This window comes from Methanogenium cariaci JCM 10550, assembly GCF_001315945.1.
GTDB lineage: Archaea > Halobacteriota > Methanomicrobia > Methanomicrobiales > Methanomicrobiaceae > Methanogenium > Methanogenium cariaci.
Map to the genome: position 1 here is coordinate 1 of NZ_BBBG01000002.1, position 54,667 is coordinate 54,667.

The 54,667-nt window shown below is 52.8% G+C and carries 67 protein-coding genes and 8 pseudogenes (1 of these 75 cut by a window edge); 29 read left to right on the plus strand and 46 right to left on the minus strand.

From position 1 onward, the window contains the following. Nucleotides 1–306 (minus strand): hypothetical protein (locus JCM10550_RS02210; RefSeq protein WP_157199844.1); only part of this gene is annotated, 306 nt, incomplete at its 3' end. 499 nt (nt 307–805) lie between these two features. On the opposite strand from JCM10550_RS02210, the gene JCM10550_RS02220 reads away from it, so the two are divergent. Next, entirely contained in the window at nt 806–2,389 is a 1,584-nt protein-coding gene (locus tag JCM10550_RS02220; RefSeq protein ID WP_062396645.1) for a nitrous oxide reductase family maturation protein NosD, read from the plus strand. Further along, on the plus strand, nt 2,386–2,706 hold the full coding sequence (locus JCM10550_RS02225; RefSeq protein ID WP_062396647.1) for a hypothetical protein: 321 nt from the start codon (nt 2,386–2,388) through the stop codon (nt 2,704–2,706). Before JCM10550_RS02220 ends, JCM10550_RS02225 begins: the two co-directional genes overlap by 4 nt. A 577-nt stretch (nt 2,707–3,283) precedes the next feature. Here JCM10550_RS02225 and JCM10550_RS21470 read toward each other — a convergent pair. Together JCM10550_RS21470 and JCM10550_RS21475 are read right to left on the minus strand one after the other, a co-directional pair. Further along, a complete protein-coding gene (locus JCM10550_RS21470; RefSeq protein WP_245618671.1) occupies nt 3,284–3,610 on the minus strand; it encodes a PH domain-containing protein in 327 nt (108 codons plus the stop codon). Further along, on the minus strand, nt 3,504–3,926 hold the full coding sequence (locus JCM10550_RS21475) for a hypothetical protein (protein WP_245618628.1): 423 nt from the start codon (nt 3,924–3,926) through the stop codon (nt 3,504–3,506). Before JCM10550_RS21475 ends, JCM10550_RS21470 begins: the two co-directional genes overlap by 107 nt. 655 nt (nt 3,927–4,581) lie before the next feature. Here JCM10550_RS21475 and JCM10550_RS02240 point away from each other — a divergent pair. The 4 genes from JCM10550_RS02240 (at nt 4,582) to JCM10550_RS02255 (ending at nt 7,637) form a co-directional block, all read left to right on the plus strand. After that, nucleotides 4,582–5,097: a hypothetical protein gene (locus tag JCM10550_RS02240; RefSeq protein ID WP_062396652.1), complete on the plus strand. Its 516-nt coding sequence runs from the start codon at nt 4,582–4,584 to the stop codon at nt 5,095–5,097. Further along, nucleotides 5,097–6,710 (plus strand): PEGA domain-containing protein, encoded by a 1,614-nt coding sequence (locus JCM10550_RS02245; RefSeq protein ID WP_062396653.1) that lies wholly within the window; start codon nt 5,097–5,099, stop codon nt 6,708–6,710. The genes JCM10550_RS02240 and JCM10550_RS02245 overlap by 1 nt, the downstream gene beginning before the upstream one ends. A 224-nt stretch (nt 6,711–6,934) precedes the next feature. Then, nucleotides 6,935–7,231, plus strand: coding sequence for a hypothetical protein (locus JCM10550_RS17940; protein WP_157199845.1), 297 nt, complete (start codon nt 6,935–6,937; stop codon nt 7,229–7,231). Between the two features lie 43 nt (nt 7,232–7,274). Then, nucleotides 7,275–7,637, plus strand: a complete 363-nt coding sequence (locus JCM10550_RS02255; protein ID WP_281175239.1) for a DUF2115 family protein — start codon at nt 7,275–7,277, stop codon at nt 7,635–7,637. A 6-nt stretch (nt 7,638–7,643) separates the two neighbouring features. Here the strand turns inward: JCM10550_RS02255 and JCM10550_RS02260 are convergent, their stop codons facing one another. Beyond that, nucleotides 7,644–8,165 carry a hypothetical protein gene (locus tag JCM10550_RS02260; protein WP_062396659.1) on the minus strand — a complete coding sequence of 174 codons (522 nt, stop codon included), beginning with the start codon at nt 8,163–8,165 and terminating at the stop codon, nt 7,644–7,646. Further along, entirely contained in the window at nt 8,162–8,698 is a 537-nt protein-coding gene (locus JCM10550_RS02265; protein WP_062396660.1) for a hypothetical protein, read from the minus strand. The genes JCM10550_RS02260 and JCM10550_RS02265 overlap by 4 nt, the downstream gene beginning before the upstream one ends. A gap of 255 nt (nt 8,699–8,953) precedes the next feature. Between JCM10550_RS02265 and JCM10550_RS02270 the strand changes: the two genes are divergently transcribed. Next, nucleotides 8,954–9,988 (plus strand): type II glyceraldehyde-3-phosphate dehydrogenase, encoded by a 1,035-nt coding sequence (locus JCM10550_RS02270; RefSeq protein WP_062396662.1) that lies wholly within the window; start codon nt 8,954–8,956, stop codon nt 9,986–9,988. A 159-nt stretch (nt 9,989–10,147) separates the two neighbouring features. On the opposite strand, the gene JCM10550_RS21480 is transcribed toward JCM10550_RS02270, so the two are convergent. From JCM10550_RS21480 to JCM10550_RS02325, 16 genes are all read right to left on the minus strand, one after another. Beyond that, nucleotides 10,148–10,285, minus strand: coding sequence for a hypothetical protein (locus JCM10550_RS21480; RefSeq protein ID WP_245618629.1), 138 nt, complete (start codon nt 10,283–10,285; stop codon nt 10,148–10,150). Continuing rightward, nucleotides 10,282–10,650 (minus strand): VOC family protein, encoded by a 369-nt coding sequence (locus JCM10550_RS02275; RefSeq protein WP_245618630.1) that lies wholly within the window; start codon nt 10,648–10,650, stop codon nt 10,282–10,284. The genes JCM10550_RS21480 and JCM10550_RS02275 overlap by 4 nt, the downstream gene beginning before the upstream one ends. A 403-nt stretch (nt 10,651–11,053) precedes the next feature. After that, a complete protein-coding gene (locus tag JCM10550_RS02280) occupies nt 11,054–11,518 on the minus strand; it encodes a hypothetical protein (protein ID WP_157199846.1) in 465 nt (154 codons plus the stop codon). Then, the gene (locus JCM10550_RS02285) at nt 11,418–12,881 is read right to left on the minus strand and encodes a PEGA domain-containing protein (RefSeq protein WP_062396665.1); all 1,464 of its coding nucleotides are present in this window, start codon (nt 12,879–12,881) and stop codon (nt 11,418–11,420) included. Before JCM10550_RS02285 ends, JCM10550_RS02280 begins: the two co-directional genes overlap by 101 nt. Further along, nucleotides 12,878–13,177: a hypothetical protein gene (locus tag JCM10550_RS02290; RefSeq protein ID WP_062396667.1), complete on the minus strand. Its 300-nt coding sequence runs from the start codon at nt 13,175–13,177 to the stop codon at nt 12,878–12,880. The genes JCM10550_RS02285 and JCM10550_RS02290 overlap by 4 nt, the downstream gene beginning before the upstream one ends. Before the next feature lie 41 nt (nt 13,178–13,218). Beyond that, a complete protein-coding gene (locus JCM10550_RS02295) occupies nt 13,219–13,695 on the minus strand; it encodes a hypothetical protein (protein WP_062396668.1) in 477 nt (158 codons plus the stop codon). 56 nt (nt 13,696–13,751) lie between these two features. Beyond that, on the minus strand, nt 13,752–14,327 hold the full coding sequence (locus tag JCM10550_RS02300) for a hypothetical protein (RefSeq protein WP_062396670.1): 576 nt from the start codon (nt 14,325–14,327) through the stop codon (nt 13,752–13,754). Beyond that, complete coding sequence (locus JCM10550_RS02305; RefSeq protein WP_245618631.1) at nt 14,327–15,745, minus strand: hypothetical protein; 1,419 nt, start codon at nt 15,743–15,745, stop codon at nt 14,327–14,329. Before JCM10550_RS02305 ends, JCM10550_RS02300 begins: the two co-directional genes overlap by 1 nt. Nucleotides 15,746–15,925: 180 nt before the next feature. Continuing rightward, on the minus strand, nt 15,926–16,327 hold the full coding sequence (locus JCM10550_RS21485) for a hypothetical protein (RefSeq protein WP_245618632.1): 402 nt from the start codon (nt 16,325–16,327) through the stop codon (nt 15,926–15,928). Continuing rightward, the gene (locus JCM10550_RS21490; RefSeq protein WP_245618633.1) at nt 16,324–18,177 is read right to left on the minus strand and encodes a hypothetical protein; all 1,854 of its coding nucleotides are present in this window, start codon (nt 18,175–18,177) and stop codon (nt 16,324–16,326) included. The genes JCM10550_RS21485 and JCM10550_RS21490 overlap by 4 nt, the downstream gene beginning before the upstream one ends. After that, nucleotides 18,092–18,952 carry a tubulin-like doman-containing protein gene (locus tag JCM10550_RS21495; protein WP_245618634.1) on the minus strand — a complete coding sequence of 287 codons (861 nt, stop codon included), beginning with the start codon at nt 18,950–18,952 and terminating at the stop codon, nt 18,092–18,094. Before JCM10550_RS21495 ends, JCM10550_RS21490 begins: the two co-directional genes overlap by 86 nt. 249 nt (nt 18,953–19,201) lie before the next feature. Next, nucleotides 19,202–19,750, minus strand: coding sequence for a hypothetical protein (locus tag JCM10550_RS02315; protein WP_062396672.1), 549 nt, complete (start codon nt 19,748–19,750; stop codon nt 19,202–19,204). Beyond that, a complete protein-coding gene (locus JCM10550_RS21500; RefSeq protein ID WP_245618635.1) occupies nt 19,713–20,012 on the minus strand; it encodes a hypothetical protein in 300 nt (99 codons plus the stop codon). The genes JCM10550_RS02315 and JCM10550_RS21500 overlap by 38 nt, the downstream gene beginning before the upstream one ends. Before the next feature lie 171 nt (nt 20,013–20,183). Continuing rightward, on the minus strand, nt 20,184–20,828 hold the full coding sequence (locus JCM10550_RS02320; protein ID WP_062396675.1) for a hypothetical protein: 645 nt from the start codon (nt 20,826–20,828) through the stop codon (nt 20,184–20,186). 7 nt (nt 20,829–20,835) lie between these two features. Continuing rightward, a complete protein-coding gene (locus JCM10550_RS17945) occupies nt 20,836–20,988 on the minus strand; it encodes a hypothetical protein (protein WP_157199847.1) in 153 nt (50 codons plus the stop codon). Nucleotides 20,989–21,038: 50 nt separating this feature from the next. Continuing rightward, a complete protein-coding gene (locus JCM10550_RS02325; RefSeq protein WP_062396677.1) occupies nt 21,039–21,305 on the minus strand; it encodes a hypothetical protein in 267 nt (88 codons plus the stop codon). A 147-nt stretch (nt 21,306–21,452) separates the two neighbouring features. On the opposite strand from JCM10550_RS02325, the pseudogene JCM10550_RS02330 reads away from it, so the two are divergent. Both JCM10550_RS02330 and JCM10550_RS02335 read left to right on the plus strand, forming a co-directional pair. After that, a pseudogene (locus JCM10550_RS02330) lies at nt 21,453–22,408 on the plus strand (tyrosine--tRNA ligase). A gap of 38 nt (nt 22,409–22,446) precedes the next feature. Further along, on the plus strand, nt 22,447–23,241 hold the full coding sequence (locus tag JCM10550_RS02335) for a serine protein kinase RIO (RefSeq protein WP_062396679.1): 795 nt from the start codon (nt 22,447–22,449) through the stop codon (nt 23,239–23,241). Between the two features lie 841 nt (nt 23,242–24,082). Here the strand turns inward: JCM10550_RS02335 and JCM10550_RS21505 are convergent. From JCM10550_RS21505 to JCM10550_RS02360, 10 genes and pseudogenes are all read right to left on the minus strand, one after another. Next, nucleotides 24,083–24,169: pseudogene (locus tag JCM10550_RS21505) on the minus strand (hypothetical protein); the annotation flags it as partial. A gap of 68 nt (nt 24,170–24,237) precedes the next feature. Next, nucleotides 24,238–24,840: pseudogene (locus tag JCM10550_RS02340) on the minus strand (glycine betaine ABC transporter substrate-binding protein); the annotation flags it as partial. 371 nt (nt 24,841–25,211) lie between these two features. Then, nucleotides 25,212–25,289, minus strand: a pseudogene (locus tag JCM10550_RS21510) (hypothetical protein); the annotation flags it as partial. Between the two features lie 68 nt (nt 25,290–25,357). After that, a pseudogene (locus JCM10550_RS21515) lies at nt 25,358–25,408 on the minus strand (hypothetical protein); the annotation flags it as partial. Continuing rightward, the gene (locus tag JCM10550_RS21520) at nt 25,402–25,965 is read right to left on the minus strand and encodes a glycine betaine ABC transporter substrate-binding protein (RefSeq protein ID WP_245618636.1); all 564 of its coding nucleotides are present in this window, start codon (nt 25,963–25,965) and stop codon (nt 25,402–25,404) included. The pseudogene JCM10550_RS21515 and the gene JCM10550_RS21520, both read right to left, overlap by 7 nt. A 318-nt stretch (nt 25,966–26,283) precedes the next feature. Then, nucleotides 26,284–27,093: a glycine betaine ABC transporter substrate-binding protein gene (locus JCM10550_RS02350; RefSeq protein ID WP_157199848.1), complete on the minus strand. Its 810-nt coding sequence runs from the start codon at nt 27,091–27,093 to the stop codon at nt 26,284–26,286. A 157-nt stretch (nt 27,094–27,250) separates the two neighbouring features. After that, nucleotides 27,251–27,937 (minus strand): proline/glycine betaine ABC transporter permease, encoded by a 687-nt coding sequence (locus JCM10550_RS02355; protein WP_281175224.1) that lies wholly within the window; start codon nt 27,935–27,937, stop codon nt 27,251–27,253. Between the two features lie 32 nt (nt 27,938–27,969). Beyond that, entirely contained in the window at nt 27,970–28,119 is a 150-nt protein-coding gene (locus JCM10550_RS24205; RefSeq protein ID WP_281175225.1) for a hypothetical protein, read from the minus strand. 64 nt (nt 28,120–28,183) lie between these two features. Continuing rightward, entirely contained in the window at nt 28,184–28,414 is a 231-nt protein-coding gene (locus JCM10550_RS21525; protein ID WP_245618672.1) for a CBS domain-containing protein, read from the minus strand. Then, nucleotides 28,414–29,358, minus strand: coding sequence for a glycine betaine/L-proline ABC transporter ATP-binding protein (locus tag JCM10550_RS02360; protein ID WP_245618637.1), 945 nt, complete (start codon nt 29,356–29,358; stop codon nt 28,414–28,416). Before JCM10550_RS02360 ends, JCM10550_RS21525 begins: the two co-directional genes overlap by 1 nt. Nucleotides 29,359–29,633: 275 nt before the next feature. Between JCM10550_RS02360 and JCM10550_RS02365 the strand changes: the two genes are divergently transcribed. The 5 genes from JCM10550_RS02365 to cgi121 all read left to right on the plus strand — a co-directional run bounded on the left by JCM10550_RS02365 (nt 29,634) and on the right by cgi121 (nt 33,135). Beyond that, a complete protein-coding gene (locus JCM10550_RS02365) occupies nt 29,634–30,185 on the plus strand; it encodes a pre-rRNA-processing protein PNO1 (protein WP_062396996.1) in 552 nt (183 codons plus the stop codon). A gap of 180 nt (nt 30,186–30,365) precedes the next feature. Beyond that, the gene (locus tag JCM10550_RS21530) at nt 30,366–31,094 is read left to right on the plus strand and encodes a DEAD/DEAH box helicase (protein ID WP_245618638.1); all 729 of its coding nucleotides are present in this window, start codon (nt 30,366–30,368) and stop codon (nt 31,092–31,094) included. A 145-nt stretch (nt 31,095–31,239) separates the two neighbouring features. After that, nucleotides 31,240–31,953 carry a helicase-related protein gene (locus JCM10550_RS21535; protein ID WP_062396683.1) on the plus strand — a complete coding sequence of 238 codons (714 nt, stop codon included), beginning with the start codon at nt 31,240–31,242 and terminating at the stop codon, nt 31,951–31,953. Next, a complete protein-coding gene (locus JCM10550_RS21540; RefSeq protein ID WP_245618639.1) occupies nt 31,950–32,252 on the plus strand; it encodes a hypothetical protein in 303 nt (100 codons plus the stop codon). The genes JCM10550_RS21535 and JCM10550_RS21540 overlap by 4 nt, the downstream gene beginning before the upstream one ends. Next, nucleotides 32,176–33,135 (plus strand): KEOPS complex subunit Cgi121, encoded by a 960-nt coding sequence (gene cgi121 / locus JCM10550_RS21545; RefSeq protein ID WP_245618640.1) that lies wholly within the window; start codon nt 32,176–32,178, stop codon nt 33,133–33,135. The genes JCM10550_RS21540 and cgi121 overlap by 77 nt, the downstream gene beginning before the upstream one ends. 71 nt (nt 33,136–33,206) lie before the next feature. Here cgi121 and JCM10550_RS02390 read toward each other — a convergent pair whose 3' ends face one another. Continuing rightward, the gene (locus JCM10550_RS02390) at nt 33,207–33,473 is read right to left on the minus strand and encodes a hypothetical protein (protein ID WP_062396690.1); all 267 of its coding nucleotides are present in this window, start codon (nt 33,471–33,473) and stop codon (nt 33,207–33,209) included. Between the two features lie 36 nt (nt 33,474–33,509). On the opposite strand from JCM10550_RS02390, the gene JCM10550_RS17950 reads away from it, so the two are divergent. From JCM10550_RS17950 to gpmA, 6 genes and pseudogenes are all read left to right on the plus strand, one after another. Next, nucleotides 33,510–33,674 (plus strand): hypothetical protein, encoded by a 165-nt coding sequence (locus JCM10550_RS17950; protein ID WP_157199849.1) that lies wholly within the window; start codon nt 33,510–33,512, stop codon nt 33,672–33,674. A gap of 61 nt (nt 33,675–33,735) precedes the next feature. After that, nucleotides 33,736–34,032, plus strand: coding sequence for a hypothetical protein (locus JCM10550_RS02395; RefSeq protein WP_062396692.1), 297 nt, complete (start codon nt 33,736–33,738; stop codon nt 34,030–34,032). Between the two features lie 326 nt (nt 34,033–34,358). Next, nucleotides 34,359–35,105 (plus strand): hypothetical protein, encoded by a 747-nt coding sequence (locus JCM10550_RS02400; RefSeq protein ID WP_062396694.1) that lies wholly within the window; start codon nt 34,359–34,361, stop codon nt 35,103–35,105. Between the two features lie 197 nt (nt 35,106–35,302). Continuing rightward, nucleotides 35,303–35,590, plus strand: coding sequence for an AEC family transporter (locus JCM10550_RS02405; protein WP_062396696.1), 288 nt, complete (start codon nt 35,303–35,305; stop codon nt 35,588–35,590). Between the two features lie 18 nt (nt 35,591–35,608). Next, nucleotides 35,609–36,229, plus strand: coding sequence for an AEC family transporter (locus JCM10550_RS02410; RefSeq protein WP_062396698.1), 621 nt, complete (start codon nt 35,609–35,611; stop codon nt 36,227–36,229). Nucleotides 36,230–36,362: 133 nt separating this feature from the next. Next, nucleotides 36,363–37,116: pseudogene (gpmA, locus tag JCM10550_RS02415) on the plus strand (2,3-diphosphoglycerate-dependent phosphoglycerate mutase). Nucleotides 37,117–37,855: 739 nt separating this feature from the next. On the opposite strand, the gene JCM10550_RS02420 reads toward gpmA, so the two are convergent. From JCM10550_RS02420 to JCM10550_RS02435, 5 genes are read right to left on the minus strand one after another with little or no spacing between them, the layout of a single operon-like run. Next, nucleotides 37,856–39,100, minus strand: coding sequence for a PKD domain-containing protein (locus JCM10550_RS02420; RefSeq protein ID WP_062396700.1), 1,245 nt, complete (start codon nt 39,098–39,100; stop codon nt 37,856–37,858). After that, the gene (locus JCM10550_RS21550; RefSeq protein ID WP_281175240.1) at nt 38,982–39,359 is read right to left on the minus strand and encodes a PKD domain-containing protein; all 378 of its coding nucleotides are present in this window, start codon (nt 39,357–39,359) and stop codon (nt 38,982–38,984) included. Before JCM10550_RS21550 ends, JCM10550_RS02420 begins: the two co-directional genes overlap by 119 nt. Beyond that, nucleotides 39,241–40,008, minus strand: coding sequence for a PKD domain-containing protein (locus JCM10550_RS24210; RefSeq protein WP_062396702.1), 768 nt, complete (start codon nt 40,006–40,008; stop codon nt 39,241–39,243). Before JCM10550_RS24210 ends, JCM10550_RS21550 begins: the two co-directional genes overlap by 119 nt. Then, the gene (locus JCM10550_RS02430; protein WP_062396704.1) at nt 40,008–41,159 is read right to left on the minus strand and encodes a YIP1 family protein; all 1,152 of its coding nucleotides are present in this window, start codon (nt 41,157–41,159) and stop codon (nt 40,008–40,010) included. Before JCM10550_RS02430 ends, JCM10550_RS24210 begins: the two co-directional genes overlap by 1 nt. A gap of 43 nt (nt 41,160–41,202) precedes the next feature. After that, nucleotides 41,203–41,583 carry a hypothetical protein gene (locus tag JCM10550_RS02435; RefSeq protein WP_062396706.1) on the minus strand — a complete coding sequence of 127 codons (381 nt, stop codon included), beginning with the start codon at nt 41,581–41,583 and terminating at the stop codon, nt 41,203–41,205. A gap of 517 nt (nt 41,584–42,100) precedes the next feature. Between JCM10550_RS02435 and JCM10550_RS02445 the strand changes: the two genes are divergently transcribed. Together JCM10550_RS02445 and JCM10550_RS16680 are read left to right on the plus strand one after the other, a co-directional pair. Further along, complete coding sequence (locus JCM10550_RS02445) at nt 42,101–42,550, plus strand: PEGA domain-containing protein (RefSeq protein WP_172673734.1); 450 nt, start codon at nt 42,101–42,103, stop codon at nt 42,548–42,550. Continuing rightward, entirely contained in the window at nt 42,450–42,917 is a 468-nt protein-coding gene (locus JCM10550_RS16680) for a PEGA domain-containing protein (RefSeq protein WP_172673735.1), read from the plus strand. Before JCM10550_RS02445 ends, JCM10550_RS16680 begins: the two co-directional genes overlap by 101 nt. A gap of 4 nt (nt 42,918–42,921) precedes the next feature. Here JCM10550_RS16680 and JCM10550_RS21565 read toward each other — a convergent pair whose 3' ends face one another. The 3 genes from JCM10550_RS21565 to JCM10550_RS21575 form a co-directional block, all read right to left on the minus strand. Next, nucleotides 42,922–43,311 (minus strand): hypothetical protein, encoded by a 390-nt coding sequence (locus JCM10550_RS21565; protein ID WP_245618641.1) that lies wholly within the window; start codon nt 43,309–43,311, stop codon nt 42,922–42,924. Nucleotides 43,312–43,752: 441 nt separating this feature from the next. Continuing rightward, entirely contained in the window at nt 43,753–43,905 is a 153-nt protein-coding gene (locus JCM10550_RS21570; RefSeq protein WP_245618642.1) for a hypothetical protein, read from the minus strand. A 73-nt stretch (nt 43,906–43,978) separates the two neighbouring features. Continuing rightward, nucleotides 43,979–44,209, minus strand: a complete 231-nt coding sequence (locus JCM10550_RS21575; protein WP_245618643.1) for a hypothetical protein — start codon at nt 44,207–44,209, stop codon at nt 43,979–43,981. A 171-nt stretch (nt 44,210–44,380) separates the two neighbouring features. Between JCM10550_RS21575 and cbiM the strand changes: the two are divergent. Continuing rightward, nucleotides 44,381–45,034 (plus strand): annotated as a pseudogene (gene cbiM / locus JCM10550_RS02465) (cobalt transporter CbiM). Next, nucleotides 45,031–45,267 carry a PDGLE domain-containing protein gene (locus tag JCM10550_RS02470; RefSeq protein ID WP_157199850.1) on the plus strand — a complete coding sequence of 79 codons (237 nt, stop codon included), beginning with the start codon at nt 45,031–45,033 and terminating at the stop codon, nt 45,265–45,267. Before cbiM ends, JCM10550_RS02470 begins: the two are co-directional and overlap by 4 nt. Here the strand turns inward: JCM10550_RS02470 and JCM10550_RS21580 are convergent. Further along, a complete protein-coding gene (locus JCM10550_RS21580) occupies nt 45,253–45,390 on the minus strand; it encodes a hypothetical protein (protein WP_157199851.1) in 138 nt (45 codons plus the stop codon). The genes JCM10550_RS02470 and JCM10550_RS21580 overlap by 15 nt on opposite strands. 156 nt (nt 45,391–45,546) lie before the next feature. Here JCM10550_RS21580 and JCM10550_RS02475 point away from each other — a divergent pair. Continuing rightward, nucleotides 45,547–46,399 (plus strand): annotated as a pseudogene (locus JCM10550_RS02475) (ATP-binding cassette domain-containing protein). Nucleotides 46,400–46,496: 97 nt separating this feature from the next. Beyond that, nucleotides 46,497–47,222 carry a cobalt ECF transporter T component CbiQ gene (gene cbiQ, locus JCM10550_RS02480; RefSeq protein ID WP_245618673.1) on the plus strand — a complete coding sequence of 242 codons (726 nt, stop codon included), beginning with the start codon at nt 46,497–46,499 and terminating at the stop codon, nt 47,220–47,222. Nucleotides 47,223–47,325: 103 nt separating this feature from the next. Here the strand turns inward: cbiQ and JCM10550_RS02485 are convergent, their stop codons facing one another. Continuing rightward, nucleotides 47,326–47,805: a peptidylprolyl isomerase gene (locus tag JCM10550_RS02485; protein ID WP_062396997.1), complete on the minus strand. Its 480-nt coding sequence runs from the start codon at nt 47,803–47,805 to the stop codon at nt 47,326–47,328. A gap of 153 nt (nt 47,806–47,958) precedes the next feature. On the opposite strand from JCM10550_RS02485, the gene JCM10550_RS02490 reads away from it, so the two are divergent. Then, nucleotides 47,959–48,375 (plus strand): hypothetical protein, encoded by a 417-nt coding sequence (locus JCM10550_RS02490; RefSeq protein ID WP_062396715.1) that lies wholly within the window; start codon nt 47,959–47,961, stop codon nt 48,373–48,375. 96 nt (nt 48,376–48,471) lie between these two features. Here the strand turns inward: JCM10550_RS02490 and JCM10550_RS02495 are convergent, their stop codons facing one another. From JCM10550_RS02495 to JCM10550_RS02505, 3 genes are read right to left on the minus strand one after another with little or no spacing between them, the layout of a single operon-like run. Continuing rightward, nucleotides 48,472–48,828, minus strand: a complete 357-nt coding sequence (locus JCM10550_RS02495) for a hypothetical protein (protein WP_062396717.1) — start codon at nt 48,826–48,828, stop codon at nt 48,472–48,474. Then, nucleotides 48,765–50,090 (minus strand): PAS domain-containing protein, encoded by a 1,326-nt coding sequence (locus JCM10550_RS02500; protein ID WP_062396719.1) that lies wholly within the window; start codon nt 50,088–50,090, stop codon nt 48,765–48,767. The genes JCM10550_RS02495 and JCM10550_RS02500 overlap by 64 nt, the downstream gene beginning before the upstream one ends. Then, nucleotides 50,087–50,395, minus strand: a complete 309-nt coding sequence (locus tag JCM10550_RS02505) for a hypothetical protein (RefSeq protein WP_062396722.1) — start codon at nt 50,393–50,395, stop codon at nt 50,087–50,089. Before JCM10550_RS02505 ends, JCM10550_RS02500 begins: the two co-directional genes overlap by 4 nt. 536 nt (nt 50,396–50,931) lie before the next feature. Between JCM10550_RS02505 and JCM10550_RS02510 the strand changes: the two genes are divergently transcribed. Together JCM10550_RS02510 and JCM10550_RS02515 are read left to right on the plus strand one after the other, a co-directional pair. Beyond that, the gene (locus JCM10550_RS02510) at nt 50,932–51,708 is read left to right on the plus strand and encodes a nickel transporter (RefSeq protein WP_157199853.1); all 777 of its coding nucleotides are present in this window, start codon (nt 50,932–50,934) and stop codon (nt 51,706–51,708) included. Nucleotides 51,709–51,749: 41 nt separating this feature from the next. Beyond that, the gene (locus JCM10550_RS02515) at nt 51,750–53,675 is read left to right on the plus strand and encodes a HAMP domain-containing sensor histidine kinase (protein WP_062396725.1); all 1,926 of its coding nucleotides are present in this window, start codon (nt 51,750–51,752) and stop codon (nt 53,673–53,675) included. Between the two features lie 297 nt (nt 53,676–53,972). Here the strand turns inward: JCM10550_RS02515 and JCM10550_RS02520 are convergent, their stop codons facing one another. After that, nucleotides 53,973–54,667, minus strand: the 3' portion of a protein-coding gene (locus JCM10550_RS02520; protein WP_062396727.1) for a response regulator. It continues 124 nt past the right edge of the window; only the last 695 of its 819 coding nucleotides appear in the window; its start codon lies off the right edge, out of view; it ends in the stop codon at nt 53,973–53,975.

The window sequence follows — 54,667 nt, forward strand, 5'->3', positions numbered from 1 at the left end:
CACATGCCATGTCCACTGCGTCTCACCTTCCGGACCGATTCCCACGAAGTCATGGGTATCGGTGAATACCACATATCCGTCCTCATTCTCCTGGACATAGCGGATGGTCGAGGCATTTCCTATGGCAACCGTCATATTGCCACTAACAGTCCCGTCTGCAGCAACAAACCAGACGGTCGGTCCGTCCTCTGTGGCACCGGCGGCAATAAACCCTCCTGCAACAGGTGATTCAGTGAAGGCCGCCAGCTCCGTAGCACCGTCAATCGTAACCGTCCGGTTCAGGTCAGGCGGCTGGATGGCCCCCACAGCCCCCGCAGACCAGGAACAGGATCATACAGACAAGGAATGTCCGTCTCACATACGCTCTCATTACAAGAGTTTTTGTCCGCCGGTGCTAATAGCATTCTCCCTTTTTCCCCCTCGCTCCCGCCCCCTTCCCCCCCCTGTGGGCAGGCAAGGCACATACCGCTTCAGGAAGGGTGACCGATCTATCATACGGCTGGGTGATAATGGCCATTTTTCTTCCGGACATGAGACTGGAAATACTTTCACGTTCATGGGTGTGACCTCTGAATCTGTTCATACGAAGGGTAGAGCATCGCAGAGAGTAAGGAGATAACATCGGGGGGGAGGAGGTATAAAATGTGGCGGCGACCTCTGTCTTCAGACTCACTCATTCCCCGGATCGGCACAAAAAAACCATTATTAAAGATCACAAACCCAAAAGTACACAACTACTCAATTGTCTCATTCTACATGAAATTACCATTAAAAGTACCACCACACCACAAAGGAGAGAGAGAGAATGAAACCCGAAAACAGAAGAAAAACCCATTCAGTTACAATCATTTCCATTGTAGTATTCTGCATCGTTCTGATCTGTGCCAGCGGAGCTACAGCAGCAATCCCCCCCATCACCGGGCCGATCACAGATATATACTACCTGGATCAGGAGAACCAGACCTATGTTATCACCGGAGACTGTAATGTATCAGCGCCCACCGCCCTGTATGTGCAGGCAGACAACATCACCATCACCAGTAATGGATCGGTCACCCTCACCTGCCCGGATTCGGGGTTGAATGCCAAAGGAGTGATCATATCTGAGGATGTGCAGTACACCTCCATTAAAAATGTCACATTTTCCGGATTTTTATATGGAATCGAATGCAGAAACGGTGCGGGAAATGTGACCATAGATACCTGCAGGGTAGAGAACGGCACTATTGCAAGCCAACCTGCTATCCGTCTCTGGAACTCTGTGGATTCCCTCACGGTCGTGGACTCGTATTTTTGTGACCAGGAAGGTATGTACAGCAACTCAGCGCTTTTGACCAGACTTACTATCCGTAACAACACATTCTCTGACATACCTGATTTCGCCTTCGACCCGCTAAATCTCTACGATTCCGTAATTGAAAATAATACCTTCACCCGGTGCGACTATGGCATTATGCTGAATAATGCCAATCCGGCAACAGATGCTGGGGGGGTGATTATCCGGAACAACACCTTTACGGAATTTTCGCACATTGGAATCAGGCTGAGTGGGATCGGTGGAGTTTCGATCTGCGACAACACTATTGAAGGGGGGGATCTATGGGTCACTCCCTCCTCCTTTAGCACCGGCATATGGCTTATCGATGTAAATAATACAGATATCAGCCGCAACACCATCGAAGCATGCGGAGATTACGGCATCATCTGTTTCGAAAGTTCAGCCATCACCGGCACCGGCAACATCCTCCGGGAAAATGACCAGGGTCTGAATATCCAGGCTAACGGGAATCGGGACTTTGTTGATACATATCTCTCAGCGAACATAAACAGCGGGATCTCCATCAACAAAGATGTGGATGGGAACGATTCTTTCACGAATATCACGCTCTCTGACCCAAAGACACAGATGGACTTCAGTGGGAAGAATGTCCGTCTCTCAGAGGCAGGGGCATATCCAGCCGATGTACCGGACGGATACCAGTTCACCGGTGCCATTGCATATATTCAGGAGGATGCATTAGTGGCCGATGTAATGAGGGCCAACATCACCTTCCATTACACAACAGCAGATATCGCGGGTATCACTGAATCCGGCCTCACCGTTCTTCGATCCGACAGCACGGCCGGAAGATTGTGGTCCGAAACAGATTCCACTGTTAACACTACCACCCGGACGGTATTCACCAATTACACATTTGCTCCAGGTGAAGAGGAACTCTACTTCGCCTTGGCAGGGCCCATCACTCCTGCAGAAGTGACCATCATGGCAAATCTCTCGACAGGGTGGAACATGGTCTCGGTACCTGTGCGAAACGCCACCTATGATATACCCCCCCTGAGATACAGCCGGCCATTTACCGATATAACGGCAACACCTACACTGAGGTGACCGACCTCTCCACACTTGGGAATTGGGACGGATACTGGGTAGCAGCCACCGGCCCCCCCTGTACCCTCACAATGACTGGTGAACCAGTGGTAAATATCACCCGAACCAGCACAGCAGGGTGGAACATGGTCGGCAGCACGGCCACAGAGATACCCTTTGAAGGACATCTTACCTCAGAACCGGAAGGCATTATCAGAGGTTCCATCTATACCTATGACCCCCCCGCCACCAGGGCCTATACCATACCTGTTGCAAATATGCCTGGCTGCGGATACTGGATTAGTGCAGCAACAGATGGAGACATTGTTCTCGAATAATGTATTTCTTTATGTCCAAAGAGACCGGTCTTACGTAAAAAACAGGCAGAAAACCTATAATTGTAGTTGTGAGTCAGTTCAGAAAAGATATCCGATGAATATCCCTACAGAAAAGAACCACCCGCTCACATTCATATTCCTCTTCTCTTTTTGGTCTTTTTTTACACCCTCTTTTTTATCCCCCCCCATAGATCAGAAAAACCGTCACCGGATGCTGAAGAAATCAGTACAGCCCCCCCTGTTTGCCACTTCACTTGAATTCATCTGATTGCGATGGGATATAATTCGGCATTTCCGGATATCTGGAGAATCCTAACCCGGCAGTCAAATTCAATGCTGACTTCTTGGGGGGGGTTTTAGGAACATAAAATATCTCAGTAGACCAAATGGCAGACCGAGGTTACCGTCATGGGAATTCTTCCGGACTCATTCGATACGCAGCCTCTCACCAGGAATGAACGGATCCTGAATAGTCCGTGGGTTTCCATGAAAGAGTGAGGGGGGGAGCCAAAAAATGAAAACATCCAATAAACAACACAAAAAAACGAGGGAATGAGTGATGGATAATTCCTTTTGATCACTGCATCTTCTCTTCAATTCTCTTCAGCACCATGGTAATATCCCGGAGTTCCTGCAGCACGACAGCATCCGTCCCCTGCGTCCGGGATCCGGATGAAACGGACGAAGAGCCTGTGATAGTCTCTGCACCGGTGACCGCAGCAATGGAGTGACCAGATCGTACGAAATCCATGATGACGGCACGAAGAGGTTCGGGGGGGTCACGGATGCCCTGAAGTTTAATCTCTGCAAGCTGATTTGCCGAATAACCGGCGGTCTGGATACGCAGATTTGATATGCCAAAGAGCCGCATCACCGGGCCCTGGATGATGTCGACGTTCGTGATACGATTGTAGGGGGGGACGATGCCGGTCTGTTTCCAGAGAACCCCGCGGCCCCCAGGTCATCTCAGTCGGGGGGGTGAGCAGGTAGCTTACCGTTCTGCAATAAAGGTAGGCCCAGAGACCGCCTGCCACGGCAAAGACCACAAAGATTCCTGCGATCACCGCAAGGATACCACCATCTTCCCCATTCAGGATGCCAAATCCCATCAGAGCAAAGAAAAAGGTGGGGGGGATCAGCATGCCCAGTCCGGTCACTACGATCAGGTAGGGCCGAAAGGACGAATCCGGAGTAAACGGAGAATCTATTTGAACAGGCATGGATACTCTTTCTGTGGCAGTCGCAATCAAGGTTTGTCCGGAATACGACACAGACACAGAAACCCGCGGGGCATCGTCCGGCATATCTGTCAGAGTTACCGGCCGGATTTTACCCGACAGGGAAGTGATCCTGCACTATCACTCCCGGCTGGTCAAGATATTCCCATCAGATCTCTGGCAGAAGCAGGATCAGTCCATATGCTCCTCTATATGCCACCGCATTTCTGTTTTTAATACAAAACAGGAAATGATGCTCCATCCCATAGTCATCCCGGAAGGTATCAGATCAAAGAGATGTACATAAAATAATCACCGGAAACAGATTTTAAGAGGAATAACAGACAGGAGAAAGAGTATTCTTCCAGTTCCGACGACCGGCATCACGGCATGGAAATAACCTCTGAAACATCCCGAACCAATGATAAATATCCAATATGAGCTTTAAATAATAATCAAACCCTGTTATTAACATATTTTACAATATATTGGCACTTTTTACAATAAAATAAGATTTTTATACAATAAATTACTGCAATATAAAGTAATGGGATATATTTATACAGTCTGACATGTCGTAGTAGACTGGGGTGTGCCTACATTGAGGTATCAAAATGTAACCTGGTATGGTGTCCTTCTGCTTATAGGAGGACTGTTAATGACACCGGTATCTGCCGGAGAAATATGGAACGTAACGACTGCCGACGCTGCAACTGATGTCGGTCGGTTTTCATCGCTTGCGATAGGAATTGATGACATTCCGGCAATCAGCTATCTGGATTATGACGCAAATAACCTGAAGTATGCATGGAACGACGGCAACGGGTGGCAGACAACCACCGTCGATGCGAATAAAAGTGTGGGATATCACACATCACTGGTTCTGGACGCGGAAAATCATGCGGCCATCAGTTATTATGATGCGATAAACGAAGACCTAAAGTATGCCCGCTATGACGGGGCAGACTGGCTGATCACAACCGTTGACACGGCGGGGGGGGCAGTGGGATGGTATACCTCACTTGCCTGGGACAATAACGGCCATCCGGCCATCAGTTATCAGAATTTCTCCCAATTGGATCTGAAGTATGCCTGGAACGATGGCACCGGTTGGGAGACCGTAACCGTTGATGCAGGGGGAGAGCGTCGGATGGTATTCTTCGCTTGCCTTTGATGCAGGGGGGTGCTCCCGCGATCAGTTATTCTGATATCACCAATTCCGAGCTGAAATACGCCCGGTATGAAGGAACCGAGTGGAAGATCTCAACCATTGATGACAGTGGGATTACCGGAGAATATGTCTCCCTTGCCTTCGACACCACCGGTCATCCGGCTGTCAGCTATACCGATTCGTCCACTGGTGAGCTGAAATACGCCCACCATGACGGGACAGAATGGCATATCTCGACCATTGATATACCGGAGGTTATTAGCGAATACACCTCCCTTGCCTTCGACACCGCCGGTCATCCGGCCATCAGTTATACTGACGCGGCGACTGGTGATCTAAAGTATGCCCTCCATGACGGGACAGAATGGCAGATCACGACCATCGATACCGGAGCGGGTAAATTTGAATATACCGCCCTTGCCTTCGACACCGATGGTCATCCGGCCATCAGCTACTCTGATGAAACTACCGGGACGTTGAAGTACGCATCCGCGACATTCACCGGGGCCGTGCAGGTCACATCCGTTCCCGCGGGAGCGGCCATATGGATTGACGGTGCAGATACCGGAAAGATAACGAACAGCACCATACCACTCACACCGGATGACTACACCGTGAACGTCAGGCTTACGGGGTATGAAGAGCCGGTCGCACAGGTTGTCACCGTCACCGATGGGACGACCGGGAACGTTGCATTTAATCTGGTACCCATCCCCCCCGAACCGCAGGGAAACCTGACCGTAACATCCGTTCCCGCAGGGGGGGCTGCCATATGGATTGATGGTGCCGATACCGGAGAGATAACAGATCACAACTTTGCCCTCACACCGGGTGACTACAACGTGTACGTCAGGCTTGCGGGGTATGAGCAACCGGTCGCACAGACCATCACTGTCACCGACAAGACAACGGTGAATGCCGCATTCAACCTTGTCCCCCCCATTCCGGAACCGCAGGGAAACCTGACCGTCACATCCGTTCCCGCAGGAGCTGCCATATGGATTGACGGTGTGGATACCGGAGAGATAACAGATCACAACTTTGCCCTCGCACCGGGTGACTACACCGTGAACGTCAGGCTTGCAGGGTATGAGGAACCGGACACACAGACCGTCACCGTAACAGATGGGACAAACGTGAATGCCACATTTACCCTCATACCACTCCCGGTAAATGTGACCGTCACCCTATCAGCCGGCTGGAACATGATCTCTGTGCCGGTGGCAAACGCCACCATCATCCTCCCATCGGAGGCAGGTTCGGTCTACCGTTACAATGTGAGCGTCTATGAACTGGTGGAAGACCCCCCCGCCAGTGTTCTGCCCGGAGAAGGAATCTGGGTGTCAGCGATGGCCCCCCCGTGCACGCTCACCTTCACCGGCCAGAGACTGGACTGCTACACCGAACCGGTGCCTTCCGGCTGGAATATGATCGGCAGCTGCACGGAGATGATGCCCTTTACCGATCATCTGACATCCGACCCGGCAGAGGCACTGACGGATCAGATCTACACCTATGACACGGAGAGCGGTACGTATGTGAAACCGGCATCCTGCAACCCCGGTTGCGGCTACTGGGTCCTCACCAGCACCGGCTGTGAAGTCTGCCTCACATAGGCCCGCGTGAGATCGGGTGCCAGGGGGGGGAGAAACACAAACGTTCTCTTTTTTCATAACCTCCCTACTGGTCGGAAAGAACAGTCTGCCGGAAACAGAACACTCATTATCTGCCGGTGCAGTATAGATGACATGGCCGGGATTTTCTCACGGATACGGGCACTCATATCCGGCGACAACAAGTCGGGGGGGGTGCCACCTACGGGCCGGAGATTGACTGCATCGTGGATACCGCATCGGTGATCTGCAGGGATACGGCTCCGTCCGGAGAGATTCTTCCTGCATACCAAAGCAGTCTCACTCGGGTAGAGGCATTCTGGAACAGGGCGGCAGCATGCCGAAACAAAGAGGCGCTCGTCTCTCTTCTTGCAGAGCATGTACGGAAATACCCGCAGGAGAGCCTTCGCCAGATGATGGTAAACTTCGAAAAGAGACCCGCGACATCCCCCCCGCTGACTACCGGGATCCTCTCCTCAAAGCAGTCCACGAGGAGATCTTCGACACGCACCACCGCCTGCTGACAGTGGCGACCCATGAGGCGACCGTTCCTGGCGCTCCGCTTCCCTGCGGAGAGGGTTTACCGATTACTGCCGGATGGTGCAGCAGGCGGCCGCACACAAGGCGGAGGAGAAAGACCCCGCTCTCCTCTCACTGCACTATGCACTTGCCTGCTATGCGATGTATGCGGAGGATGGGCCCGGACATCCTGTTGAGACACCCTTTCCGGGCGGACTATCTGTCGAGCAGGACGGGCGGATATATTACTGCCCGGTGCGGGATCATGCAGATGATGTGCCATTTGCGCTCTGCCCCTTCTGCCCGGCAGTCCAGACCACCGGAGTACACCTCATCCGTGACCCGCAGGAGAGGGACCGGATACAAAAACAGGGATATATCGAGAACTATTTCACCAATTTCAAGGGATAAACGCCTTCAGGTAAAGAAGGCGACATAGATACCCGCCATAACGACGATACTCCCCCCCGCCCAGGCAGAGAGCGGCAGGATTCCCCCCCAGTATCCTCCTGCAACAAGCACCAGTCCTGCACCGGTGATCAACAACCCTGCCCGCCGCCGCTGCATCGGGTCCTTCACCGCCTCCTGCCTGGTGAAGGGGTTCTTCCCTCCACTGCCGTTCTCCTGAGCCCGCGAACGATACATCCGTGAGAACGATCCAAACCCACCGTCTGATGACGAACGCTGCCCGGTGCGGCTGAAGGGAGAACCTCTTGTGCCAGAGCTCTCTTCCATGAGATTGATCCGGACAAGCAGGTTACCCGTCTGTGACCCGCTTCGGGAGCCGAGGCCTTTCAGGCGCAGCACCACATGCCCGTCGATCCGTTCGGGAACCCGGAAGGTGACTATCTTTCCTTTGAGGTGAATCTCCTTTTTTTTCCCGAGTTCATCCGGGGGGGTAACCCAGACGGCATACTCACGATCAAGGTTCCCTGTCATCGTCTCTGTGCTCCGTCACCACACATTCCCCCCCCTCTCCTTTCAGATAGGAATGGTATTATTGATCTCTGTACCGTCGGTATAGACGGCAACATAATAGATACCCACCGGTTTTCCCACGGTGCCGGTCTCAACCGGTCCGAGAACCGTTCCCGGCTGCGGGTCTGCAAAGGAGAACCTCTGCGATGAACGTCCCCCCCTTCTGCAAGAACCGCTATCTGCAGGTCTGTTACATTTCTGCCGTCAGCGCTGCCTTCATACGCAATGGACGCATTCCCATCCGAAAGAATGACGGCAAACCGGACATCTCCGGTGCTCGTGACGGTTGTCGGACCGAAAAAGACCGGGAACAGAAGGTAGGCCAGGATAATGACCACCACTGCAAGAACGGCCACCACCGCCATCTCCCTTTGCATTGTGTAACGCTTTTTCAGGGACTGGCCGCAGACCATGCAGATGGTGGCACCCTCCCCCCCCGGTACCGGTTCCCCCCCACATCGTGGACAGACATCTGTTTTTATTCCCCCCCACACCCCCCCCTTTTGATCAAAGGATTACTATGAGCACAGGTCTCTTCAACATTGTCATTTCGCGAAGACCGGCTTGTCGTATCATACACATATTCAAAGAGAACCCTTTTTTATATCTCCACCACATTCATTCGAAGAGAACTATTTTCTTGTATTCCCGTCAATTTGATAATCAGGTGGAGAGACGAGCGCATGCTATTTTTTCCTGCAGACAGGGAGTGTGCCATGCCCGGGACTACCATCTGAAGGTGTGCAGCTATGATCAAAGTGGCAATTAACGGATACGGAACGATTGGCAAACGGGTGCTGATGCGGTGGCCGCTCAGCCGGACATGGAAGTTATCGGGGGTCTCCAAGACCGACCCTCAGGGGGAGGCATATATCGCAAACGAGCGGGGATACCCCCCCCTATATATCGCAGATATTACCAAGAAACCGGCCTTTGATGAGGCAGGCATTGCGGTCGCAGGAGATGTGGAAGGCATGCTGCGCCAGTGTGATATCGTCGTCGATGCCACCCCCCCCGGCGGGGTGGGAAAATCGAATAAGGCGCTCTATGAACTCTACAATGTCAAGGCCATATGGCAGGGCGGCGAGAAGCACGAGCTGGCAGGCATATCGTTTAATTCATCCTGCAATTATCACGATGCCTTCGGCGCTGACTTTGTGCGGGTGGTGTCCTGCAATACGACCGGGCTGTGCCGCATCATCCAGCTGGCAGACGAGGCATATGGTGTGAAGTCGGTCTTTGCAACGATGGTGCGCCGCGGCTCTGACCCCCCCGGCGGGATCAAGAAGGGGCCGGTGGACGCCATCGTCCTCAATCCGGTCACCATCCCGTCCCACCACGGCCCAGATGTGAACACCATCCTCCCGTCAGTCGATATCGTGACAACTGCGATGATCGTGCCGACGACTTTTATGCACATGCATGTGATCCGCATGGAACTGGCACGGGAGGCCAGTTGTGAGGGCGTCCTTGACCTGATCAGGAAACATCCGAGAATCGGTATCGTGAAGGGTGCCTCCGGCATCACCTCCACGGCGGAACTCAGGGAACTGGCCTCGGACATGGGCCGCCCCCCCCGCGGTGACCTCTGGGAGTCCTGTGTCTACGAGGACTCGGTTGCGGTCGGCAAGAACAATGAGCTCTATCTCTTCCAGGCCATTCATCAGGAGGCGGATGTCGTCGTCGAGAACATCGACGCCATCCGTGCAATGATGAAGGGAGCGGACACCGCTGAAGAGTCCGTCCGCATCACCAACGAAGCGCTCGGCCTGAAGGCGATCTGATTTTTTTACGACCGGAAAGAACAATAGGAAAAAGAGAACCGGATGTGACCGCTGGTGCGTGTCACATTCTGGCCAATCGGGGGGGACAGGGATTCTACCCATCCCGACCCGACCAAATACTTTTTTGGAGTGACGGTATTTCCCCCCCCGAACACCGGATTACTGTTCACCCGTGCCGAGCATATACTTCACAACCTCCGGGGGCATGGTGGTGGATGCAACAATTTCATCGGCGGACATGCCGGATGCGGCCAGCCGTTTCACACAGACGTCCATTCTCTCTCCCACCTCGATCATGTGACCGTCCGGGTCAAGGAAACGGACGGTGAGCTGGCACCAGGCTGAGCAGTAACTCCATGTACAAATTCGACACCGGCAGCATTCAGTTTATCAAATGTCTGCTCCATATCCTCTGTTTCGTAATATATTTCGAGCATCCGCTTTGAAGAAAAATCTTCACCATTGGTGTCAGCAGCCCCGAATATCACATCTCTGCCGTACCGCCCGTCCCAGATCGCAAGTGCACTTTTAAAACCGACATTTTTGCCGAGATCAAGCTCAATTTCCTCTCCCATGACCTCAGTGTAGAATTTTTTTGAAATCTCCACATCGTTCACAAACAGAACGGTCGAATGGAAGGAAAAAATGGGGTTGTCCGCCATACTCTAACGATTCCTGCAGACCGTAATAATACTTCTGTGAGGGGTCTGAAAGTGTCAGGAGCACAACGATCCCGACTCCGGGAATTTTTCAGAAATCAGTATGACATATGGTTCGCGTCACGTTGGCCAAAAATCCAATCATTCGGTTAAGCAACGCATAAATACCCTCAAAAACAACCTGCGCTCGAAAAAAACTGATCCACACAGAGGCCCGGAGAGGGCCGATCTCAGTCGGGATGACCTTCCAGCATCCTCTCAAAATATCCGGCAATAGTGACCCCATGATACTCCACAATTAACATTTTTTTCGTAAACAACAGGCAATAAATGGGTATTTTTCCGGCAGAAAATATGAGCGGAAAATACGTTCGTTTTACGCCCCGATACCCCGAAAAAGGGGGGGTCAAAAAAGGTGATTAGGGGGGGTGACGGAAGAGCGACCAAAAGAGGAAGAGGAGGACATGTACCTGCATCTGTCTTCCCCCCCCAATCTACTCTTCTGAATCATCCCACCAGCATCAGGCCCACCCTCATACAACGTCTCCACTCCGGAGCGTTCGTCTTTTGGAACATCAGTCGCGTTGTCATCGTCACCTTCCCGATGATCCAGAACAGAATGCACCTGCTCCACCGGTTCAACGATGAAGATCTTCTCCACCTTCTTCCCGGCCCTGCCGTAGCGCTCTTTTGCAACCTGAAGGTCTACCGAAAAGTGGTGAACGCCCCCCCGGCTTCTTCCGGCAAGCGACACCACATATGTTCCGGGGTCAGTGAAGTGATCGATGGAGACACCGTCGATGGAGACCGTGCAGACAAACCCCCCGGTAGGGCCCGCCGGAGATATCGGCGGTAACCTCGGCCTGTGCAAGCGTATCGTTTTCCCGGACAGTCACCGGGAGGTGCACGACGATCTCAGATTTTACCCTATGCCCTACAACGTCCTTCACGAAAACCACCAGGACGAGAAGCACAAGAACAAACGGCGACGCGTATATCACGACATTGTGCAGGTTCGGACTGATATCCTGCGGATTTAATACCCCATCCCCCCCGTCCACATCAACAGCTGCAGCGATGGCAGACGCCGCGTCGGCTATCGCACCCGGTGCATCACCTGCCGCATACCGTCTTTTTGCATTCTCTAAGAATGTCTGAGCCTTTTTCGGGTTATAGCCAAGGTTTTCGGAGACCACCCGTTCCGCCTCCGCGATGGCCTCCGGTGCCATTGAAACCAGATTCAATGAGACAGTGGCACCTGCTGCACCGACATCCAGCTCTTCTTCTACACTTCTGTAGCCAAACTTCTCGACAACGATCGTGTGTAACCCCCCCTGCCCGACCGGGATTTCAAGAGGGCTGCTGCCGGAAAGAACGCCATCGACGAAAACCTGAGCGCCTCCGGGTGCGGTGTGAACAGACAGCAGAACCTGTGCAGGCAAAAGCTCCGCCTTCACCTCCGATATCTTGCCCGCCGCAACATCGACCCTGCCGGTCCAGTCATCGTATCCAATTTTTCTGATGACAACATCGTAGGTTCCCGGCACAACATCTTCAAGCGTCGTTCGGGTATTGCCCTTAAACTCCCCCCCGTTCAGATAAATTTCGGCATTGGACGGGACAGACTCAACGGTAATCCTCCCCCCCACCGTGGATACCGGCTCAAACGTATGCACCAGCGACTGCGACATATCTTCGTTTATGGTCACCGTTACTGCATAGTCGGAGTAATTTTCCAGCTGCAGGAGCACGCGATGCTGACCTGCGGGAAGCTCGTAGAGAACGACATTCGATGTGCCGGAGAATTGCCCGTCGATAAAGATCCGTGCACCCTCGGGCGTTGTCGATACCGAGAACGCATCGCCCACCACCGGTTCCAGATTATGGCTGATGTAGGCAGTCTGCCCCCCCTCCTTTACCTCAAATATCGTCTCCCATGTACGGTAGCCCGGCAGCTCAAGCCTGATATAATGGATACCCGGAAAGACATCCTGGATCACCGTATTCGTCTGAAGACCGAGGTCCTCGTCATTCAGGTAGATATCCGCCCCCTGCGGATTGGAGGTAACCGATATCGTGCCTTTCTGTATATCCGCACTGGCAGGGGGGGAGACCACCGCCTGTATGAGCAGAAGAAAAAGAATACCGGAGATGAATCTCATTGCCGATGCCTGTCTCATGAACGATACCTGTCCGTGCCATCCGGTTGCAGCAATACGCCCGTTATGTTTCATTCAATACGGGGGGGTTCCCTGTCGGTGAAGAGGCGGTATATTCCCGAATCCGATATGAAGAACGCTGCCGAGTTATTAGATATCAGCAGCGTGGTGTTCACCGGACCCCCCCATGCAGATCCCGACTGGTTGTATCGCATCAGGTAATACGACTGTTCCGGTTGGTAATCCGCGTTCACAGCCACGGTCACGTTCTGCGGTGTTGACACTGTGATATTGTATGCACTTCCGAATCCTGACAGATTGACCGGTATGTTTCCCGGTGTTGTGTTCAGCTGCGTGATAATTACGGACATATCTGGGGGGGTGATCGTTGCCGAAGGAGTGATATGCGGGATTACAGTTGTATTATAACCGGGAGGTATGAACCCAAAGGGATGACGAAGAGAACCATGATGGCCGCAAGAAGAACGACAAGGACTCCCACCACAGCCAACAGGCGAACCCTCCCCCCCCTCTTTTTCTCCTCCATATGCCTCTCATACTCGCGTTCAAGCCGCTCCCCCCCGTCATAATCGTTACTTTTCCACTTCCCGTAGTCCGACTCGTCCGGGTGTTTCAGTTCCTTTTTCGTGGGCGGTTCATATGCAGTGGATGAAAAATCTCCCGGAAGCCGAGTAACGGCACCAATGTTCTCCCGGACCAGAAATTCCCCCCCGAAACGGCTTTCCATACCCGGCGACATCTTTTTGGTTTGTCTGTACTCAGAAACAAACCGTTCGGCAAGGCCTCTTCGTGACATCTCCCGGATAGTCTCTGCCGGATGGCAGGGTTTTGTGCAAAAGCACCCATGTTCCGGTAGATATCCTGCCATGTTGGATCATCCGTCCGCCCGGCATTCAGGTCGATATGAATCCGCCGGATGACCTCTCAGTCACCAGCAGATCTGCGTCCCGGAAGGTCCTCTTTGCAACAACTAGGGTAAACCCCCGAAGAGAGATAGGGTTGAAGCTTTTCGGTAACAGTGACAACAAAATCGAGAGACTTCGAGCGGTCGCCGGAAACGCATACCACCTCTTTCCCTATAAGCAGTCTGCCGACAGAGTAGTCTGCGGCATTTGAACCCGGAAGACCGGGTATTGCCTGACGGTGGAAATCTTCAAAGAGATCCATATCAGATGCGGGACCACGCACCTCATACTCTATTTCAGAGAGCCTCCGTTCGACGCGGCCGTAAAACGCATGGATAAAGGGGGGGAGATTCATCTTCGGCGGAAGTTCCCTGTTCCTCCCGACCTTCTCAAGATAAATGAACGTATCGGGCCTCCGTCCCTTCTTTTGCACGTTTACCGCAGTCCCAAGCAGAACAATGCCGTTTTTTGTGCTGATATACAAAGAAGCCGTGCTCTCGTCAAGTTTCTCTGCAAGACCTATTACTGACTCGTCATACAGATTGCCTGCGACCGTCTCTCCGTCGGTTGTGAATATCCCGTATGAATCATCCATTATTCAACTACCCCCCCCAAAACATTACAGACCGAATTTGAATATCTCCGTAAATCTCCACGGGGGGGTAAGACCGGTCGGGGAAATTTCCTCTTCAAACCCTTCCTCTGTCGGGAAGGTTCTGCCGATGCATCAACCGAGACCGCGATAAAATACATCGAGATGTCGTTCATCATGTTTACCATATTTTTAAAGACCTTGTTTGAACTGAGGATCTCGAAGAGACGGTTCTCGAGTTCCAGTGCCTCTCTCGACTTCTCGCGGATGTCGGACAGCTTTCCGGCATTCATGGAATGAAGCAGGTTTCGGATCTCCTTGTTCTTCCAGAAGACCAGATCCGTTTTGGTAACAACGAGGGCGTATTTTTTGTTTGACCCGAAAAACCCGAAGTAATTCTTTCCTTCGAGGTCAATAAGGGTCTTCATATATCCGCCGAACTCCCGTGCAAGCTGTGCATGACCCTTTCTGCTGTCGGTGATCTTTTCGCCGTCGATAAGAAAGATGACCTTGCCTGCTCTCAGGAAGTTGCCGTACATCGTCGATATGATGACACTCTTGGTAAACTCCGGGTCGGTAAGATCTTCAGAGTAGTGCAGTTTGATGTAGCGGACAAAATCAATCGTCCCCCCCGCACTCTTTCTGACCTCGCTCAGGGGCATACCGATTCGTTCGCTTAACAAGGAGACTGCCTTTTTGAAGTTGATCTCGTTGAGTTCATCGTAATACTCGCCCGCATAGTCCACAACGGTCCATTTGACCGGAATCAACCCGTACTTCTTCCCGGTAAGCTGGTACATCACCATCTGGTAACGGTATGTCCGGGAGAGAATCTTTCCGTCGAGGATGTTTGCATACAGGTTTGATATGCGCAGTGCGTCCCCGTCGTCATTCGGATCACCGGTTAACACAACACCCTCATTGGAGTGGCCCTTCTGGAAGTGTTCTGATATGTAGCTCCAGAGACCAAGAACAAAATACGTCTTTCCGGATGATCGTGGTCCGAATATAAATATCTCGGACGCCCGCACCCCGACGGTGATCTTTATGGCAAGCCAGTAGAGGATCAAAGAGAGACCAATACCCGCACCGAAGAAGAAGATGCTCTGTGTCGCATATGCCTCGCTGACTGCCGCATCCGGTGCAAGAGCTATCACATACAGTTCATAGGCAAGAAAGCCGATGATGATGGCAAAGAATACGGTAAAGAGCACCTTGGCGAATGTTGCAAGAGTATCATACCGGTTGGTGAGCACCGCCTTTGCGACAAACACCGCACCGCAGAGGATACCGGCCGAGAAGGTGAGGAGTAAGAGATCCACATCCGCCCACGGCGAAGAATATACATAAAATACCGGTACTGCTGCAAATATGCCCGCATAGATGACACCGTTTATCCGGGAATCCTCGTTGAAGAGCATCCCCCACCGCGATGATAAAAAACAGACCGCATAAAAATTCAACCAAAACCGTCAGCCCAAATCCCGGAGGGTGGAGCTTAAAGACCGGGGGGGCCACCGTCGTGAATATCCAGGCAACGATAATGCTCAGGGGGGGGAGACCTAAAAGAAGATACATTTGTCTTCTTTTATTGTTGATGATCATTCCCTGACTGCCTCTTTGATATCCTTTACCGTGTAGAGATCCAAAACCCTCTCCTTTGCCTCTTCGATCTGTGTTTTGTCGCCCGATTCAAGGTCTGATATTTCTGCTGCGTCGGTTAACAGCAGGGTCCTGTCACGGACGATATACTTTCCCTCGTGCAGGTACAGGGCATGGTGGAGGATATTGTTTCTTGCCTTCTCGTACTTCTCCCAGTAGCCTCCGCCGGTTGTCAGCGGGGAGATGTTGTCGAGGAAACTTGCCGCCGCAAAGAACGTGAGCGATATCTCCCAGGGTTTGGTGTAGTTGTGGGAGTTGACCTTGGCACTGTCGACCCCCCCTTTTAAGTCCAGGGATTTTACCAGATTACGCCTGAAGTCACTGCCTTTGTTGTCTATCAACTGCGAGAGCCAGTGCGAGGGGGGGACGAGGCGACGAGGGCGGCCTTGTCAAAACTCCATCTCTCGGTACCGGCACTCCCGTATCCGATGGATATGTTGTTGATACCGAGTTTGTGGGCATCGACAAGCTCCTTGTACTTCCACTGCACAATGTTGTAGAGCTTCTCAATCTCAAGTTTTCCTTCTTCGTCATAATCGAGAACAGAGAGATCAGAGTCATCGTTTAACAGCGAGAGAATGTTCGGGTTGATCTCACCGAACCACGTCCGGTACATCCCCCCCTCAATGGTCTCGTTTCCGCTCTTTCTCTTCTCGTCAATGCTTCTCAGGCCGGATTCATAGGCATTCACTTCCGCATTGAATTTCTTTCTGGGGTCAAAGGTGGCACTCACCAGATCGTCTGTCTTCTGCAGGAATTCGATCTGCTGCTGCATCATCTTCTGCGACTGGATCAGGGCGTCAATCTCGGTGTTGATGTTTCCAATCTTTGTGGTGTAGCCTTCACGGCTGTTTACGATCTCTGTCAGGGACTCCCGAATGCTCGTGAGAACCGATGCGGTGTCCCTTCCGGAAAAGGACCGGATCAGCTCTGCCTTCTCCTCTGATTCAAGGTTGAACTGGGAGAGGAGAGGGGCGATGGTCCCTTCCCGCAAAGAGCCCAGACGTGTGTCAAACTCACGGGTCAGGAACTTATCCTGTATGAAGACCTCAAAAGGATCGCGAATGGCGATCTTCCCGGGATGCATCTGGGATATCTTGCGTATCCTCTCCTCCTTTGTCGCCTTCTCGCTTCTGAAGATCTCAGGGTTCAGTTTCCGGCCGAGCAGACTGTCAGAGAAACCCTGTTTCTTGGCGATCCTGAGCATATAGTCGTTGTAGATGTAGAGGGATACCGACTCCGCCAGATCCTTGAGGTAGGAGAAATCAGTCGACGTCGCCTGCTCCAGCTGTTCGATATCCCCCTGAAGGTCACCGAGCGAGAGTGATGCAAGCCATGCCGCACGTTTAATGGGCTTCGCCTTCTTTTTCTCCGACTGGTTCAGTTTCTCCTGCAAAACAATAAGCAGGGTGGAGAACTTCTCCAGAAATGCCTGTTCGAGAACTTCTATGGAGTCCTGACCGGTGGCAGCGGCGGTGCCGTGGCCGAGTGCAATGTAATCATCGACCGGTCGTGCCAGTGCGTTGACCTCGGATTTGACCAGGCCAAGCATCCGATCCTGCTCGTTGGTAATATCAACCAATTCCGAGCGTTTGTTTTTGACCCGGACATCGGCCTCGCTTATTTCCCCCCCTTTCAGTGCCGACTGGCGGGACGAGAGCATACCGGACACCTTGCCAAAGTTCTCCTCGCCACGGATGACATTAACCAGTGCAGTCCGGGCGGATTTTCCGTGTACCGAGAGCGTCTTTTTCTGGAGGTCGGACATCTCCTCCAGAAGCTGGAGATTCTTTTTGATGACTTCGTAGAGCTCCTGATCCTTTGCATTTTCATGCGGTTTGCTCTCGTTTTCAAGGGATCTCCTGAGCCGGGTGACATACTCGGTAAGCTTATCGAAATCCTTTACCAGAGTGATGTCCCTGAGCTCCTCGGGCATGTTGTTGGTGACTGCCGATTCGATAATGGACTGTGTCTTGAAGTTCAAAAGATCGATGATCTCATTCTCCCAGACTTTCTTTACCTTTTCAATCTCCTTCCGATAGAGGTTGACATCATCGTGAGTGATCTCGGTATCCGTCTTTGAAAATTCCTCAGGATAGAGGGTTTCATTGGTCGCGATAAAGTCCGTGACCTCTTTCAGGATTTTCCCCCCGGTTCTGTGAAATCCCCCCCGAGAGGCTCTCGATGACATCCTCAAAGCCCTTCTTCAGGGACCGCAGGTTTTCAACCGGGTATTCAATCACATGGGAATCCGCGAAGATAAACCCGGAATAATCCTTTTTGGCATCGACGATGGCGGATATATCAGCCGTCGGGAGGTAGAAGGAGTTGATGAACATATAGGGGGGGAAGGAAGAATCAAACTCGACGACTTCCTGCTTCCGGTCCCCTCCGTCCACGTATCCGGTAGGGCTCAGGGATGAGACGATGATATAGTTAAAGAGCTTGTCATCCTTCATGTTGAGATATTCAATCTCCGAGAGGGCGATGGCCGCGTTTAACTGCTCCTTTTCCCCCTCGCTTGCCGCCGGGAGCACCACAAAGAGCCATATTTTTGACTCCTGTCCACGTTTTTCCTTGATGTATCGGGCAAGATCGATAAACATCCCGGAACCGGTACCGCCTCCGAGACCGACAACGATGGCAACCGGGCCGTGGCCCTGGAACGACGGGAAATGTTCTCCGCCCTGGGTGATTGCCTTGTAGAACACCGCCTTGGATATGGCACGCCTGCGATGCACCCCCCCTCCTCCGAAGTCGTCCACGATGTTTTTGTCGATCTGCTTGAGCATCTGGTAGTCAAATCCGTATTCGGGATCGTTCATCCACCATACGTCAACAAGCGGGCGTTCACGCCGGTTTTTGATCTGTTCGGCGATCCCCCCCTTTGAGGTCAGGGATGACACACGCTCGACATTGGCAAGGTCAGGGAGATGGTAATGATAGCTCTTTACGCTCCCTCCCATCTGGCTGTTTGTCCGCTGAATCGCACCGACCTTCGCCTCAACCTCTTCTGAACGTCTGATGTCGTCCTTTCTCTGGTTCGAGTCGGTGTCTATGGTGTAGAGGGTCAGGCGTTTTCCGTCTGAAAGATAGTGCTTTAAGAACCATTCATGGTCATAAAGGTTTGATATGAGCTTCTTTCCGCACCCCCCCCTATGGCAACGACGGTCAGTTCATCCGGCATCTGGAAGGCTTTTCCCTCGATTATATCATTATGAGCCATTGTTTTTAGTCCCCCCCTTGTATTCATTATGGAAATCCTGCATGTTCTTCGCCCGTATCCGGCCGAATACCATTCCGGTTGTAAACCCTGCGACAAGCAGCACAACGGCGATCAGAACCGCTGTTGTAACCGGGATACTTGCATCTTTGGGTGATTCTGCGTATTGTAAGATGTCTTCTGCCTCATCCCTGAGTCCCCCCCGGGAGTAGAGATCGTCAATAAGCGCTCTCATATCGGGGTCAGCGACTGCATTCAGCCGTGACATGAACTCTTCGTCATCGGGAATGGTGATGGAAAATGTCTCTGTCGTACCCGTTCCGAGAATATCGCGGTTTTGATCAAGTGCCTCGATGTGGTAGTAGACATACCCTGTTGTCTGGGTGATCTGTTTTGTTACGACAACGCCGTCAACAATTTCAACCGATGTCAGCATCGGCACCCGGCCATATACGCTGACCGTAATTTTGTCCGGGAATTCACCGACCTCGGTAAGTTCAATCTTATGGTCGTTTAATGCCTCTTCCCCCCCCGGATACATTAAAACCGCTCCCGTCTATCTGCCAGAGGTTGGTGCCTGCTACCGGCATGAGATCCGTGTTTATTTCTATAACCCGTGTCTGTTTGGGGGGGATGGCGCTCACTTCTATTGTATATTGTATTGATTCTCCCTCATTCAGGGATTCAGAAAGCGTTCCATTCGTTAATTCCGCAACAATGGCAGCGGAAGGCATGCATATCAACAGAAATGACAGCGTCAGTGCCAGTGATATGCATACGGATGCCCGATTCCTTATTCGCATACTGAGAAGGTTTATTTAAAAACAGTTAAACATTTCTCAAAATGAAGATGAGGTTTTCAGGGATTAAGCAGCAGCATTGAATCACCTTTGCGCAAGACATACTCTTCCTGCATCATTGAATCAAGCGCAATCTGAAACTCCAGCGGATCTGCACCGATGACCTTTATTGCTTCACGAATGGGGGGAAAAATACTTCCGTTGGATAACCATCGCATAATCTGTAATAGATTTTTCTGGAATCTCCAACAAGGCGGAACGGTTTGATAATCCCCCCCATCGGGGGGAAGAATACCTGCCTGAAACTTCGTCGTCCATGTACGACCAGAGATCCATCACCATATCGATATCTTCCCTGCTGATTTCTGAGCTGCACTGCAGACGGGCATAGGAACAAGCGAGCTTTGGAATGGCATCACCAACATTCTGTCGGTAATTCCTCTTTTTACCCGAATGATACTGCTCCCTCATCTCATAGGTTACTTCAAGAATATCCTTCTCAATCCGGTTCAGATTTTCAGGGTGAATGATGTAGGAATCCAGCAGTTGTGCCCGGATAATTTGTGCCGTATCATCGAGACTCTCCCGATAGTCCTTCAGAAAATTTCGTGATAACACCCCGTCAACAACGATGGGGATGTCAGATACCAGATTTTCCGGAATACGTATCGCCTGATTTATTTCTCCGGTATTTTTGGTGACGGTTTTTTCTTTCTGGGATATGCGATAGTAAATGTCCGAACTCAGTTTCCGGAATTCGTTCGGGATGACGTTGAGTGATTCCCGAAAAAGTTCCCATTGATGCTTCCGGCCAAACACCGCTGAATTAATCCCCCCCCGTATCTTTTTGTACGGGAGGTGATGAGCAGGCAAACAGACATGAACAGGTGGCGATACTCAGGACTTCCTCAGACTCACCACGATAGGGATAGGTAAAATACTCAATCACCTCCCGGAAATCCATGATCTTCTGTTTCATGGCAATCTGGACAACGTCATATTCCTTCCAGCCGGATATGGTCCTGAGTTTTACCCATTTTTTACCGGATGTATCCAGTATGATGGTTTTTTCATCTTCAACCCGGACATCGGCATACCTACCTTCCGGAGGCGGATGCCATCGGTATAGTAGATCTCTTTCTTCGTATTCGGGAGATACGGCGAGTAGTCAAGATAAAAAAACCCATCCTCACGGTCATGCCGGACGTATCCGACATCCCGGTATTTTTGGTTGCAGGCAATCTCCTTTTCAACATTCGATAGTTCATACCCCATCGAGCGGTCATGGAGAGCCATACATGATCATTTCCACGATACCCCATAAGATAATCGTTTGTTGATGCAGAGACCGGAAAAAAGAACGCAAAGAATTGCAGAGATCCGGTCACCCCGGCTTCCGCACCGAAGCAACCATTAATGCGCTGCACACCCCCAGTACTGACAATGGACTCATACGCGCTTGCAACGCGAAATACGGTTGAAGTCGTCACTGATGAAGAACTCCGCTCTGTCCTTGCACAGGACAAAAAGCGAGTATACGCCGGATACGAACCATCCGGTGAAATTCATCTCGGCCACCTTGTCACCATCAATAAACTCATCGACCTGCAGAATGCAGGGTTCCAGGTCGTCGTCCTCCTGGCAGACCTCCACGCCTACCTGAACCGCAAGGGCACCATGGAGGAAGTCAGGGAACTGGCAGAGTATAACCGCCGCTGTTTTGAAGCGGTCGGCCTGAAGGATGCAGAATTTGTAATGGGCAGTGACTTCCAGCTCTCCCCCCCTGAGTATCAGCTCGATGTACTGATGCTCTCACAGCGTATCACCATCAACCGGGCCACCCGATCCATGAACGAGGTCGGACGCCAGATGGAGAACCCGACCGTCTCCCAGATGGTCTATCCCATCATGCAGATGGTCGACATCGCCCGGCTCAATGTAGACGTGGCCCTGGGTGGCATCGACCAGCGCAAGATTCACATGCTTGCAAGGGAACACCTCCCGTCCATCGGGGTAAAGGCACCACTCTGCATCCACACGCCAATCATAAACGGCCTTGACGGCAAGAAGATGGCCTCCTCTTCCGGGAACTACATATCGATTGCAGACTCAGAGGAGACCGTCGCAAAGAAGATGAAGAAGGCCTTCTGCCCACCGGAAATTGAGGAGAACCCGGTGCTCCAGACACTGAAGTACCACGTCTTCCCCCCCGCCTCGGCACCGTCAGCATACACCGCCCGGAGAAGTTCGGCGGCGATGTCACCTTCACCTCCTATGAAGAGATGGAAGGGGGGGCATACGCAGCAGGAAACATCCATCCGGCAGATCTGAAGGCTGCGGTTTCCAACGGACTCATCGAAGCACTGGCAGATGCCCGTGCGTTTATGAACGGTGAGTAAGCAGATTCATACCACACATACCGGAGATCAGATACATTATGGGAAAGAGAGACGCACTCATTGAACGTTTTGACCGTGAAACCGAGCGGATGGGAGTCCGGATACGGGACGCAGACCAGATGAAGGTCTCCGAGAACGTCTTTGACGACGTCACCCTTCTCTCCCTCTACCGTCTGGTGCACAAGAAGAAGATTCAGGAAATCGGCCCCCCCATCTCCACCGGAAAGGAGGCAAACGTCTTCTACGGCGAAGGCGAGGAGATGTCGATTGCCATCAAAATCTATCGTATCCAGTCGGCCAATTTCCGGTCGATGAGCGAGTATATTATCGGCGACCCCCCCCGTTTCTCCTCGGTGAAAAAGTCCAAAAAAGATCTGATCTTTGCCTGGACCAAGAAGGAATACTCCAATCTGGCCCGTGCCCATGATGCAGGTCTCCGGGTGCCCCCCCTTCCAATTTACTTTGACCGCAACATCCTCCTCATGGAGTTCATGGGCAAAGATGAGGTGGCCTATCCCCCCCAGCTGCGGCTCGTCCGGCTGGATGACTATCAGGCTGTCTATGACGAGATCACCGCCGCAATGAAGACTCTCTTTAATGAGGCGGAACTCGTTCACGCCGACCTTTCCGAGTTCAATATTCTCTGGGACGGCGAGCACCCGATCATCATCGACATCGGGCAGGCGGTGACCCCCCCTAACCACCCGAAGGCCATCGCATTCCTTGTCCGGGATATCAAGAACATCAACCGCTACTTTGCCAAACGGTGCACCATCAGAGATGAGGAAGAGCTCTTCCGCGACATCGTCGGCGAACACCGGATGCAGATCTGAGTATCCGATTCTTCGGATATTCTTTCTTCCGGATATGCTTTTTATTCTCAGGGATGTATCTACTCCCATCCGGGCACTGTTGGTGGTGCCGGTGATTCCTGCTATTCGACGTAATGTACTGGCATCGAGAGCCAGATAATGCCTAAATGCCCAATTCGGGAGATTATTGGCCGGGAAAATTGCATCCACACAGCGGTCCGGAGCGGGCAGTTCCCGGCTGAGACAGTCCATTCATCCTCTCAAAATCTCCATCAACAGAGACCCCCCCTTAATAATCCGCGGTCCTCCGTATTTTCAGCAAATAACGGGCATTAGGCTCGTCTTTTTCCAGCAAAATTGATCCCCCCCTGAAAATACGTCAGTTCTGCCTCAAATCCCTGAACGCAGGGAATAAAAATGGTAGGTACGACGGGAAAAAACGTGAAAAACCGGAGAAAATCGCATCCACACAGCGGCCCGGAGTGGTCGGTTTACGGCTGAGACATGCCATTCGTCCTCTCAAAATCTCCATCAACAGAGACCCCCCCTTAATAATCCACAGTCCTCCGTATTTTCAGCAAATAACCGGCATTCCCGCTGCCATTTTCCGGTGAAAAACCCGGGCAGGAAATACGCCCATTCTGCCCTCAGATTCCCAAATGCAGGGATCAAAGAGAGTGGGTAGAGAGTAAGATCTGACAAAATCAGGGAGGGCAGGAGCTCCTGGGTAAAACACTACAAAAAAAGAAAAAAAGGGGGTGAATTACCCGTTGATCCAGTAATTAACGGTGTCCTGGTTTGCATCCACCCATGCCTTAGCGGCATCCTCGGCGGTTGCACCATTCTCAACTGCAAGCATCACGGATTCCATGTCTGAAGACTTCCATGAGAAGCGCTCAAGGATGGCATAGGCTTCCGGATTCTCTTCTTTGAATCCTGTCCGGGCCACACTTCCGATATACTCCTCGCCGCCATAAACACCCTGGGGGGGTCTTCAAGGTATTTCAGATCGAAGCGGACAAACATCCAGTGGGGGGGCGTCCAGCCGGTGACAACAACCCAGTCACCATCTGCGTATGCATCACTGAGCTGTGCGGCCATGCCGGCACTTGATGACGCCACAAGTGTGTAGTCGAGACCATACTCTTCGATGGCATTTTCAGTTGCGGACATGATGCCTGCACCCGGTTCAATACCAGTGATCTTGCCATCGAACTTGTCTGCAACGCTGTTCATCTCATCTATCGAATCGATGGTCACATACGACGGTACTACAAGACCGATCTTTGCACCCTCAAGGTTCTTGCCGACCATCACAAGGTCATCGCCATACGTATCCCAGTAACTGGCATGAGTGAACGGCATCCATGACGCGATGCTCATATCAACCTGACCATCAGCGAGTCCCTGGTAGAGAGGACCAACGTCAACAGCTTTTAGTTCCACATCGTAGCCTGCCTGTTCATACGCAGTCTTCAATACATTGGTACTGGCGATCTCAGAATCCCAGAGAACGTAGCCGATAGAAACCTCTTTTGCAGTTTCTGCTCCGGAATCAGTGGTCTGAGAATCAGCTGCACTACTTGTGCAGCCGGCAACAAAAATGACACTGAATAACACTAACAAAACAAGAAAAAATCCTTTCGTTTTTGAACTTACCAAATAAACACATCCATTACGTCAGAAAGAAATCGTTCGGAAACGTTTGAAAACTGACGTAATTAAAAATTTGATTGAATCCTATATACTTATTTTTATATCTATTTCGCCTGAAAAATGATCCGATCCCTGTATATCACGGCCGGAAATGCGGGTGATAATTACAATGCCCCCCCGGGATACACCATTCACTGCAGATGCATCAGGCGGCTTAAAAAAAGGGATAGGGGGAATTACCCGTTGATCCAGTAGTTAACGGTCTCCGGATTTGCATCAACCCATGCCTGTGCGGCATCCTCTGCGGTTGCGCCCTCCTCAACTGCAAATATCACGGATTCCATGTCCTCGATCGTCCAGTGGAAACGCTCCAGAATGGCGTATGCCTCAGGATCATCTTCCTTAAAGCCCAGACGGGCAAGACTTTCGAGATGCTCCTCACCGCCGTAGATACCTTGGGGGGGTCTTCGAGGTACTTCAGGTCAAAGCGGACAAACATCCAGTGGGGGGGTGTCCAGGCGGTGATCACAATCCAGTCACCATCTGCGTATGCACCGGTGAGCTGACCTGCCATGGCAGAGCACGATGAGGTGAGAAGGTGTAGTCGAGACCATACTCCTCAATTGCCTTATCAGTAAGTCCCATGACGCCTGCACCCGGTTCGATGCCGGTGATCTTGCCATCAAACTTGTCTTTGACACTGTTCATCTCTTCTATCGAGTCAATGGTCACATACGACGGAACCACAAGACCAATCTTTGCTCCCTCAAGGTTCGTACCCACCTTATCAATCGAGTCACCGTAGGTATCCCAGTAGCTTGCATGTGAGGTAGGCATCCATGACGAGATCGTCATATCAACCTGACCATCAGCGAGCCCCCCCTGATACAGAGGACCAACGGCGACGACCTTGAGCTCGACATCGTAACCTTCCTGTTCAAGTACCGTCTTTAATACATTGGCACTTGCAATCTCCGTATCCCAGAGCATATAGCCGATGGACACCTCTTTTGTGGGTGCTGTTGTCGAAGGATCAGCTGCATTATTCGTGCAACCGGCAACCAGAATTGCACTGAGTAAAACTAACAAAACAAGTAAAATTTCTTTCGATTTTAAATTTAGCAAATATACACATCCATTAAGTCAAAAAATCGCCGGATAACGATCCTGAATTGACTTAGAAACTAGGATTGGAGTTCATATATGTATATGGTTCACCGCTGTTTCAGGTGTATAGGTATAACCGGAACTGAACCGGTATCTCACAGAAGACACTGTCCTGAACAACTCGGGATTTCACGATTTTATTTCATCCGCTTAGGAGCATAACAGATCAGAATCGGTAAGAGAATAATCAACACGTATATCCACACGGTTCAGCAAAGAGCCAAAAAAGATTTGGGGTAATTACCCGTTAATCCAGTAGGTAACGGTGTCCGGGTTTGCATCCACCCATGCCTGGGCAGCATCCTCTGCGGTTGCGCCCTCCTCAATTGCAAGCATCACCGATTCCATGTCCTTGGGTTCCCAGTGGAAGCGCTCAAGAATGGCGTAGGCTTCAGGGTTGTCTTCCTTAAATCCTGTGCGGGCAAGGCTTCCGATATACTCCTCGCCGCCGTACACACCCTTGGGGTCACTGAGGTACTTCAGGTCGAAACGGACAAACATCCAGTGGGGGGGCGTCCAGCCGGTGACAACGATCCAGTCGCCGTCCTTGTATGCATCACTAAGCTGTGCGGCCATGCCGGCACTCGACGACGGTACAAGGGTATAGTCCAGACCGTAATCCTCAATGGCAGTCTCGGTCGTGGACATAATGCCTGCACCCGGTTCAATGCCCATGATCTTGCCATTGAACTTGTCTGCAACACCGTTCATCTCGTCTATCGAGTCAATGGTCACATACGAAGGAACCACCAGACCAATTTTTGCTCCCTCAAGGTTCTTACCAACCAACACGATATCGTCACCGTAGGTATCCCAGTAGTTTGCCTGCGTGGCGGGCAGCCATGCAGAGACACTCATATCAACCTGACCATCGGCCAGTGCCTGGTAGAGAGGGCCTGCATCTACCGCCTTGATCTCCACATCATAGCCTGCCTGTTCGTAGATTTTCTTTACCACATTGGTACTGGCAATCTCAGAGTCCCAGAGCACATAGCCGATGGAGATCTCCTTTGCAGCTCCGGCCCCCGGTTCCCGGAGAATCGGATTCATCCGTGCAGCCGGCAACAAAAATGACACCGAATAACACGCACAGAACAAGTAACAGATTTTTCATATTCCTATTAATCATATAACCACGTCCGTTGTTTCAGAAAGCAACCGTCGGAAGACGGATGAAATCTGATGCATCATTAAATTTGTTTGCTGATCATATAAATATATTTATTATATTTATACTTATTTTTTCTGGCCAGAACGAATCACATTCTGGGTAACACGATCGAGAATGATCGCAATGATAACAATACAGAGACCCGCCTCGAATCCGCCACCGATATCGACCCGCTGGATACCCGTCAGGACATTCAGTCCGAGACCCGCAGCCCCCGATCATCGCCGCGATGACGGTCATCGAGAGAGCAAGCATGATACACTGGTTTACACCGGCCATGATCGTCGGCAGTGCCACCGGCAGCTGGACCTTGACAAGCTTCTGCCACTCGGTCGCTCCGAAGGCCTCGCTCACCTCAATGAGCTCGACCGGGACTTGCCGGATACCCAGATTGGTGAGCCGGATTGCAGGTGGCATCGCAAAGATGATCGTTGCAATCATCCCCGGTACGTTTCCGAGACCAAAGAAAATTACCGCCGGAATCAGGTAGACAAAGGACGGCATCGTCTGCATCAGGTCAAGGGCGGGTCGAAGCGCCGCATTGACCAATGCGGATCGTGAGGCCAGAATTCCCAGAGGAATCGCAATTGCAAGCGTCACAAAGGTAGAGGTAAGGACGAGGGCAAGTGTCAGGATAGTCTCGGACCAGAGATCCAGCAGATAGATGAAGAGCAACCCGAAGAGGGTTAAAAGCCCGATTTTGAGATTTTTGCGGGTGAGCACCCACGCAAGGACAGCAAAAATGACGATGAGAATCAGGGAGGTACAGCTGCCATCCCGTCCTGAAAGCCACTGACCAGCATATCCATGACCGAAGTGATCCAGTCCAGCAGCCAGCCAAAGGTCACATCAATCCACTCAACGATCACCTCAGCCGCCTCGCCGACCGGGAGAATACCAGACATTATACCTCAACCTCCAGCCGGGCAAGACCCGCAAGCAGTGATCCCCCCCGGACAATGAATCCCTTTATTCTTCCTCATCGTCAAGAACCGCCACCGGGTAGGCAGTCTCCGCCATAATCGGCATCAGTTCCTGTGCCGGGGTGTCCAGCCTGACCGTGGGACTGTCAGTCACCATCACATCCCGGAGAGGTATTTCACGTTTCTTGGCTTCAACGGCACCTTCCACGGTCACAAGGCCCCGGAACACACGGTCCTTTCCCGCAACGAATAGACTGGATATACCATACTCCTCCATCAGGCGCAATGCATTTCTCGGCCCAGAATCCGGGGGGGCAACAGCGGTTCGGGACGCTTCATCACATCCTTTGAGACAAGCACACGGGAGAGGTTGACGTCTTCAACAAACCGTTCCACATAATCACAGCTGGGGGGGTTCTGGAGAAGATCCTCTGCGGTTCCGATCTGGGCGATGACCCCCCCGTCCTTCATGAGCGCAATCCGATCCCCCCCGAGCTTGAGGGCCTCATCCAGATCATGACTGACAAAGATGATCGTCTTGTTCAGCCGTGCCTGGAGTTCAATGAGTTCATCCTGCATATCACGGCGGATCATGGGGGGGTCAAGTGCGCTGAACGCCTCATCCATCAGAAGGATATCCGCATCGCTTGCAAGAGCCCGGGCAAGACCGACCCGCTGTTGCATACCGCCGGAGAGACCGGAGGGATAACTCTCCTCATACCCGGAAAGCCCGACAAGGTCTATTGCCTCCCTTGCCTTCTGTTCACGTTCTTCGAGTGAGATACCCTGTATTTCAAGGCCAAAGGCTACGTTCTCCAAGATCTTCCGGTGGGGGGGCAGGAGAGCAAAACCCTGGAAGATCATGCCGATCTTCGTGCGCCGCACCTGTCTGAGCTCGTCCTCATTCATCGCAACGATATTTACCCCGTCTATCTCAACAGCCCCGCTGGTTGGTTCGATAAGCCGGTTGATGCACCGCAAAAGGGTTGACTTTCCGCAGCCGGAAAGACCCATGAGAACGAACAGTTCACCCTCATATACATCAAAAGAGAGTGACCGGAGCGCAACATTCTGTTGTGTCTCCTCAAAAATCTCCTGCTTTTTCTTCCCCTGCTCAACAAGGCGAAGAGCCTCATCAGGACGTTTACCAAAAATTTTCGTAAGCTCCCTGACACTGACTTTGATATTTTTATCTATTTCTTCTTCCTGGGTTTCTTCCATGAAATGGCAACTCCGGGAGATTCGGGTAATTGCCTAAGCAATTCCGAATTACATAAACCTTTTTGTAATACAGTCACTTGAAGGGTTAGGTCATCGCACAGGGGGGGCGCCTAATGTGTCAAAACAATATATGCATTTGGGTAAATTCTGGATCGGGTACAGCAATCATTTCCCCCCCGACACACACAAGACGCGCAGATTCCCCCCCTCCGCTAACCATTATCCCCCCCTTCCACACCCCCCCATTACTGTATACCACGGGAGAAATACCCATCATGACCACCACTGAGATAAAAATCACCACCAACCGTATCCCGGTTCTCATCGGGAAAGGCGGCAAAACCAAACGCGATATTGAAAAAAAGACCGCCACCAAACTCACCATCGACTCCGATGACGGCCTTGTCGGAATCGAAGGGGGGGAGGATGCCATCGCGGTCCTGCGGACAACAGAGATGGTGCGTGCCATCAACCGGGGGGGATTCTCACCCGAACGGGCTGCCACCATCTTCGAGGATGAGGATATGATGCTTGACATCCTGGACCTCTCCAGCGTCTGCAACACGCCAAAGCAGATGGAACGTCTCCGGGGGGGCAGGATCATCGGCAAGGAAGGACGGGCACGGGAACAGATCGAGGATATGAGCGGTGCCATCCTCTCAGTCCAGGGCAAAACCGTCGCCATCATCGGCATGATCGACCAGGTGAGGAATGCCCGAACCGCCGTTGAGATGCTCGTGGAAGGTCTCCCGCATGCGACAGTCTTCTCTTTCCTGGATCGCAAGAAGAAAGAGGCCAAGTTCGACATGCTCGACTATTATTACTGACCAAAATCCCCATCTCCCATATTTTGAAAACGGCCCATCCTGTAAAGAACATATGAATCCCTGAGAGCTCCCGGATAAAATGGATGATTTCCACTGGAATATATATGCTTGTTTTCCGCCCGTTTACCGTAAATAAAGGAATAGGATCTTTATTACACAGGAAAAGAAGGGGGGGTGACCGTGCACTTTTCTGAATTACCCCCCCTGCCTGAAACGTTTGTTCGACATTATAAAGAGAGAGGTATCGAATCCCTCTACCCGCCCCCCCAGGATGAGTGCATTGTAGCAGGCCTGCTGGATGGGACGGATCTGCTGATTGCCATCCCCCCCACCGCATCCGGCAAAACCCTGATTGCCGAGATGGCGATGCATGCGGCCATCGCACGGGGCGGCATGTGCCTCTACATCGTGCCTCTGAAGGCACTTGCGACCGAAAAGGCCCGCGAGTTTGCAAACAAGGGTGTGGCAATCGGTGTCGCCACCGGGGACTACGACCAGAAGGAGAAACGTCTCGGTGCAAACGACATCATCATCGCCACATCAGAGAAGGTGGATTCCCTCCTGAGAAACGGTGCTCCCTGGCTCTCTCAGGTCACCTGCCTCGTGGTCGACGAGGTGCACCTCATCGATGACGAAACCCGTGGCCCCCCCACCCTTGAGATGGTGATCACCAAACTGCGGCATGCCTCCCCCCCCGACATGCAGGTTATCGGCCTCTCTGCCACCATCGGCAACCCAAAGCAACTCGCCGGGTGGCTGGGTGCCGATCTCATCACCTCCGACTGGCGTCCGGTAGACCTCAGGGAAGGCATCTGCTACCACAATACCATCTACTTTGACGATGAGGACAAGGTTATTCCCGCCCCCCCGCAAAGACGGAGGACATCAATCTCCTCCTTGACTGCGTAGCGGACGGGGGGGCCAGTGCCTTGTCTTCGTCTCATCCCGGCGCAATGCAGAAGGCTATGCAAAACGGGCGGCGACAGCCCTCAAATGTGAAGATGCAGCACTAACCGGTATTGCAGAGAAACTGGAAGCCGCCGCAGAGACTGATATGGGCCGGGTGCTTGCCGCCTGTGTGAGAAAGGGTGCGGCATTCCACCATGCCGGTATGAACCGGATACAGCGAACGCTCGTCGAAGAGGGCTTCAGGAACGGGTATATCAAATCCATCTCCTCAACTCCCACGCTTGCAGCGGGCCTGAACCTCCCCCCCGCCCGCCGGGTGATCATCCGTGACTACCTCCGTTACTCCGGCGGAGAGGGGATGCGACCCATCCCAGTGCGGGAATACCGGCAGATGGCAGGAAGAGCCGGACGACCGCATCTGGATCCCTACGGCGAGGCCATTCTCATTGCAAAGGCCGAGTACGCGGTAAACAATCTCCACGAGGAATATGTGGAGGCACCTGACGAGGATGTCCGGTCACGCTGCGGGGAACCGGGTGTCCTCACCGCACACATCCTCTCACTCGTCGCAACCGGGTATGCCCGGTCCCGCGATGAGCTGATGACATTTCTGGAGAAGACCCTCTACGCATACCAGCACACCGGCAAAAAAGCACTCAACCGCACGCTGGATGATGCCCTCGCATTCCTCATCAATGCAGAGATGCTGACCGATCTCTCCGGCATGCTGCATGCCACCGAATACGGAGATCTGACAAGCAGGCTCTATATCGACCCGCGTTCAGCCGAAATCATCACAACCGCCTCCGGGAAGAAGGAGAACTCACCGATCTTGCCCTGTTGCAGCTGCTCTGCATGACACCCGATATGTTTACGCTCTACGTCAAAAATAACGACGTCGGTGTGCTTGAAAAGTTCTTTTATGAACATGAGGAAGAGTTCAGAACCGAGTTCACCTATGATGATATGGAGGAATTCTTCCGCAGCCTCAAGACCGCGATGCTCCTCTCGGATTGGACGGACGAACTGGGTGACGATACCATATGCACCCGCTACGGAATCGGGCCGGGCGACATCTACAATGCGGTTCAGGGAATCGGCTGGCTGCTGCACGCCTCCGGGAGACTGGCTCGCCTTGTTGCCCCCCGAACAGCGTGACATGGTGGAGGAGACCACTCTCCGGGTACGCCACGGGATCAGGCATGAACTAATCCCTCTCGTGCGGGTCAAAGGCATCGGGCGCGTACGGGCACGACGGCTTTTTACCAACGGTATCACCGGCCCGGAAGCACTTGCCGCAGCAGACCCCGCCGTTGTCGGCCGCATCGTGGGCGGCAAGACCGCAGAGAGTATCATCCGGGCAGCCAAAGCGGTGAGACGGGGGGGAAAGGGCCAGAGGGATATCATATCCGAACGAATGGTTGCACGGGACAGTCCCCGCCCTTCAGAAGACCGGCACGACAAAACACCAGCAGGAAACATGAAAGAAGAGAACAATACAGGAACGAATGAGGATTCCGGTGCACAACGCACGCTTTTCTCATTCGGGGGGGGAAGACCGGTGAATAACATATCCAGCCCCGTCATACCCCCCTACCAGCTCATATACGCCGATGCAGAGATCATCGACATCCCCGCATTTCTCGCGGCCGTGCATACCGCAGCCGAAAATCTCGGTGCACATACCCACATCATCTGTATCAATGCAGACAGGGTCGCCGGACGCCTGCACATAACGACGGCACTTGCCCACGCCTGTCGGACCTGGTTTACGGATAAGAACCCCATCGCCCGGTCCTTTGAGATGGAGCTCCTCCTCTGGGTGGCGGCAAGCCGCCAGACAAGTGTCGCCTCCCGGTTTGGAGCGCAAGAAGGGACAATGCCCCCTCTGGGTTGTGGTGGTGGCAGCAGAGAAGAGTGCAACAGCAGAGATCTCCCGTCTGCCCGGACTGACACTGCATCCCACCCCCCCACCGGTGACAGCAGAGGAGATGGGTGCAGAGAAGCAGGCACACCTGATGCAGGATTTCTCGATCAGTGAACCAGAACTTTTGACCGTCGGTCTGAAACGACTCCCCCCCGAACTTGTCGCCGAACGGGTCGCCCTCTCTGTCATGCACCGTTAGGTGCACGAACGGAATTATTTTTTACCCGGCACTCCATACCACCATTATCAATGGATCTCTCCCGTCTCTGCTCAGTGGCCGTGCGGGCCGTCTCCATCGAAAGCATATCTCCTGTATCCATCGAAGGAACCGTAACGGTCGCCGTCACCTCCCGTGCACCAGCCCGGCTGACCCTTTCCGAGGTCAGGTTTGATATCCTCCCCGACAGCACGCCTGAACGGTCCATCATCCACGGCTGGGCCGAGAACGTCATTCTGGGCGCTATTCCACCACCGAGGTGCCGGTGCCGGTGTCCATCACCTCAGTAGAGGCCGTCCGCTTCCTCACCCGTGCCCTGACCCGTGACATGGACGCCCGTGTCCGGGGGGGTACAGCAAAGATAGACGCCTATCTCTCCGAGATCATTATTCCGTTTGATGAGGTGATCACGCTCCCGTCCCTCCTGACACGGTGACCTCCCCCGTGAAACAACACATGCCATTATTACCGACAAATGAGAATATCTCCCAGATAGTATGGCAGGAACACGAGGACACTTTGAGAAAGGCGTATGGGTGGAAGAACCGATACCGGACGAAAACGCAGAAAAGACAACAGAACCTGATATCAATATCGAAGAGACACTGAATGCGGCCCGTACATCAGTCTCCCGGGCAGTGACCGATGTAAAGGTCCTTGGAAAGATTCTCTTCGGTACCAAAAACGGGCGCGACCATCTGGAGAAAGAAGCGGCAAAGGCCGGAGAGAAGATGGAAAAGGCAATCAACGAGGCCGTTGAAGACGCACGAAAAAGACTCAAAAAGACGGAATAATTCACCTATTTTTATCGGTTCGGTTCATCCATCGTTCACGTAAACAGGATACGGCCGAGCATTTCCCGGATACTTATCCCTGACCAAAAAGATACCGATCATCATACATTCCGGTGCATTCCCGGATGTCTGTTATCCTTCAGCAGATCGGGACAGCAGCAGGACCGACCGAACCGTCGGGAACATCGCAATTGTATCCCCCCGCCCCCGGCCAGAACTAACACCCAAGGTTATTATAGAGAGGAGTAGTATTGGGAGAATAACACGGGACCGGAAGGTAACGTACGGCCCGATGGAGGCGAATTATATTGACAAAACGATATATAATGATAGTCCTGATCATCTCTCTCATTGCAATGTGCATGGTGATGCCCGCAGTGGCAGTCGAACTGGAAGAGACGTATCTGGGAAAAGTAACGAAGGCAGATCAGGCGACAGGCGCACTTGATGTGAAGATCTCCGCAAAGTGGGACGGAAAGCAGTTTGCACCGGTTGACCCGATGACCGTCTCCGGCACCTCGACATTTGATCTGCTCTTTGACAACATCAAACAGAGTGATGAAGTGGTCGGCACCCTGATGGGCGGCGAAAAGTGGATCGCAGTCGGCCTTGTCGGGTCAAAACAGTCCACCCAGAAACAGTTGCTCTGGATGGCCGGCGATCCGAACGCCATGGTATCACCATTTGTCGGCAACTACCGGGTATTGTATAACGCAACACCGGATTGTGATTCATGTAAAGGATCCGTCTGCTATGCCCGGTCGGTGGATGTGACGGTTACCACTATCGGCTACAACTCAAACGGCAAGGAGTACACGGTGGCAGAGGTCGGAACACAGACGATGCGGCCGGCGGACAGATGGAATACAGAAAAGAAAGATAACCAGCAATATCTGGAGATCCTCTTCATCAAAGGAGAAGCCCCCCCTGCATCTGCCTGCCCGGAGAGTGAGATGATCGTAGGCCCGCAGGCGGTCTCTGAATTCTTCATCAAGTCGGTGAATGTTGCATCCGTTGTGCCCACCACAACCCCGGCACCGGCAGTGACCACTCCCCCCCGACCGTGGAAGTGACCACTGCCGTGCCTGCAACACTGCCTGCAACAGCAGCCACACCGGCACCGACCCCCCCACGCCGACCCCCGGATTGATGATAGCAGCGATGCTCGGCTGTGTTGCAGCACTGGTAGTTATCCGCCGGTAACTTCTCTTTTTTTCTGCCTGCTCCGTAAAAGGTATTTTTTCCGGTTCCCCCCCATTGTACCTGACATATGAGTCTCATGGTGATTGCAGAGAGTATTATCATCCTCTTTCTGCTGATGGGTGTCGGCTATCTTTGCAGGCGCAGCGGCGTCATCAACCAGGAGGGAACCCGCGGTCTCTCCTCGTTTGTCGTGAACGTGAGCCTTCCGGCCCTGATTGTAATGGCGATGCAGGTGCCCATCACCCCCCCCGAACTGGTGGCCAATGCGGGGGGGGATACTGCTCGGACTGGTTGTATTTTATGGAGTCTCCTTTGCACTCGCCTTTACGGTGCCCCGGTTCGTTGCAGACTCTGATCTGGAGGAGGGGGGGTAATGCGGTTTATGCTGGTCTTCTCAAACCTCGGGTTCATGGGTATTCCGGTAGCAGGAGCGGTATTCGGGCCCGAGTCCATCTTCTATGTCTCCATATTCAATCTCACGTTCAGCATCCTGCTCTTCTCGGTGGGCGTTTTGATGCTCAGGCCTGATATGGGCAAGTACCTTGACCCGAAACTCTTCCTAAACACCGGCCTCATTGCATCGGTGGCAGGCCTCATTCTCTTCGTCCTGCAGGTTCATATCCCGTCACCGTTTGCCGATGTCTTCACCCTGCTCGGCAGTACCACCACCCCCCCGCTTGCGATGGTCGTTGTAGGAGCGCTCCTCGCCACCCTGCCCATAGAAGGGATCTTCACGGACAAAAAGATCTGGGCCATCACCCTGCTGCGTCTCTGTGTCATCCCCATTGCAGTCTTTCTCGTACTCCGGCCCTTTGTGGAAGGACCGTTCCTGTTGGGCGTTCCGGTGCTTCTTGCAGCAATGCCGGTTGCAGCCAATGCGGTGATGCTGGCCGAAGAGTACCATGTGGACTCCACCCTTGCATCGAAAGGGGTTTTTCTCACGACCATCCTTTCGCTGGTAACGCTCCCGCTCATCACTCTTTTGATCACTTGAAGGCGGGGGGGGAGGTAAGGGTGCCCCCCCGTTCTTTCGCTGCCTGACCGGTAAGAAAGGGCTGCAGGGAACGGGCAGGATGGCAAGCTATTTTTTTTGTCCCGCCGAGAGGTATGCAGGAGACTTCTGATACATGTACAGACTGGTATTACTACGCCATGGAGAGAGTGAATGGAACCGGGAGAACCGGTTTACCGGGTGGACCGATGTCGACCTCTCGGAAAAAGGGCTGAAAGAGGCCCATGCGGCAGGGGGCGCTGCTTCGCCGTGAGGGGTTCACCTTCGATGTCGCCTACACCTCGGTGCTGAAGCGGGCCATCCGGACCCTCTGGATTACGCTTGATGAACTGGACCGGATGTGGATTCCCGTGCACCGTTCCTGGCGCCTGAACGAACGCCACTACGGTGCCCTGCAGGGATTGAACAAGGCAGAGACCGCGGCAGAATTCGGTGACGAACAGGTATTCATCTGGCGGAGAAGCTACACCATTCCGCCCGAACCCCCCCTCGCAACGGATGACAAGCGTTCACCTGCAAACGATCCACGATATGCCACTCTTTCACCTGATGAACTCCCTCTCACCGAGTGCCTGAAGGATACGGTCGCCCGCTTCCTTCCCGTCTGGAACGAGGAGATCGCTCCGGCCATCAAATCCGGAAATAATGTCCTCATCGCCGCCCACGGCAACAGTCTTCGGGCGCTCATAAAAAATCTTGAAGGTATCTCCGATGAGGATATATCACAGCTCAATATCCCGACCGGCATGCCGCTGGTCTATGAACTTGATGAAGACCTGAAGCCCATCCAATCATACTACCTCGGCGACGAGGATGCAGTCAATGCGGCAATGCAGGCCGTTGCAAACCAGGGCAAGGCCCAAAAATAATTCCTTTTTTGGCAGAGAGAGAAAGAGATCCACACCCGGTCTGCCATGTGGATCGTTCTGTTTATCCGGTATCATTTTTGAAGAGTCGGGTAGCAGATATCAGGTATGCCGGTATCCATCTCCTCCATTTCCCAACGCAGAAAATCAAAACGGATGGGCGAAGGGGGGGTACAAAAACAGAGAAGAGGCAGTATTCCTGTTTCTGATATCCGGACGGTTCGTTTTCACTTTTACACACGTTTTATTTGCTTTATTTCCGGGTAGAAATTTTAAATATTACTCATTATGGCCTTGATTTGTCTATTACTGTGTGCGTGTACGATTCATCGTTTCATTTTCACTCGCGCCGGGTTCACAGAGACACAGATCCGCCTCACCGCAATGATCAGACATGCTGTGTGTTCTCCCAGCGGCATGAAAACTTCCCTTGTTACCTGTACACTTCTCTATGTACTGTACTTCTTTAGAAGAATACGTACCAATACAGGCTTTTTCCGGAGCCTCTTTGTTTTCACTTTGCGGGTAAAAACCGGGTGAAAGAGTGAAAACATCAGGAACAAAAAATATGGTGCAGAGACCGTCTCACCACGAGCGCTGCGGGAACCAGACAAACGGGATGCGGTATAATCTAACCCATGTTGCAACGATGAGAACCTAGCCCCGATGGCTGTCCGTTCGTTCTCCGTGGCATTTATTCCGGCAATATTTTTCAGAGCTGAAAAAAGAGATATGCTCAGTTCTAACTGTCTTTCACTGCGATAATGAGGAAATCAGGTTCATCGTGTATGCCCAGAAAGCCGAAGATAATTTTGATATATTCGTTATAAAGACCGGCCATCTTCCGGTATTCCCCCCCGTCAATAAACCCGGCATCCGAGGCGGCAGGCGTCGGAGTGGCCGTGGGAACCGGGGGGGTCTGTGCCACTGTTGCGGTTGCCTGCGGACTGACGGTAATTCTCGCCGTGTATTCATCTGTTTTGCTGCCGTCTCTCACCTCAAGAGAGGCCGTGTAGGTTCCGGGTGAGGAGTAGACGACATTGGACGGGGGGGATTTCCCGGTATAGGTCTGGCCATTGCCAAAGTCCCAGTACCAGGAGTCGATGTCAGCGCCGGTGGAACTGTCCACAAACCGCACCGTAAGTGGTGCAGTACCGCTTGAAGGGTAGGCATTGAATCGGGAAGTGAGCCGGACCGTGCCGACGGTGACAGTCTTTTGAATGTAATCTTTGCCACCGCCGCTGTTCCAGACCGTGAGTTCCACAATGTAGCTGCCGGAATTCTCGTAGGTATGCGTTGGATTTTCAAGGGTACTTTCCTTGTTACTGGAGGAGGCCATCCTGTCACCAAAGTACCACTTCCACTGATCGATATGATCCCCCCCCTTCGATATGTCAGAGAAGGTGATGACCTGTCCCGCGACCGGGCTTGTCGGTGACCAGGTGAAGTCGGCGTCCGGGTTATCGCCGGTGAAAACGGTGGTGCCTTCCCCCCCGACGGTGATCTCTTTGGTGACCGTGGCAGAGTACCCACCGGCCTTTTTGATGGTGAGTTTCACGTCATACTTTCCGTCTCTGGTGTACTTGTGAGATGGATTCCGATCTTCCGAACCGGTATTGTCTCCAAAATCCCATTCCCAGTCATCGGGATATCCATCAGACTGGTCGGTAAAGTAGACATATTCATCCGCGTCAGGATTTGTCGGGGAAAATTTGAAATTCGCATCCAGAGGATTGTCAACCTGAACCGTAATCTCCTGAGTATACACCGCGGACGTGCCGGCGGTATTTGAAACCGTCAGCTTGACAGTATATGTGTCGGCGGATCGGTAGGAATGAGTCGGATTCTGTAATGTGCTGGACTGCCCGTCACCAAACAGCCAGTACCAGTCGGTCGGGCTGCCACTCGACTGGTCCGTAAACGTGACCAGACTCCCCCGGTGTGGGGGGGTTGTACGGACTGAAAGAGAACGAAGCGACCGGCACACTCGAAGCCGCTGTGGTAACCGTAACCGACTTGGTAACAGGTGAGGACGTCCCCGCAGCATTCGTAACGGTCAGACTGACCGTTTTGGTACCAGCAGTGGTGTAGGCATGGGATGGATTCTGACCGGTGCCGGACTGTCCATCACCAAAATTCCAGTTCCATGATGTGATGGCGCCACTCGTTGATGCACCCGTGAAGGAGACAACCTGTCCTACAGCAGGGCTGGTGGGGGGAGAAACTAAAGGAGGCCACCGGGGGATTTTCCGCCGCCGTAACCGTAATAGATCGGGTAACGGGTGAAGACGTTCCGGCAGCATTCGTAACAGTCAGGCTGACAGTATATGTGCCCTCGTATGTATAGACATGGGACGGATTCTGCAACGTGTTGCCCTGTCCGTCACCAAAACTCCAGCTCCATGAAGTGATCGCATCACCTGTCGATGCATCGGTGAAGGAGACGGCCTGACCAACACCCGGACTCGTGGGCGAGAAGCTGAAGGAGGCTACCGGAGGATTTGCCACAGCGTTAACCGTAACTGACTGGGGGGGACTGGAAGTAGCTGTCCCGGCAGTATTCGATGCCGTGAGAGACACACTGTAGGTCCCTGCATTCGCATAGGTGTGCGTTGGGTTCTGACTGGCTGAGGAGCTGCCATCACCAAAGTTCCATGCCCAGTTGGTAATGTTGGACCAGGTGGACGACCCGGAAAAAGAGACAGGCTCATTCGCATCCGGACTGGACGGTGAAAACGTGAAGGATACCGTCAGAGGGGTATCCGCACTCACCGCCGGGACCGCACAGGCACAGATGACAAGCACTGCCACAAGTGTAATCAGAAGGCCGGATTGTATGCCATCCGGAAGATTCAGTATTCTTTGGGAAAGGGGGGGAAGGGTTGATTTTTTCATCACTGGGAACCTCCTGCTGAGAGGAATATTGAGAATATTGCAATAAAGAGAATGACCGGTACTGCAACCGCAACCGCTGCAAACCGGTTCTCCACACCATCCGCGGCGACAAGCCCTTTGTACTGCAAAAAGAGCATCCAAAGTGCGGCGAGAGGTGCACCAAAGAAGGGGGGGATAAGCCCCCCCACGGTGCCAAAGGGTGTCGCCGCATACGCACAGGTCCGGAAGGTTTCGGTCACATCATCGCTCTGGCCGACAATGCGCAGCAGGATGTGCATGACAACAGACCAGAGGAGAATTGCCACAATACCGAGAATAACGATTTTGGGGGGGATAAGAAGGATCGTACCCACCAGATCTGCGCCCAGTGCCGCCATCTGCGGATACTCCGTTGCATCAAGAGAGCCTGCAAAGAGATGGAGTACAATGGACGTGACCGCCGCAAAGATGGCAAGGACTGACGCGAGATAGACAAGTGCCTGTTCGAAAGTGTCGTTCCTTGTATACCGGAAGGCATCGTCCGGTGCAGCGAGAAAGCCGATATACTTCTCAACGAACGGGACTTCGGAGAGACCCATCTCCTGACTGCGGAACCGGAACGAGGCTTTTCGCCGCGCTCCGGGCTGCCGCTGGCGTTTTTCCGGTTTTTGCCGGGTCCTTCTTTTTGTTACCGTGCGTTCATCCGCTGCTGCGGTATCTAAGGAGAGATCCCGGATGCTGCCGGTGGTTTCCGTCGTTGAGGAACCGCCGGTGACCGGCGTGCCGCAGTTCGGGCAGAACCGGGATGCACCCGAGAGCGGAGCACCACAACTGGTGCAGAACTTTGCCCCCCCACCGGATATCTGTGTAGCGGCAGGTGCTCTGGCCGAAGCAGGAGAGGAGGGGGGGCGGGCCCGGGTTTGCGCAGGCGCAGACGGTCGTGCCGCCGTCGGACGGATGGTATCCGTGAGCGCTGCCGCCCACTCATCGCGTTCCTGTGCTCTACCACCGGAGTACCATTCCGAGAAGACCAGCACCATGGTCCGCTCATTACCACCTGCGGACCGTACACGGAGGTGCAGGGAGGGATCACCCCCCCCGCTGATTCCTTTGGGATGATACCGATAATATCCGCCCGCCGCACGGTAAGCGGGGCGCCTTCGGGTTCTCATTGCGAACGAGAGTAACGGTCTCCGGTGTCACGGAGCAGTGAACTCATGCCCTTTCACAATGATATGTTCCGCTTTCAGCCCGGAGGCTGGTGCAGAAGAATTCTTTGGGACTACCAATGGGACAGACGGTGCGGATGCTGCACTCTCTGTCGGGCCGGAAGATGGGGGGAGCACCTTCATCTGCCACATCAACCTTTGGAGCGGTCTGGGGAACAGAGATTGATGGCGCCGGTGCGGATACCGGGATATCCGTGGAACCGGCAGAGGAAAGAGCACCTTCATCTGCCGCAGTTGCTGCGGTCGGTGCAGGAGCCGCGGGCGGCGGTGCCGCCACTTCCTCCAGCATGCCAGCCACCAGTTCTGCCACCCGATCCCGTTCATCAGCCGCCTTAAATCCGCCGCCACCGTCAAATGCAAGAACCATTACCCGTTCATTCCCTCCGGATATGACGGTAAGAAAGAGAGCCAGGTCCCCCCCTCCGCTGTCTCACCGCGCGAGAACTCCCGCACATTCGTGAACAGAATATCCACCGGATGTGCATCCGGATAATCGGGTTGTGTGAGTATGAGACGCTTTTGTGTGAGGAAGAGATCAAAAGAATGGGACTTGACCCTGACAGCAGGTGAGGTTGTCACCAGTTTTTCGTCATCGCTGAGGTCAGGATATATCGTATAATCACCTAAACAATGTATTTCCTGAGATTAAAATATAGTATCGTCTTCATGCATGCCGGATATCACATGCAAGGAGGCACCATTCTCTGCCAGTCAGCTATATTACGGCATCCACTGAATATCACGTATGACAGGTCGCGCACACCGGCATATCTGTGCCGGCATCCTGGTCCTCATTGCAGGCACCCTCCTCCTCTGCCCCCCCGCTGCAGCGGGAATGGCACAGTACCGCATCCACTCCAATGTTGACTATGCACAGGTATATTTTGACAACGTCTATAAAGGCCAGATATCCGGGGGGAGTTCTGACAGTCAGTATCTCCACCACCGACACCCGCTACAGCACAGTAGAGGTTCGAAAGGCCGGATATTACACCACCCCACAGAGTCTACCGTATATATCAGACGGATCTTCCACCGATCTCTACTTTACCCTAAACGAGGAAAGCAGCAAAACCACCGCTACGCTTGCGGTGCAGACCTCACCCTCAGGCGCCTCGGTGTATATCAACGGCATCTATCAGGGAATCTCCCCCCCCGTGACCGTCACCGGCATCCGTCCGGGCACGCATACCGTGATTGCCGAGATGCCGGGTTCTGAGAGTACAACCGAGATTGTCACCATCACCGGGAGTGAATACCGGACCGTCACCCTCAACCTGGGCGGCACCGGCACAATCACGTTCATCTCTGACCCCCTCGGGTGCATTTATTGAACTCGACCGCACGATCATCGGCACAACACCCTACACCACAACCGATGTAACACCCGGTGAACACCAGATTGTCATCATGAAAAACGGGTATTATAACTGGCGCGAGACGATTGACATGACCGGTGGCAACACCCGCTCTATCTATGCCACCCTCAGATCCGCGACACAAAATAATGCCATCCGCATCAGTTCAGTCCCGGCCGGTGCTGCGATATACCTCAACGACATCTACCAGGGAAAGACGATAAAGAATGGATATTTCCCCCCCTCACCGATCTCCGAACAGGACAGCACACCCTCCTTCTCAGACTCAGAGGATACGACGATTACCAGGAGAGAGTCTCCCTCTCGGAAGGAAAGACGCTGACGGTCTATGCCACCCTGAAAGGAGGACCGGACAGCACCACACCTACTCCCTCCCCCCCATCCGCAAGGACCGGGAAACTCGCAGTGAGCACCAGCCCGCCGGGTGCGGAGATCCGTATCGACGGAAGTATATTTGATCGTATGACACCGGTGACCATCACCGGCATTCCCGCAGGCACCCACACGATACGTCTGCAGCTTGCCGGATATGCTCCTGCTGAGGCGACGGTGACAGTCACCGCCGGTAAGACCGCCACACTCTCCCTGCCGCTCGCACCGGGAGAAGCGGCACACTCCGTGCCCACCGAGAGCCCGGCCCCCCCCTTCTCTTTCCGGTAGCAGGACTGTTGGCTCTGTTCTTTGCCCGGTGCCAGCACATGCGGTGATCCAGCCAAATTAAGGAACAGATCCCAACAACAATCCACTTTTCAGACAATACGATTTAACTCTAAGCAGAAATGAACTGATATCAAAAACCGGGAGAAGTAGGTAAATGGATCTAACCCCATACGGACAGAAAGGAGGTTAACCGGAACTGTCCGCGGATCTGTTATGTCAGATACCCGGACTGACAGGAACACATTTCATGGAAAGTAAAGAGAGACAACAATACTACCTGTGCCACTGACAACAGGCGCCACCATGGGTCTGCCTTAGAGTGTTTCCCACCAGACAATTCTTCCCAATACAAGACAGTAATTTGCGTGCAGACTATATGCTACTTGTCAATAATCAAAAAAGAACAACAAAAACCCTGTTTTCAATAATCAATCAGAAAAAAACATATAATGGATCATCACGGACAACAGCCAGAACAAGGGATCCCCCCCCTGCACTCAAGAGAAAAATCCGAGATGCACAAGGATTTTCTGAACAGCATCCACACCGCCGTCGAGATAAGCAGCTCCACAGACCGCTTCCATGCACTCCGCCAGCACCCGGCCGGAACGCCAGATCTCCTGTCCGTACTCCCCCCCTTCCCCCCCCACGTCACATATTGGTGCAGACCAAAAGACTCGGCCAGGCGGCGAAGCACCGTCATATTAACCATATTCATCTTGGTTAACGAGAGTTCCCCCCCTTGCTCTCCATTCCGCCAGCGATGAGATGCTCCAGCACCACCACATCGATGGCTGCATCCCCCCCGAGTGTAGCAAGGCCGTCCATCGCATTACCATCACCCTGACCATCCTCTTTTGCAGCCGCAAGCCGGGTCAGGGCACGGACTAAAAGAGCACGGTCACAAAACCGGTAGCCAAGTGCTGTCTCCAGTTCATTGTACAGCGAATTCATGAATGTTTTAGTATATCCGGAGTAGTCAGATAATACCATCTTTTTCATTCTACAGCATCCAATTTTTACACATATGGGCAAAAATAGTATGAATTCGTAGTAAAAATAAAAAATTAGAATGATTTAGTAATACATATAAACAAAAACGTAATATTTTTCAAGTGGATTATCATGCATATACCTGATGCTTTTCTACCACTCTGGCAAAGTTCCATCTACTGGATTGTGGCACTTGTCTTTATTGCCCTGGCACTCAAATGGGCAAAACATGAATTGTCTGAGGATAAAATCCCGCTTGTGGCGGTGCTCGCGGCAGGAATCTTTGCCATCCAGGCATTTAACCTGCCGGTAGCCATGGGCACGTCCGGCCATCTCGTCGGCGGCGCACTTGCAGCATCGTGCTCGGCTCACCGTATGCGGCCGTCTTCATCCTGACGCTGGTTCTCATAATACAGGGGGGGATCATCTTCGGGGGACGGCGGCATCACGACCATGGGTGTCAACATCCTTAATATGGGTGTCATCGGTGGATTTGTCGGCTTCTACGGATACCAGACCCTGATCAAAGCCAACCTGAACCGCTATGCATCCGCTGGCGTTGCGGCATGGTTGGCCTGTTTCATCGCATCTCTGGCCGCAGCTGTTGAGATGGCCATCGCAGGCACGTTCTCGCTTGTGCCGGGCCTCATCGCGATGGGCACCTATCATGCGGCGATCGGTATCATTGAAGGTATCATCACTGCTGCTGCCATCTACTTCATCGCAATTGCACGCCCCCCCGATATGATAACAGAGAGTAGCCCCCCCTCGGAGGCTGTAGCATGAGTATCTCCAATACCCATTTTCTCATCGGCGGTCTGGTGATCGCGATTCTCATCGGCGGTCTTGCGGTCTTCCTCGCATCCGGCGACCCGGACGGCCTGGAATCCACCGCTCTCTATGTCCAGGGTGAGAAGACTCTCACCGGTGCATCCCCCGAAGACGGCGACCCGGAAGCAGTCGGTGTCAGCGATGCCTTCGCATACGAAGCCCCCACTGCCGGACTACTCCACCGGTGAGGAAGGAGGAAAGGCAGGAGAAATCTTTGCGGTCTTTGCAGGCATCGCCATTGTCTTCGCACTGGCATTCGTCGCCACCCGTGTTGTCGCGAAAAAGAACTGAATATCCCGTACCAGGCACACATACCCACCAATTACCCGTCCTCCTCGGGGGACAGGGGGACTTATATCCCCCCCATTCCCTGACATACCTATGAATGCGGGGCGCCTATTTTTTCACACACAATATGAAAATTTTAATACCCATTCCCTGCAGAGACTTCTCTACGGTACATATTCATGCACATCATTGAGACACGTGACCTCACCTACTCCTATCCGGGAGGAATCGATGCCCTTCGGTCGGTCAGTATGCATATCCCCCGGCATGCACGTATCGCTGTTCTCGGATCGAACGGAGCGGGGGGGAAGAGCACTTTGTTCAGTCATTTCTGTGGAGTCCTCACACCGACCTCCGGGCAGGTGCTCGTGCACGGTGAGGCAGTGACAAAGAAAAATATCAGGGAGGTGCGAAAGACCGTGGGCATGGTGTTCCAGAACCCGGATGATCAGATCTTCTCTCCCACCGTGGAACAGGATGTGGCATTCGGCCCGGTTAACCTGGGCCTTGACGAGGAGACCGTGGCGCACCGTGTCGATGGAGCCCTCCGCCTGATGGATGCAGACCATCTGCGCCACCGCACCCCCCCCACAAGCTCTCGGGAGGGGGAAAAGAAACGGGTGGCCATCGCAGGTGTGCTTGCAATGGAGCCCCCCCAGGTGATCGTGCTTGATGAACCGTCCTCCGGTCTTGACCCCCCCCAGGGTGTCCGGGAACTCACCGGATTTCTCCGAACCCTCCCCCCCGACACCTATGGGATGACCGTCATCTTCTCCACCCATCAGGTCGACCTCGTCCCAGAGATTGCGGATTACGTCTATGTGATGCAGGACGGCGTTATCGCAGGTGAAGGCACACCGGATGAGATATTCCTGCGTGAGGAACTACTCCGCGGGGCACGCCTGGACGTCCCCCCCATCTTGGCACGCCTCCTGCGATCTCTCCGACAGAACGGGGGTCAGGATTGATGCGGGTTCTTCCTATCATGAGGTGGAGGCCGAACTCCTCAGGCTGCTGGCGGACAAGGCATGATTGAGCATCTTGCCACCATCGAACGTGACGCACAGGCACCAGCCGTGTCCACCAGCTGGATGCACGGGTAAAGATCATCGTCACCTTTGCAGCCATCATCACGATGGTGGCCATGCCCTATTCCACCGCGGTATACCCGCTCGCTCTCTGCTGGTTTGTTCTCTTTGCAGTATGGTGGAGTCTCTCCGGTCTCTCACCACGGGTCGTTCTCTGGCGCTACCTGATGACCCTGCCCTTCGGATTGTTCATCATCGTCTTTCAGATATTTTTTAAGAATCCGTATTATGAGGTATTCACCCCCCCGATAGTCACGTTCCCGCTCGGGATCACCATTTACGCCCAGTCGGTTGAATTTGCCATCATTCTTGCCCTGAAGTTCACGGCCTGTATCATCTGGGTGATCCTGCTCTCGTCCACCACACCCATGGAAGACCTGCTGCAGGGGGCACGGCGTCTGGGATTTCCTTCGGTGATGGCACTCTCCCTCGGTATGATGATCCGCTACCTCTTCGTCTTTGCAGAGATGTATGCAGACATCAACAACGCCCTTGCCGTCCGTCACTTCAACGCCTTCTCACGGAACCTTCCCTACCGTTACCGGCTCGAAGTCCTTGCCTACACCATCGGGACCATGTTTTTGCGCAGTTATGAACAGGGCGAACGCACCTACACCGCGATGCTCTGTCGGGGGGGATACGGAAAGGATGCCTATGAACATCTGGAAAAGAAAACACTCACGGGGGGGAGAGACTACGGTCTCATGGCGTCAATGATCATGGTATTTATTGCAACGGCCGCCGGTGTTTTTCTCTTCTGGGCCTGAGTGCACCCGAGGGTATGGAGACAGGGGGGGCGCTGCAGCAGGAATCAGCGCTCCCACTTTTGTATATCTGAACCAAAGACGAAACGAATAAAAAATAAATATTTTAGAGAACCGTTGCCTTTGTGATGACAACCTTCTCTACCGGGCGGTCGTTCTTGTCAATGCGGGAGAACGCGATGGCATCAACGACATCCATACCCTCGACCACTTCACCAAAGACCGGGTGTTTGGATGGAGTCTGGCGGTCATCAAAGTCCAGGAACTTGTTGTTTACCAGGTTGATAAAGAACTGTGAGCCGCCGCTGTTTGGCTGGCCGGTGTTCGCCATCGAGATGGTGCCGCGGGTGTTTGAGCGTCCCTTGACAAACTCATCTTTGATTGTATAGCCGGGCCCGCCTGTACCGGTACCCTTGGGACATCCGCCCTGGATCATGAAGTTGCGGATCACCCGGTGGAAGATAATTCCGTCATAGAATTTATCCTCAACAAGTTTTTTGAAGTTTCCTGCAGTGATTGGCATATCATCGTAAAGTTCGATGGTGATGTCACCCTTGGTGGTTTCTAATTTTACTTTGGTTGGCATAGGGGGGGGTTGCTCCTTTTCAATATGCAGGCACGGTTTCGCACCTGTATTCTCAGTCTTTTTCACCCCCCCGCAGATAAATAATCATAGGTTATGCGGACCGGTCTCTCCACAACAGGCATAACCATCTGACCCCCCCTACTCTACCACAGGATGAAGTGGTATATTCCCCCCCTGATCATCGTCGGCAGCTGTCTGCTTCTGTTTGCCGTATTCGGCGAACCCGGAACGCCGTCCCTTACCTACGAAACGACAACCACACTTGCAGAGACCGACCCTGTGAATCTCACCGTCACCTACACCGTCAGCTTGATGGCAACCAACACTGGAACCACCACCGCAGATAATACGGTCATCTCTGTCTACCTGACAACACCCCCTGATGCCCCCCCCGAATGGCAGCAGACAGACCTCATCTTCCCGGTCGGGCGTATTGCCGCAGGAGAAACAATAACACGCACAGATACTGCCAACCTCCGGGTGGGAAAAGAGACCTACGCCCTGCTTGTAAACGAAACACCCCCCCCGGAGACGACCGTTGTCGGCACCTATTCCGATGCCTTCTTCTGAAAACAGGATACGATCACATTTTTCGTCACTTCCGTACACCACATCCTGCTGGCCAGGGGAAAAGGAAATTCCAAATCTTCCGGATCTGACAAATAATCAGGACTGGTCACCGGGCTCTTCCGGATCCCAGTCATGGTGTTTGCGCAGGAATTCACGAACCTTCTCTGATTCCAGCCATCCCTGATCCAGCCGCCGAACCAGCTCGTTGATGCTGGAAATTTGTTCATAGATCCTGTCGGCGTAGATACCCTCATCAAGTTCGGTATAACCGAGGATCACCATCAGGGGGGGATTTCTGATCTCATCGTTAAGTATGGCAAGGTGCTCCAGGTTCTGTTCTATCTGTTCAAGTGTCCCCCGTTGCTGTCTCCTGAGTTCAACAATACTGGTTACATCCTCCAGGAGGACACCTGCTTCATTCTCCTTTGCAGTAGGAAATGCAGTGATACGCAAGTCCCTACCCAGATTGTCTGAATGAAACTCCAGGGTTCGTGGGCATGGTTCTCGCGAACCCTCTGAAAGATCATCTCTGCAATCTCTCCACCGCCGGGCACAACCACCTCAACCAGCCCATCGGCTGCGTTCTCCGGTTGAATCTCAGTTATCCTTGCAAACGCCGGGTTTACGGTGAGGAACCGGATGTCCCCGCACTCCTCCATCCGAATGAGGGCAAACCCGGTATTCATACCAATGAAGAGGTCCCTGTACTGCCGTTCACTGGTTCGCAATGCCGTTGCTGCTGTTTCACGAGCAGTTACGTCAAGAGCGGTCACTACAATGCCGGTGAGAACTCTGGTGTCGTCCACTACCGGGCTTGCAATCACCTCGTTGACCCGACCGTCGGCTGTCATAACCGTCCCCTGCACAGGATGCTGCCTCTCCAGAGCATCCGGTATCGGGCAGCCGTCACAGACACGCGGCTCGCCATGAGCTACCACATAACAGGGACACCCTGCAGGCCCCCCTTCTGTTACAGCAGTGATCTTTCTGCCCGCCGCGTTCGCCCAGATGATGGTGTAATCGGTATCAAGGAAGAAGACCGCTTCGGTGACCGCATTTAAAATCAGGGTTTTTTCCGCCTCGGATGCCATAAGTTCCCGGTTTTTCTGATTAATTTCGGTGATCTTCTCTTTCAGTTCTTTGACAAGGATGGTCGTGCCATCGGCAATGCGGGAGAATTCAGGAATTCGTGCCTGTCGAATTGTATGGTCAAGATCCCCAGAGGCGATGATATCGATGTCGTCAACAATTTCAGTGACCGGTCGGACAACACGACGGGATATCAGAATGCCCAGAAGGGCGGCAACGCCAAGCGCGAGAAGCAGGTTGGCACTGTGCGTGACGAGCGCCTGAAAGGCAGCCGCATCCCGTGCCGCTGTGGTATAGGTCACCACTGCATAGAAGTCCAGGAGCGAATTGATGGGTGAGGTGGTATCATCAATATCAACGATGATATGGCGTGTTTCGGTCTGGGTGTCCGGGTCAGAAATGCTCACCGGTTCACCGGTCTCCCGTAGCTGGTGCAGAACAGCAATGGTGGCAGCATCCATGCCGTTCTCCCCCCCGACTTCGCTCACACCAAAGGGGGGGTCAAACGCTGAACTGTAGAAACGGATATCCATCACTATCGGGTTGGTCTCAGTGACATCAGAGATCACTTCGCCGTAGGTGAAGATGCGTTGATCATCCGGCAGGCTCTCCATGTTCAGACTCATCTCAAGGACATACCGGTGATCAGGGGTGGCAGGTAGGCAAACTTCCGCAGTTTCTCGGTATGGTCCACTCCGTTGCCACTCCTGTCCGGGACGAATACATCACCCTGTCGTACTTTGGTGAACTCCTCAAAAAATATCGGGTACGTGCTGAAATCAATTCCTATATCCGGCGTATAGGTGGCATATTCAATCACACCGTCCGCATTGATGATATAAAGGTCCACCTCTGCTGCCGTAAATTCTTCCAGTTCCTCCTTCAAAAGGGAGAGATTGATTGTGGATGGGTCACCCCCCCCGGATGCCACATATGCAACCCGAAACTGCTTTAGACCAGTTTCAAGCTGGCTGTTAAACGTCGCCTCATAAATTCGTTTACCCCGGTCAATAAGATTTGAAGAAGCGATAAGCTGCTTTTCAGCCGCCTGCTGGTCTTCATAAAATGTATGTTCAATGTTCTCGATGGTGGCAGTATAGGAAAATACGCAGGAGATAGCAATAGCAACAGCCAGCGCTGCAACGATTGTCAGTGACAGTATTCTAAAGAATGAATGACGGCTCTTCAGGCTATTCCCCCACCTTATATCTCTATTTATTATAAAAGAGATGATAGCCGTTCTGGTTTATAAATCCATTTTGAAGTTATTTTGCGATTCAACAATATATTCCAGCAATTGTAATCCAATCTGATTAATTTAATATAGTATACTTAACTCTAATGCTGTCCACACTACGCGCGATCGAAGACAGAAGAACCGGAAGGGGCCGTATCAATATTCTCTTGATCTATCTGGAACAGGCACAGGTTTTTGCCCCACGGGCACCTTTTTTTATCAGAATTTTTATGGACATTCTGCTTGCAATCGATATCATGGGAGAATTTGTCGTCCAGGGGGGGCAGTCCGGAAACCGGGAGAGCTACCGACCTCTTGACTGGGGGGGGTTGGTCCCGGATGCCGCACCTGCCGCATACACCGCGGCAATGAAACCCCTCTATGGCTATGTTGCCGATCTGGACGCTATTGAACAGACCGGCCACGACAATGAAGAAAACGTCCGGGACTGCTGTCGCATCCTCAAAAAAAGCTATGTCAACCGCGGTCACCGGGCGTATACGGTGAGTGAGGAAGACCGCCAGGCAGGCGTCTTTCCCGTCATCTCAACCGAGACCGGTGGACGAGATCTCACAGCATATCACGGCGGTGCCCTCACCGTTGATCTAAAGGCGGACCGCATCTATCCGACCGGTGAATCACCTGCGGCGTTCCTGAAAATCGCCAATACCTGGGACTATGATGTCTGCATTGTGATCAATCTCGGTTCGGTGGGAACTGAACGGGGGCTGCCCACCTATCTCGCTGATATGCGCTCTGCCTATGAAGGCACCCTCTTCTACGGTGGCGGACTTGCATCCGATGCCGATTGTGCACGAGTGTCCGAAGAAGACTATGACGGGGGGGCACTGGTCACCACCGCAGTTCACCATGGAGCCATCCCCCCCCTGGATACCCTGCAACGGGTAATTACCCATAAAATTCTCAATTATTCGCAGGGGGGGAAAGAAATGCGAACATATATAGTGATAATTAGGAATGACCAATTCAGCACATTAATGTTTTGACACAAAGATAAAGATATTAATAGTATGTCCAAGGAGGGCGAATGAACAAGAATTCAGCAAGAAACTACCTGAACTTCTCCATCGGGACGAAAATTCTGCTGGTCTTTTTCTTTATCTTTACCCTTCTTGTCTGCACCTGTTCATACCACGGATTTGTCACAGAAACGGATCGTATCATCACAGCATATTCCGAGAATATCGAACAGAGTGAGACAGCGATCGCGACGGCGGTCACTCTGGTCGCCCGTGGAACGATGGCTCTCAGTTCCATCTATGACCCAGCCATAAGCGATGCACTGGACCAGATGGAAATAGACTACACAGCAGCAGCAGGAGAGCCGGAAAACATGGACCTGTCGCTTCTTCAGGCCACCGTTCAAAAGGACTTTCCCGATGAGGTAGAACTCTACATCATTGACGAACATAATGTGATCATTGAGACGACCGATATAGTCCACCAGGGTGGAGACTTCTCACCGTATCCTGCCATATCAGAACGCCTTACTGCTATCCGCGAAGGAACCGCATATGTGGGAGATCCCTGGGAACAGAGTGTGCTTGACCCCGGCATGGTCCGCAAGTACGCCTACCTCCCGACACCGGATCACCGGTATATTCTGGAGATTGGCCTTTTTAATAAACAATTGGCCGATCCGGGCAGCCTTTACTTCTCGTTTGGGGATGTCACCGACGATCTGAAAGCAGTTGACCATACCATTGAATCGATTCTCCTCATTGACACAAACGGGGGGGTTGTTGTGGAGAGAAGCCCGGAAGAACTCGATGCCTGGTATACCCACCACCCCCCCTATCTTTCTGCAGATGAGATTTCCAGGATGACAGCACAGGTGCTCAGAACCGGGGGGGTCAGCACTGAGAAGGTCTTTCCGGATCAGGAACGACTGGTTCATATCTTCCTCATCGTCTACGCAGCAGTGGTGGTTTACTCCACAGAAGCTCTCACTGCCTCACTTGCAGACACCCTCTCGCGGTATGCGCTGATCCTCATCTGCGGGCTGATCTTTGCTGCAGGGGGGGTGGCATACATCGTCGCCTATACACTGGGCCGCCCGGTGAGAATGATTGCAGAGGACGTCGACGAGATTGCCCAAGGCAATCTTGCACATGAAATCCGCCGCACGCATGGCTATGAACTCAGGCGACTGGAAGATTCCATACGTATTCTCGTCCAGCGGCTGGGGGAAGATATCTCCGAGATAGCGGCACAGAGCAGAGCCCTTGACACAGAACTGGAAGAGAAGACTGAGGTGGAAAAACGTCTTCGGGATGTGAACCGAAAATACTCCCTCCTGTCCACCATCACACGCCATGACATCCTCAACCAGCTTGCGGTCCTAGGTATGTACTTCGACCTCCTGGAGGAGCTCACGGACCAATGCCCCCCCGAACTCTCAGACCATATTCAGAAGATGGAGCAAACCCTGAAAAAGATTGAGGATCAACTCACCTTTGCTCGTGATTATGAGTCAATGGGTCTCGAAGCGCCACAGTTCCAGTCCCTCACCGATGTGGTGAAGAGGGCCATGACCGCCATCCATGCCCCCCCATATCTGCGGTTTACTGTGGAGACAGGCAGGGCAGAGATCCATGCCGACCCGATGCTTGAGAAGGTCTTCTACAATCTCTTTGAAAATGCAATTCGCCATGGTGGCGGCCATCTCTCAGAAATCAAGATCTCTTTTGCCGGCACATTCCGGGAGACCGGACATATTACCGTCAACGATAACGGGGGGGACGGAGTTGCCACAGCAAAGAAGGAGAAGATATTCCAACGGGGGGGATATGGATCAAATACCGGATACGGACTCTTTCTGGTAGCAGAGATCCTCGCCATCACCGGTATCACCATCCGTGAATGTGGAAGGGAGGGGGGGAAAGGGGGGGCCCGCTTTGAGATGGATGTGCCACCCGTTTCCTGGCGAATCTCCCCCCCGGAAGATAACTGAATTAAGACCGGAACAACATTTTTACTCGAAAACAGTCTCCCATATAAACAGGGGGGGGTCTGAGAAAGAGAAGGGATAACCGGGATCGAGTTCTGTCTGTCCCGGGGATACCAACCCCCCCGGGGATGAGCCCTTGCCGGTATCTCTCACCAAGTGCTATATGGCACAGGATCTCCACAGATCCCTGGGAAAATTATTCAGAAATTCCTGAAGATCATCAAACAGATACCTCCTTTAGTTTCGTGACATCTGTATGGGAAGCAACCGATCGGCTACTCCCGGGAATGTGGCCGACGGTCAGGTAAATATTACGCACCTCTCCGGACTTACCCACAAACCGGAACTCATTGTATTCCGGCACACTCTCCGGTCAAGTCTTCGTGCCCGGTAATACTCCTCCATGAGGGAACGGTCATCCGGGTGCACAAAATTGGACCACCGCATACGGCCCTCCATCTCAGCCCGGGTAAACCCGGTGAGTTCAGCGAACGCGGTATTTACCAACGATATGGTCATATCTTCCTCAAAAATCGCCGTCGGAGATCGCGTATGTGCAAATATCGCCTCATAGGTCTGCTCGGATTCCCGGAGGGCCTCCTGCATCGCATCCATGTTCTCTTCGCGAATGTTGAGTTCCTCGGAATAGACTGCCAGCTCATCAGATGACGACTGAAGTTTATCGTAGGTGCTGCGGAGAACTTTTTCTGTACGGCAGCGTGAGACGACATGACGGATCTTATGCACCAGATCGACAAACTGAAGTTCCGGAACTTTTGCTTTCTCCACATAGTAGTCGACTCCGTTATTGAGTGCCTCGATGACAACCTCCTCGCGGCCTTCCCCAGTGAAGATCAGGAACGGCAGGTTTCCGTATGTCCTGCGGATGTACTTGAGAAAGAGGATTCCATCCATTCCCGGCATCTGATAATCAGAGACAATGACATCATACTCACCCCCCCTTGCAAGCAACCGAATTGCACCCTCCGGATTAT

Excerpts from the sequence above, each read along its gene's own strand:
- JCM10550_RS21575 (WP_245618643.1), bottom strand. The coding sequence starts at position 44,209 with ATGAATTCGCTGTACAATGAACTGGAGACAGCACTTGGCTACCGGTTT.
- JCM10550_RS21500 (WP_245618635.1), bottom strand. The coding sequence starts at position 20,012 with ATGCGAATAAGGAATCGGGCATCCGTATGCATATCACTGGCACTGACG.
- JCM10550_RS02360 (WP_245618637.1), bottom strand. The coding sequence starts at position 29,358 with ATGGAAGAAACCCAGGAAGAAGAAATAGATAAAAATATCAAAGTCAGT.
- JCM10550_RS17945 (WP_157199847.1), bottom strand. The coding sequence starts at position 20,988 with ATGAAACAGAAGATCATGGATTTCCGGGAGGTGATTGAGTATTTTACC.
- JCM10550_RS21480 (WP_245618629.1), bottom strand. The coding sequence starts at position 10,285 with ATGATCGAGGTGGGAGAGAGAATGGACGTCTGTGTGAAACGGCTGGCC.
- JCM10550_RS21540 (WP_245618639.1), top strand. The coding sequence starts at position 31,950 with ATGACACCCGATATGTTTACGCTCTACGTCAAAAATAACGACGTCGGT.
- JCM10550_RS02290 (WP_062396667.1), bottom strand. The coding sequence starts at position 13,177 with ATGTCCGTAATTATCACGCAGCTGAACACAACACCGGGAAACATACCG.
- JCM10550_RS24205 (WP_281175225.1), bottom strand. The coding sequence starts at position 28,119 with ATGTCTGGTATTCTCCCGGTCGGCGAGGCGGCTGAGGTGATCGTTGAG.
- JCM10550_RS02335 (WP_062396679.1), top strand. The coding sequence starts at position 22,447 with ATGGGAAAGAGAGACGCACTCATTGAACGTTTTGACCGTGAAACCGAG.
- JCM10550_RS02410 (WP_062396698.1), top strand. The coding sequence starts at position 35,609 with ATGCGGTTTATGCTGGTCTTCTCAAACCTCGGGTTCATGGGTATTCCG.
- JCM10550_RS02515 (WP_062396725.1), top strand. The coding sequence starts at position 51,750 with ATGAACAAGAATTCAGCAAGAAACTACCTGAACTTCTCCATCGGGACG.
- JCM10550_RS02245 (WP_062396653.1), top strand. The coding sequence starts at position 5,097 with ATGCAGGGGGGTGCTCCCGCGATCAGTTATTCTGATATCACCAATTCC.
- JCM10550_RS02305 (WP_245618631.1), bottom strand. The coding sequence starts at position 15,745 with ATGCTCTTCAACGAGGATTCCCGGATAAACGGTGTCATCTATGCGGGC.
- JCM10550_RS21490 (WP_245618633.1), bottom strand. The coding sequence starts at position 18,177 with ATGTCATCGAGAGCCTCTCGGGGGGGATTTCACAGAACCGGGGGGAAA.
- JCM10550_RS02285 (WP_062396665.1), bottom strand. The coding sequence starts at position 12,881 with ATGAAACATAACGGGCGTATTGCTGCAACCGGATGGCACGGACAGGTA.
- JCM10550_RS21495 (WP_245618634.1), bottom strand. The coding sequence starts at position 18,952 with ATGGGAGGGAGCGTAAAGAGCTATCATTACCATCTCCCTGACCTTGCC.
- JCM10550_RS24210 (WP_062396702.1), bottom strand. The coding sequence starts at position 40,008 with ATGAAAAAATCAACCCTTCCCCCCCTTTCCCAAAGAATACTGAATCTT.
- JCM10550_RS02435 (WP_062396706.1), bottom strand. The coding sequence starts at position 41,583 with ATGGTTCTTGCATTTGACGGTGGCGGCGGATTTAAGGCGGCTGATGAA.
- JCM10550_RS02325 (WP_062396677.1), bottom strand. The coding sequence starts at position 21,305 with ATGGCTCTCCATGACCGCTCGATGGGGTATGAACTATCGAATGTTGAA.
- JCM10550_RS02315 (WP_062396672.1), bottom strand. The coding sequence starts at position 19,750 with ATGTATCCGGGGGGGGAAGAGGCATTAAACGACCATAAGATTGAACTT.
- JCM10550_RS02405 (WP_062396696.1), top strand. The coding sequence starts at position 35,303 with ATGAGTCTCATGGTGATTGCAGAGAGTATTATCATCCTCTTTCTGCTG.
- JCM10550_RS02470 (WP_157199850.1), top strand. The coding sequence starts at position 45,031 with ATGAGTATCTCCAATACCCATTTTCTCATCGGCGGTCTGGTGATCGCG.
- JCM10550_RS02500 (WP_062396719.1), bottom strand. The coding sequence starts at position 50,090 with ATGAGTCTGAACATGGAGAGCCTGCCGGATGATCAACGCATCTTCACC.
- JCM10550_RS02510 (WP_157199853.1), top strand. The coding sequence starts at position 50,932 with ATGGACATTCTGCTTGCAATCGATATCATGGGAGAATTTGTCGTCCAG.
- cgi121 (WP_245618640.1), top strand. The coding sequence starts at position 32,176 with ATGCGGTTCAGGGAATCGGCTGGCTGCTGCACGCCTCCGGGAGACTGG.
- JCM10550_RS02270 (WP_062396662.1), top strand. The coding sequence starts at position 8,954 with ATGATCAAAGTGGCAATTAACGGATACGGAACGATTGGCAAACGGGTG.
- JCM10550_RS21535 (WP_062396683.1), top strand. The coding sequence starts at position 31,240 with ATGGGCCGGGTGCTTGCCGCCTGTGTGAGAAAGGGTGCGGCATTCCAC.
- JCM10550_RS02300 (WP_062396670.1), bottom strand. The coding sequence starts at position 14,327 with ATGGATGATTCATACGGGATATTCACAACCGACGGAGAGACGGTCGCA.
- JCM10550_RS21475 (WP_245618628.1), bottom strand. The coding sequence starts at position 3,926 with ATGCCTGTTCAAATAGATTCTCCGTTTACTCCGGATTCGTCCTTTCGG.
- JCM10550_RS21525 (WP_245618672.1), bottom strand. The coding sequence starts at position 28,414 with ATGGAGGAGTATGGTATATCCAGTCTATTCGTTGCGGGAAAGGACCGT.
- JCM10550_RS02490 (WP_062396715.1), top strand. The coding sequence starts at position 47,959 with ATGAAGTGGTATATTCCCCCCCTGATCATCGTCGGCAGCTGTCTGCTT.
- JCM10550_RS02260 (WP_062396659.1), bottom strand. The coding sequence starts at position 8,165 with ATGACAGGGAACCTTGATCGTGAGTATGCCGTCTGGGTTACCCCCCCG.
- JCM10550_RS02430 (WP_062396704.1), bottom strand. The coding sequence starts at position 41,159 with ATGAGAACCCGAAGGCGCCCCGCTTACCGTGCGGCGGGCGGATATTAT.
- JCM10550_RS02350 (WP_157199848.1), bottom strand. The coding sequence starts at position 27,093 with ATGAATCCGATTCTCCGGGAACCGGGGGCCGGAGCTGCAAAGGAGATC.
- JCM10550_RS02365 (WP_062396996.1), top strand. The coding sequence starts at position 29,634 with ATGACCACCACTGAGATAAAAATCACCACCAACCGTATCCCGGTTCTC.
- JCM10550_RS02240 (WP_062396652.1), top strand. The coding sequence starts at position 4,582 with ATGACACCGGTATCTGCCGGAGAAATATGGAACGTAACGACTGCCGAC.
- JCM10550_RS02295 (WP_062396668.1), bottom strand. The coding sequence starts at position 13,695 with ATGGCAGGATATCTACCGGAACATGGGTGCTTTTGCACAAAACCCTGC.
- JCM10550_RS02220 (WP_062396645.1), top strand. The coding sequence starts at position 806 with ATGAAACCCGAAAACAGAAGAAAAACCCATTCAGTTACAATCATTTCC.
- JCM10550_RS02485 (WP_062396997.1), bottom strand. The coding sequence starts at position 47,805 with ATGCCAACCAAAGTAAAATTAGAAACCACCAAGGGTGACATCACCATC.
- JCM10550_RS02275 (WP_245618630.1), bottom strand. The coding sequence starts at position 10,650 with ATGGCGGACAACCCCATTTTTTCCTTCCATTCGACCGTTCTGTTTGTG.
- JCM10550_RS02400 (WP_062396694.1), top strand. The coding sequence starts at position 34,359 with ATGATAGTCCTGATCATCTCTCTCATTGCAATGTGCATGGTGATGCCC.
- JCM10550_RS02390 (WP_062396690.1), bottom strand. The coding sequence starts at position 33,473 with ATGACGTTCTCGGCCCAGCCGTGGATGATGGACCGTTCAGGCGTGCTG.
- JCM10550_RS02395 (WP_062396692.1), top strand. The coding sequence starts at position 33,736 with ATGGCAGGAACACGAGGACACTTTGAGAAAGGCGTATGGGTGGAAGAA.